This is a genomic window from Gordonia alkanivorans (assembly GCF_004011905.1).
Lineage (GTDB): Bacteria > Actinomycetota > Actinomycetes > Mycobacteriales > Mycobacteriaceae > Gordonia > Gordonia alkanivorans.
The window spans coordinates 2,010,963-2,068,633 of record NZ_CP027114.1; the positions used below are offsets into that span (position 1 = coordinate 2,010,963).

Here is a 57,671-nt window from a genome sequence, read left to right on the forward strand (position 1 = left end):
ACTCTCTTCCACAGCTACGCCTTCGACTTCTCCGTCTGGGAGCTCTGGGGCCCCCTGATCACCGGCGGCCAGGTCATCGTGGTCGACCAGGACACGACCCGCGATCCCGACGCCTTCCTGGAACTGCTCGTCGACCGTCGGGTCACCGTGCTCAGCCAGACGCCATCGGCCTTCTACCAGCTCGTCGCCGCGCAGCGTCGCCGGCGCGCCGAGCTCGGGCTCCGGTATGTCGTATTCGGTGGTGAGGCACTGAGTTTCGAGCAGGTACGGCGCTGGTTCGACGACAATCCGGACGACGGCGCCCAGCTGGTCAACATGTACGGCATCACCGAGACCACGGTGCACGTGAGTTACCGACCGCTCGATCGTGCGTCCGTCTCGGCGGGGGACGCGTCGTTCATCGGCCGTCCGCTGTCCGACCTCGAGATCCACATCCTCGACTCCCGGTTGCGGCCGGTACCCGAGGGCGTCATCGGTGAGATCTACGTGACCGGTGACCAGCTCGCACAGGGCTACCGTGAGCGCTACGGACTCAGTGCGATCCGCTTCGTGGCCAACCCGTTCGCCGACGCCGGCGGCGCCGGCAGCCGCATGTACCGGACCGGCGACCTGGCCCGGCGCGTCGGCGACGACATCGAGTACCTCGGTCGCGGCGATGCGCAGGTGCAGCTGCGCGGTTTCCGCATCGAATACGGCGAGATCGAGGCAGCGCTCCTCGGCGTCGACGGCATCGCAGCCGCGGCGGCTCATGTGGTCGAGCTGCCCGAGCGCGGCGAGATCCTGGCAGGCTACGTCGTCGCCGAACCCGGCGTCGAGATCGACGAGCAGTCGGTTCGCCGGAGTGTCGCCGCTGCCGTCCCGGAGTACATGATCCCCGACGTGGTCGTGTCGCTCGAACGACTCCCGCTCACCCAGAACGGCAAGCTCGACCGCAAGTCGCTGCCTCGTCCCCGACTCGCTGCGACAACGGAGTTCGTCGCTCCGGCGAACGACACCGAGATCGCGCTCAAGGACATCTTCGTCGACGTCCTGGGACTCGAGGACATCAGTGTTGTCGAGTCGGTGTTCGACGTCGGCGGCAACTCGCTGCTCGCCGCTCGCATCGTCGGTCGTGCGACCGAGACGCTCGGCGTCGACCTGACCGTCCGTGATCTGTTCGACGCGCCGACCGTCCGTGACCTCGCCGAGGCGACCGCCTCCAAGAAGCCGGCCCTGCCGCCGATCGAGCCGGTGTCCGATCGTCCCGTTCGAATTCCGCTTTCCCTTGCTCAGCAACGGATGTGGTTCATCAATCGGTTCGACCCGGCCTCGCCGGCCTACAACATCCCGATGGTGCTCCGGCTGTCCGGCGACGTCGACACCGACGCGCTGCGCCGTGCACTCCTGGACGTCATGGCACGTCACGAGGTGCTGCGGACGACCTATCCGGAGATCGACGGCGACGCCCGGCAGCTGGTACACGACACGGCGGCGGCAGAAGGGATGCTCGACTGGCGGACGGTCTCGGAGGACGAACTGCCGGAGCTGATGCTCACCGGCTTCGACCTCGTCGAGGAACTGCCGGTCCGGGTGGGCCTGGCACGGCTGTCGGAATCCGAGACGGTGTTGGGCCTGGTGGCCCACCACATCGCCTGTGACGGCGAATCGCTCGCCCCGCTCGTCACCGATCTCGTCACCGCGTACACCGCGCGGCTCGACGGTGCCGAGCCACGGTTCGAACCCCTCCCGGTCCAGATGGCCGACGTCGCGATCTGGCAGCGCGAGGTGCTCGGCTCGGCGTCCGACGAGACGTCCATGATCGGCGCCCAGTTGCAGTACTGGGCTAGTCAGCTCGACGGTGCCCCGGATGTCCTCGATCTCCCTGCCGACCGCCCGCGTCCGGCGGTCGCCTCCCAGCGTGGTGCGCGGATCGAGTTCGTTGTGCCGCAAGACGTCTCCGAGCGTGTCGCGCGACTGGCCCGCGAGCGCGGTGCCAGCCCGTTCATGGTCGCGCACGCCGCACTGACCGTTCTGCTGAGCAAACTGTCGGCCACCGAGGACATCAATGTCGGGACCCCGATCGCCGGTCGTGGTCAGTCGATTCTCGACCCGATGGTCGGCATGTTCGTCAACACGCTGATCCTGCGCACCGAAGTCGATGCGCGGCAGACCTTCGGCCAGCTACTCGATCAGGTGCGCCGAGTCGACCTCGACGCATTCGACAACGCCGATATCCCATTCGAGGCCGTCGTTGACGAGGTCAACCCGGTCCGCAGCGAGGCGTACGCGCCGCTCGCGCAGGTCTGGCTGTCCTTCGACCAGTCCGCGATCGCCGAACTCGCCTCCCGGACACTGACGGTGGGGGAGACCGGCGGACTCCAGGTCACGCCGGTGGAGCCCGAGGACATCGCGGCGAAGGTCGATCTCACCGTCGGCATCGCCGATACCGGCGAGAACTGGACGGGTTCGGTGGTCTACGCCACCGACATCTACGACGCGGAGTCCGTCCGCGCCTTCGCCGACCGGTTCGTCCGCGTCCTCGACGAGCTGACCGCCGATCCGGACGCGGTCATCGGTGACACTCATCTGCTCACCCACGCGGAGTCCGAGCAGATCGCATCCTGGACCGGCGGTGCGGAACTCCCCGCCCCGGCGCGTACCGTCGCCGATGCTCTCTCGGAGTCGTTCGCCGCCAACGCATCCCGGATCGCAGTGCGTGCCGATGGTCGCGAGCTCACATTTGCCGGATACGGCGCCCTGGCCAACGCCTTCGCAACAGAGCTGATCGGCTACGGCGTCGAACCCGAGGTCGCGGTTGCGGTGTGCATCCCGCGTTCGCTGGAGATGCTCATCGCCGTCCACGGCGCCGTGCTCGCCGGTGGACATCACGTGCCGATCGATCCCGAGGCACCCGCCGACATAGTCCGGCACCAGCTGGCGATGTCGGGTGCGAAGTTCGTCGTCGTGGCCGGCGAGACACCTGGCGTCATCGCCGGACTCGGCACCGAGGTGGCCGTCGTCCCCATCGACGTAGAAGCCCTCGCGGCGGCGGATCTACCGCCCGTCGACGACTCGCGGCGTCTCGCTCCACTGCACCCGGACAATCCCGTATACACCCTGTTCACCTCCGGCTCGACGGGGCGCCCCAAGGGCGTCACGGTCACTCACCGCGGCCTGGCCGCGATGCTGTCCTGGTTCACCGGACACCTCGGTGACCCCGCCGGCGAACGCGTACTCGTGAAGACCCCCTCCACCTTTGACGCATCGGTGTGGGAGTTGTTCTGGCCGTTCGCCTCCGGCGCGCGTGCCGTGCTCGCCGCCCCAGACGGTCACCGTGATCCCGTGCACCTGGCCCGGATCATCGCCGACGAGGAGGTGACCAGCGTCCAGTTCGTCCCGTCGCTCCTCGCGGTCTTCCTCGACGAGAACTTCGACGCCGCGGCATCTCTGCAGTCGGTTCGCCAGATCTTCACCGGTGGTGAGGCACTCACCCCCGCGCTCACCCAGCAGACCCTCGCCGCGGCACCGCAGGCGACGATTGTCAACCAGTACGGTCCCACCGAGACGACCGTCGACGCGACGGTCCGTACCTACGTCGAGCCGGTCGAGGTCGTCACCATCGGACGTCCCGCTCCCGGTGTCACGGTGCGGATCCTCGATTCGAGGTTGCGGCCGGTTCCTCCCCGTGTCGCAGGTGAGCTGTACCTGTCCGGTCCGCAGACCGCCCGCGGGTACGCCGCGGCGCCCGGTCTGACCGCCGCGTCTTTCGTCGCGGATCCCCAGGGCACCAGCGGTGCACGTCTGTACCGCACCGGTGACCTCGCCCGCTGGAACGCCGGTGGCGAGATCGAGTACCTCGGCCGCAGCGACTTCCAGGTGAAGATCCACGGCCAGCGCATCGAGCTCGGCGAGGTCGAGGCCGTCCTCGGCGCTGCGCCCGGCGTGGTCCAGGCCGTCGCCGCGGTCAGCGCGACGCCCGTCGGTGACGCGCTCGTCGCCTATCTCGTGGGTCATCCCGGCACGACCCCGGACGTCGATGCGGTCAAGGCCTACGCGACCGAACGTCTTCTGGCGCATCTGCGCCCGAGTCTGTGGGTGGTCCTCGACGATCTGCCGCGCAACGCGTCGGGCAAGATCGACCGTCTCGCCCTTCCCGCGCCGACTCTCACCGAGGCCGAGATCGTCGAACCGGCGACCCCGGCCGAACGGACCATCGCCGCGGTGGTGGCCGAGGTTCTCGGAGTCGACGAGGTCTCCGTGGTGGAGTCCTTCTTCGACCTTGGCGGCAACTCCCTGGCCGCCATGCGCGTCGCCGCCCGAGTGGGAGCGGCCCTCGGCGTCGAGGTCGGTGTGCGCGACCTGTTCGACGCCCCGAGTGTCCGTGAACTCGCCGGACGCGTCGCCGGACGGGTCCCCGGCCTGCCGCCGGTCACCGCCGTTCGCCCGCGCCCCGACGAGATCCCGCTGTCCTATGCGCAGCAGCGGATCTGGTTCATCAACCAGTTCGACCCACTTTCCCCGGCCTACAACATCCCGATCGCGCTGCGCCTGCGCGGCAAGCTCGACCTGGCCGCCCTGCGTGCCGCGATGGTCGATCTCGTTGAGCGACAGGAGATCCTGCGCACCGTATTTCCGTCGTTCGACGGGGGACCGCGTCAGATCATCGGCGAAGCCGCGAGTGCCGGCGCGGAACTGGACTGGGCGGTCGTAGACGACGAGTCCGAGCTGTTTGCCGCCGCCGCACAGGGTTTCGACGTCGCAGTGACGCGACCCCTTCGGGTGCGTGTGCACCGGGTCGACGATCTCGAACACGTCGTCCTGATCGTTCTGCACCACATCGCCGGCGACGGCGAGTCCATGCGTCCGCTGGTGACCGACGTCGTCACCGCCTACGTCGCGCGGTCGCAGGGCCGCGCACCACAGTTCGCCGATCTCGACGTGCAGTTCGCCGACGTCGCGCTCTGGCAGCGCCGCGAGCTCGGGCTGGCCTCGGACGCCGAATCGCGGGTGTCGGCGCAGCTCGACTACTGGCGCAACCAGCTCGCCGGGCTTCCGGACGTACTCAACCTTCCCGCCGATCGTCCCCGGCCCGGTGTCGCGTCGATGCGCGGCGCCGAGGTCGACTTCGAGATCCCCGCGGCGACAGTCGACCTCGTCCGACAGGTGGCGTCCGAACGAGGGGTCACCGAGTTCATGGTGGTCCACGCGGCCCTCGCGGTGCTGTTCGCGCGGCTGTCGGCCTCCGACGACATCGCGATCGGCACCCCGATCGCGGGCCGCGGAGACGCGGCACTCGACCCGCTCGTCGGCATGTTCGTCAACACCCTGGTCCTGCGTACCGCGGTCGATCCCGCGACGCGGTTCGCGGACCTGCTCGACGCCGTACGCGCGGTGGACCTGAACGCCTTCGCCCACGCCGACGCGCCGTTCGAGGCCGTCGTCGACGCGGTCGCGCCGGTGCGCTCGGAGGCCTTCGCCCCGCTCGCCCAGGTGTTGCTGACCTTCGACCCCGAGGTGACCGAGCCGTCCCAGCTCCTCGCCGACATCGACGATCTCGCAGTCGAGCTGGTCGAGACCCCGGAGACCTCCGCCAAGGTCGACCTCACCGTCGGTCTGCGCGGTGGGCGCGGCGGCGCCTGGACCGGGCGCGTCAACTACGCCCTCGACCTGTTCGACGCGTCGACCGTCGAACGCATGATGTCGCGGTATGCGCAGCTGCTGCACGAACTCGTCTCCGACGTGGATCTGCCCGTCGGTGACGTCGATCTGCTCGAGCAGACCGAGCGGGCCGCTCTCGCGCCGGTCGGACGTGTACCCGCGACCCCGGCTGTTCCGCTCGCCGATCTCTTCGGCGCGGCGGCCGTTCGCTTCGCCGACAACCTGGCGGTCGCCGACCCCGGCCGCTCGCTGACCTACCGCGAGATCGACGCCGATTCCAACCGTCTCGCACGGCAGCTCGTGGCGCAGGGGATCGGATGCGGCACGCTCGTCGCGCTGGTGATCCCACGTTCGGTGGATCTGATGGTCGCGATCTGGGCCGTGGTCAAGACCGGGGCCGGCTATGTGCCGATCGACCCGGACTACCCGGCCGACCGCGTCAACCACATGATGAGCGACTCCGGTGCCCGCATCGGCCTCACGCTCTCCGGTGACGCCGACGTCTCCGCCTTCGGTGGGGAGTGGGTTTACCTCGACGCCGCCGAGACGGCCGAAGCCGTTGCGCAGCAGCCGGATTCGAAACTGTCCGACGCCGAACTCGGTGCGCGCGCCGAGGTCTCCGACACCGCTTACGTCATCTACACCTCCGGCTCCACCGGACTCCCGAAGGGTGTCTCGGTCACCCACGGCGGTCTGGCCAATTTCGGGGTCGAAGCAGTCAAGCGGTCCGGTGCCCACGAGGCTTCTCGGGTCCTAGGTTTCGCCTCGCCGAGCTTCGACGCGTTCGTGCTCGAGTACCTGCTCGCCTTCACCGCGGGTGCGGCGGTCGTCTACCGCCCTCGCGACGCGGTCGCCGGTCCGCCGCTGCAGGAGTTCATGCGTGAGCAGCGCATCACGCACACCTTCCTCACGCCGACGGTCCTGGCCTCACTCGAACCGGCCGAGCTGCCCGACCTGTACACCGTCTACGCAGGCGGCGAGGCGGTCCCGGACGCGCTCCGCGACCGCTGGGCTCCGCTGCTCCGTTTCCAGAACCTCTACGGTCCCACCGAGACCACGATCGGTGTCACCATCGCCGAGCCGATGCGTCCCGAGGAGCCGGTCCTCATCGGCGGCCCCATCGACGGTGTCGACCTCGTCGTCCTCGACGCGCGGCTGCACACGGTCCCGGTCGGAGTAGCCGGCGAGCTGTACATCAGTGGGCCCGCACTCGCGCAGGGCTACCTCCATCGTCCGGGCCTCACCGCCGAACGTTTCGTCGCCAATCCGTTCGGTGCGCCGGGCGCGCGGATGTACCGCACCGGTGACGTCGTGCGCTGGGTCGTCGACCCGGGCGGCGAGCTGTCGGTGGACTACGTCGGCCGCAGCGACGATCAGATCAAGCTCCGCGGTCTCCGCATCGAGCTCGGCGAGATCGAATCCGCACTGACCGACCACCCTGCGGTCTCCTCCGCGGTCGTGATCGGCGTGGGCCCCGACGGTGAGCTCGCGTCGAGCGGCCAGTCGGTCGTCGCGGCCCTCGCGGCGTATGTCGTGCTATCCGCCGACGTCGAGATCGACGCCCTGCGTGAACATCTGGGCGCACGCCTGCCGTTGTTCATGGTGCCGGCGAGCATCGTCGTGCTCGATGGGCTTCCGTTGACCCCCGTCGGCAAGCTCGACCGGGGTGCACTTCCCGCACCCACCATCGAGGTCGAATCCGACCACGTGGCCCCTGAGACTCCGGGCGAGCAGCAACTCGCGGCGATCATCGCGGGACTCCTCGGACTCGAACGTGTCAGCGTCACCGACTCGTTCTTCGCCCTCGGCGGCGACTCGATCATGTCGATCCAGGTGGCGTCGGCCGCCCGTGCGGCAGGCATCGAGGTCTCACCGCGAGACATCTTCGAGCACAAGACAGTTCGGGGCATCGCCCGCGCCGTCAGCACCCGGGCCGACCGCGTCCCTCCGCTCGAGGAACTGCCCGGTGGCGTCGCCGGGCCGATGGTCGTCCCGCCCGTCGTGTCCTGGGCGCTCGAACTCACCGACCGGATCGAGGACTTCGCCGACTTCTCCCAGTCGATGGTGCTCACCGCACCGGATGAGCTCACCGTCGACGCCGCGGCCGAGATCCTCGGCGTCCTCGTCGACGCTCATCCGATGCTCGGCGCGGCCGTCGAGGCCGGCGCCGAACCGGGTGACTGGTCGATGCGCACTGCTGCCGCCCCGCTCGACCCTGGTGCGGTGAGCGCACTCGCCAGCGTGGTCCGGATCGGCGAGCAGGGCTTCGACGACTTCGTCGTCGAGGCGTTCGAGGAGGCGTCGTCGCGCCTCGATCCTACTCGCGGACAACTGGTTTCGGCTGTTCTGGTCACCGATCCGGACGGTCGTCAGCGGCTCGTCGTGGTGATCCACCATCTCGGTGTCGACGCGGTCTCGTGGCGCGTCGTCATCGAGGACCTCATCACGGCGTGGGCGCAACGCGCCAGTGGCACGCCCTATGAGTTGCGCCCCGAGGCCACCTCGGCACGTGCCTTTGCCGCGGCGCTGGAGTCCCGGCGCGGCGAACGCGCGGACGAACTCGGCTACTGGCTGGCACGCTCGCCGCGCGAGGTCACCGTTCTCGGGGGAGAGGTGGATCGAGCGCGCGATCGTATGTCGACCACCGAGACCGTCGTCCACACCGTTGACGCCACCATCACCGAGGCCCTGCTGACCAGCGTGCCGACCGCATTCCGTGGCAACGTCAACGACGCACTCGTCGCCGCGCTCGCCCGCGCCGTGCGTTCCTGGCAGAACGCTCGCGGCATCGCGGACGAACAGCCGGTCACCATCATGCTCGAGGGGCACGGCCGCTACGAGGAAGCGCTGCTGCACGGTCCGGACGCCCGCTCGGTCGACCTCTCGCGCACGATCGGCTGGTTCACCACCATCGCCCCGGTCGCGATCGAGGTGCACGACACCGCCATCGCGACGGTGAAGGCTGCCAAGGAAGAACGTCTCGGACAGCCGGACAGCGGCATCGGATACGGGCTGCTGCGCTACGCAGGCACCGAGTTGTCCCGCCGACCGCTGCCGAGCATCGGCTTCAACTACCTCGGCAACGTCGCCGGTGGCGCCGACGGACTCGGCGACGAGGGACTCTCGTTCCTGCCCGACCCGGCGGCACCGCGACTGCCCGGCACCGTCTCCGGAGCGATGGTGGTGCCCAACGTCCTGAGCATCAATGCCGGCACCACCGTGTCGGAGCAGGGACGTGAGTTCGTTGCGGGCTTCACCTTCCCACGGGGCGTCCTCGACACCGACGCGGTCGCCGACCTCGCCCGACGCTGGCATGACGAGCTCGGCGCAGTGGTCGCCGAGGTCGAGCACGTCGGCGATCCAGGACTGTCGCCGTCCGACGTGGTCGGTGCGCGCGTCACCCAAGACGACCTCGACGAGCTCGCGCGCCGGTATCCCGGCGCGGATGTCTGGCCGCTGTCGCCGCTACAGCGCGGCCTCCAGTTCCAGGCCGAACTCGCCACCGCCGGTCGCGACGCCGGTGCAGTGGACGTCTACACCGCCCAGGCCATCCTCACCCTGCGGGGCGACGTGGACGCCGAACGGCTGGCCGACGCCGTGCGCGGGGTGTTCGCACACCATCGGGTGCTGCGATCCAGCTTCGTCCGGGTCCTGAGCGGCGAGGTCGTCGCCGTGGTTCCGGAGCGCGTCGAGATCCCTTGGCAGATGGTTGATCTCGATACCTCGGCAGCCGACGGCGTCGATTCCGTCGCCGCCGCCGAGCGGGGAAAGCCGTTCGATCTCGAAGCCGGCCCGCTCATGCGGTTCGTGCTCGTGCGCCGAGGTGGGACGTCGACGCTGGTGGTCACCAGTCATCACATCCTGATCGACGGCTGGTCGAGTCCGCTCATCCTCGCCGATCTGTTCGCGCTGTACGCGACCGGACAGACCTACACGGGAACCGTGGCGGCATCTTCGGGTGCCGATGGCGACTACTTCGACTATCTCCGTCACATCGCGGCCTCGGACACCGAAGCAGGTCTTGCTGCCTGGCGTTCGGTCCTCGACATCGTGACCGAGCCGACGCTCGTCGGCGGCGGACGCGAGGCGACCACCGATCAGCTGCCGCGAGACGCAAGTACGATGCTGTCGCCCGAATTGACCGCGGCCATCGACGATCTGACGCGATCGACCGGCGTCACCGTGTCGACCGTGATGCAGTTCGCGTGGGCGGTCTTGTTGTCGCGCATCACCGGCCAGCGCGTGGTGACGTTCGGCGAGACCGTGTCAGGACGTCCGGCCGATCTCGACGGTGTCGAGACGATGGTCGGCCTGTTCATCAACACCCTCCCCGCGGTCGCCGATGTCGACCCGAATGCCTCTGCCGCTCAGGTGTTGTCGGCGCTTCAGCAATCGAAGGTCAAGGTCCTCGACCACCAGCACCTGGGACTGCCGGAGCTCACCGGCCTCGTCGGACGCGGTCAGCTGTTCGACACCCTGGCCGTCCACGAGTCGTATCCGGTGGACGCACAGTCGCTCAAGCAGGGAGCCGACGCCGGCGGGATCGGCATCGCCGACCTGCAGGCCAGCGACTCGACCCATTACCCGCTGAACCTGGTCACCGGCGTCGTCGGCGACCAGCTCGAGCTCAAGCTCAAGTACCTGCCGGCCGCCTTCGGCGATCGCCAGGTCAGGATCTACGCCGAATCCCTGGTGCGGATCCTCTCGGCGCTGGTCGCCGATCCGTCGGTCCAGGTCGGATCGATCACTCTGCTCGACGACGAGGACTACCGCCGGAACCTGGTCCCGCCGGTCGCCCGGACCGTGAACAGCGAGTCGTCGCTGGCAGAGTTGTTCGCGCGCAGCGTCGCCGCGTTCGCCGACCGTCCGGCGGTCACCGACACCGCGACGACGGTGGATTACGCGGAACTGGATGCGCGGTCGGCGGCGATCGCCGCGGCGCTGCAGTCGCGCGGCGTGCGCCCGGGCGACCTGGTCGCCGTTGCACCGTCGAGGTCGGTCGACCTGGTGAGCTCGATCCTCGGTGTGCTGCGTTGCGGTGCGGGTTATCTCCCGCTGGACACGACGAATCCGGTGGAACGACTGCAGTTCATCGTCGAGGACGCCGCGCCGTCGGCGGTCGTCATCGACCAGACCACCGCCGACTTCGAACTGTGGACCAGGTTGGGCTCCACCCCGGTGGTGACGGTCGACGACCTCGCACGTGAGGGCGCAGGCGCGTCGCCGGCGACGGCGGCGATCCATCCGGATTCGCGCGCCTATGTGATCTACACGTCGGGGTCGACCGGCCGCCCGAAGGGCGTCGAGGTCACCCATCGCGATGTGGTGACCCTGATGGACACCGCCGCAGGCGATTTCGATCTCCGTGAGACCGACGTGTGGACGCTGTTCCACAGCTATGCCTTCGACTTCTCGGTGTGGGAGCTGTGGGGTCCGCTGCTGACCGGTGCCCGGCTGATCCTGGTCGACCGGGATCTGGCGCGCGCGCCGGAGGAGTTCCTGGATCTCCTCGCCCGCGAGCAGGTGACGGTGCTGAGTCAGACCCCGTCGGCGTTCTATCAGCTGGCCGAGGCACGCCGACGTCGACAGGTGCCGCTTGCGTTGCGCTACATCGTCTTCGGCGGTGAGGCGCTCAGTTTCGAGCAGGTCCGCCGCTGGTTCGACGATCATCCGGTCGAGACCACGCAGCTGGTCAACATGTATGGCATCACCGAGACGACGGTGCACGTCAGCTTCCGGCCGCTCGACCCGTCGTCGGTGGCCGCCGACGACGCTAGCTTCATCGGCCGTCCGTTGTCGTCCCTGGCGATCCATGTGCTCGACGAGCGACTGCGCCCGGTGCCCGAGGGTGTGGTCGGCGAGATGTACGTGACCGGCGGACAGCTGGCACAGAGCTACCTGAAGCGCGCAGGCCTGTCGGCGACCCGCTTCGTGGCATCGCCCTACGGCGAACCCGGCACCCGGATGTACCGCACCGGCGACCTCGCCCGCCGCGTCGACGGGGACATCGAGTACCTCGGCCGCAGCGACGCCCAGGTCCAGTTGCGCGGCTACCGCATCGAATTCGGTGAGATCGAGGCGGCGCTGCTGGCGGCGCCCGGCGTGAGCGCCGCGGCCACGCGGGTCATCGAGATCCCCGGTCGCGGTGAACAACTCATCGGCTACCTGGTCATGGATGCGGGCGTCGCGGAGGATTCCGTCGACGCCGGCGAGGTACGTCGGATCGCCGGGCGTTCGGTCCCCGCGTACATGGTTCCTGACCAGATCATCGTCATCGATGCGCTGCCGTTGACGGCCAACGGCAAACTCGACCGGGACGCCTTGCCGATCCCGGACGCGGGGGCGGTCGTCGACGAGATCATCGCCCCGGAAACCCCCGAAGAGGCGACCGTCGCACAGGTCTTCGCCGAGGTCCTCGGCCTCGACGAGATCGGTGTGACCACGAGCTTCTTCGATCTGGGCGGCAACTCGCTGTCGGCGACACGGCTGGCATCGCGGGTCGCCGATGCGTTGGACGCCGAGGTCTCGGTCCGCGACGTGTTCGAGGCACCCTCCGTGCGCGACCTGGTGTTCGCGGTGTCCGGCCGCGGGACGAATCTCCCGCCGGTGGTGGCGGTGTCGCCGCGCCCCGAGCGGATTCCGCTGTCCTTCGCACAGCAACGTCTGTGGTTCATCAACCGCTTCGAACCCGGTGAGGCCGGCCACAACCTGCCCACCGTGCTCCGTCTGTCGGGCCGGGTGGATGTCGAGGCGCTGAGACAGGCAGTGGTCGATGTCGTGGTCCGCCATGAGGTCCTGCGCACCACGTTCCCTGCCGCCGAGGGAATTCCGTACCAGCTCGTCCACTCCGCGTCGTCCGTGGAGGACGAACTCGACTGGCAGATCGTCGATTCCCAGGACGCCCTGATCGCAGCGGCCTCCGACGGATTCGACGTCCAGGTGCAGTGGCCCATCCGCGTCCGGTTGTGGCCGGTCGCTGAGAACGAGTACGTCCTCGCGATCGTGCTGCACCACATCGGCGCCGACGGCGAGTCGATGGCGCCGCTCGTGACCGATCTGGTGTCCGCCTACTCTGCGCGGTCGGCGGGAACCGAACCCGAATACGTCCCGCTCGCTGTGCAGTTCGCCGACTTCGCGATCTGGCAGCACGCCAACCTCGGCTCCGCCGACGATCCCGATTCGATCGTCGGTCGGCAGCTGGGCTACTGGATGGACCAGCTCGCCGGTCTGCCCGACGTTCTCGAACTCCCCGCGGACCGGCCTCGTCCGGCGGTCGCATCCGGCCGTGGGGCAACCATCAGCGCACGGATCCCGGGGAAGACCGCCGCCCGGATCGCCGAGGTTGCGCGTGCCGCCGACGTCACCCCGTTCATGGTGGTCCACGCGGCGCTGGCGGTGCTGTTGTCCCGGCTCTCGGCCACCGACGACATCGCTGTCGGGACCCCGATCGCCGGTCGCGGCGCAGCGGTGCTCGATCCGCTCGTCGGCATGTTCGTCAACACGCTGGTCCTGCGGTCGCAGGTGGACGGCGCACAGCCGTTCGAGGAGCTGCTCGCCGACGTCCGCATCACCGACCTGGACGCGTTCGCGCACGCCGACATCCCGTTCGAGACACTGGTGGACCGGCTGAATCCGGTGCGCTCCGAAGCGTTTTCGCCGTTGGCCCAGGTGATGTTGTCCTTCGATCCGGCCGCCTCGGCCGACACGGTCGCCGTCGACTCCGGTGAGCTCGCGGTCCAACCGTACGGCGAGATCCCGGTGTCGGCACAGACCGACCTCTGGGTCACGGTCGGCTCACGTGCCGAGGGCGAGGACTGGGATCTGTCGATCATCTACGCCACCGACCTGTTCGACGAGGCGACGATCGCCGAGTTCGCGCAGCGGTTCAGCCGTCTGATCGACGACCTGACCTCGTTCCCGGGCCGGGCGGTCGGCGATGCGCCGGTCGTGACCGCCGCGGAGGTGGCCGAGGAGTCCCGGTGCGAGTGGGGACCAGCGCGCGAGCTTCCGGGATTCGACTCGGTCGCCGACGCTGTGGCCGCGCAGGCGGACCGGACGCCCGAGGCGCCCGCACTGCTGTTCGGTGACCGCATCCTCGACTACGCCGAGTTCTCGGCACGCGTGAACACGTTGGCCCGCACGCTGATCGGGCTGGGCGTCGGTCCCGATGTCGCGGTTGGACTCTGCATTCCGCGCTCGGTGGAGATGGTGGTGGCCATCCATGCCGTGGTCGTGGCGGGCGGTCAGTACGTTCCGTTCGACACCGCGGCGCCGCTGGACCGTGTGGAGTACATGGTCGACACCGCCGGGGTGGCCGTGGTTCTGGTCGGACCGGGTGAGACGCCCGCAGCCGTCGCCGGACTCGGCGACCGCGTGGGGGTCATCTCCGTCGAGCTCGGCGACGATGCCGACCTGTCGACGCCACCGGTCTCGGACGCGGAACGCGTCCGCGCCATCCGGCCCGACGACGCCATCTACACCTTGTTCACGTCGGGCTCGACCGGTCGCCCGAAGGGCGTCACCCTCTCCCATGCGGCGGTACTGAACCGGCTGTGGTGGGGGCTGGACGAACTCCCGATCGACGCCTCGGACCGCGTGGTCCTCAAGACCCCGTACACCTTCGACGTCTCGGTCCCGGAGCTGTTCGCGCCGTTGATGGTCGGCGCCACGATGGTGGTGCTGAAGGCCGACGGCCACCTCGACCCGGTGTACGTCGCCGAGGAGACCATCCGTACGCGATCGACGATGATCCACTTCGTGCCCTCGATGCTCGCGGTGTTCCTCGAGGTCGCCGGTGAGGACCGCGTGCGCGCCATGGACACCGTCCGCATCGTGTCGACGACCGGTGAGGCGTTGCCGCCGTCGGTCGCCGCACAGGTGCGCGAGTGGATGCCGGACGTGCTGTTCTACAACCTCTATGGACCGACCGAGGCCGCGGTCGAGATCACCTATGAGGCGATCCACACGGTCGAGGCCGGGGCGTCCTCGGTGGCCATCGGTGTGCCGGTGTGGAATTCGTCGGCCGTGGTACTCGACGGACGTCTGTCCCGGGTGCCCGCCGGGGTGCCGGGTGAACTGTATCTGGGTGGTGTGCAGCTGGCGCGCGGCTACGCTGCACGTCCCGATCTCACCTCCGAGCGTTTCGTCGCCGATCCGTACGGTGAGCCCGGGGCACGGTTGTACCGCACCGGTGACCTCGTCCGCCGACGCCGCGACGGTGTCCTGGAATACCTGGGCCGCACGGACTTCCAGGTCAAGCTGCGCGGTCAGCGCATCGAGCTCGGCGAGATCGAGGCCGTCATCGCCTCGGCACCCGGTGTGGTGCACGCGGCCGCCACGGTCGCCGAGTCGCCGCACGGCGGTCAACACCTCGTCGGCTATGTCGCAGGTGCGTCGGGTCGGACGGTCGATCTCGACGGTGTCCGGGCCACGGTGGCACAAGCGCTGCCGGAGTACATGCGTCCGACGGTGTGGGTGGTGCTGTCGGAGGTAACGCTCAACAGCGCGGGCAAGCTGGATCGCAAGGCGCTGCCCGCGCCGGAGTTCTCCTCGGGTGAGTACGTCGGCCCATCGACTCCGGCCGAGGAGATGATCGCCGAGGCGTTCGCCGAGGTACTCGGTGTCGACCAGGTGAGCATCACCGACAACTTCTTCGATCTCGGCGGCAACTCGTTGTCGGCGATGCGCCTGGCCGCGCGGGTCGGTGACGTCCTCGATCTCGACATCTCGGTGCGAGATCTCTTCGACGCGCCCAGCGTGCGCGATCTGGCGTCGGCGGTGGCCGACAGCGGTGCGGGTCTGGCGCCCATCGTGGCGGTCTCGCCACGGCCGGAACGGATCCCGCTGTCGTTCGCGCAGCAGCGAATGTGGTTCATCAACCAGTTCGACCCCTCGTCGCCGGTGTACAACATCCCGGCGATCCTGAAGGTGTCCGGTGCCCTGGACACCACCGCCCTGGCAGCGGCGATCACCGATGTGGTCATCCGGCACGAGGTCCTGCGAACCACGTTCCCGTCGAATTCGGGTGTTCCGGTCCAGCGCATCCACGATGTCGCCGAGATCGCGACCCGACTGGACTGGGCCGTCTCGGAGACCTTCGACGAACTCGAGGTCGACGTGGCCCGCGGATTCGACGTGGCCGCACAGTGGCCCCTGCGGGCCCGCCTGTGGCAATCCGGGCCCGATGAACACGTCTTCGCCCTCGTCGTCCATCACATCGCCTCCGACGGCGAGTCGATGGCGCCGCTGGTGACCGACGTGATCACCGCCTACGCGGCGCGCATCGCAGGCGAGTCCCCGCGGTTCACCCCGCTCGAAGTGCAGTTCGCCGACTTCGCCCTATGGCAGCACTCGGTCCTGGGGTCGCCCGACGACCCGGAATCGGTTGTCGGCCGGCAGCTGGCCTACTGGCTCGAGCGCCTCTCCGGGCTGCCGGACGTGCTCGACCTCCCGACCGACCGTCCGCGCCCGGCGGTCGCGTCGCAACGCGGCGATCGCATCGGCTTCGAGGTCCCGGCCGCGGTGGCCGACCAGATCGTCGCGGTGGCCGCCCGTCACGGGGTCACCCCGTTCATGGTTGTCCACGCGGGACTGGCGGTGCTCCTGGCACGCCTGTCGGCGACCGACGACATCGCGATCGCGACACCGATCGCCGGCCGGGGCCAGCGGGTTCTCGATCCGCTGGTCGGCATGTTCGTCAACACGCTGGTGTTGCGCACCGGCTATCGGGCGGACCAGACCTTCGAGTCGCTGCTCGACCAGGTCCGACAGATCGATCTCGACGCGTTCGCCCACGCGGACGTCCCGTTCGAGACACTCGTCGAGCGGATCAACCCGGTTCGTTCGGAGGCATTCGCGCCGCTCGCCCAGGTCCAGTTGACCCTCGACCAGTCGGCGCTGCCCGGGCTCACCGGGTCCGCTGCGGCGGGACTCCCGGGTGCGGAGTACGCCGGTGTGACGATCGAACCGCTGGCGCCCCCGGTGGTGCCGGCACAGGTCGATGTCACGCTCGGGTTGTCGGCCGCCGAGGCCGGCCTGCCCTGGACCGGCACCCTGATCTACGCGACCGACCTGTTCGACGCATCAACTGCCGAGACGCTGGCGCACCGATTCGTCGAGTTGCTCCGGGGGCTCACCGCCGACGCCGGCGTGCTGGTCGGCGACGTGTCCATGACCTCCGACGCCGATCGACGGCAGATGGCTCAGTGGTCGGCGGGGGCGACGGTCGACGTCGTGGAGCAACCGATCGGGGATGCCGTTGCCGCACAGGTGACGATCTCGCCGACGACGACCGCGCTCACGTTCGAGGGACGGACCGTCACGTATGCCGAGTTCGGCGCCCGCGTGAACACCCTCGCCCGCCGGTTGATCGCGCATGGCGTGGGACCGGACGTGGCCGTCGGTGTGTGCATCGATCGTTCGGTGGAGATGATCGTCGCCGTCCACGCCGTCGTCGTGGCCGGCGGGCAGTACGTGCCCATCGACACCGGGGCGCCGTCCGAACGTGTGTCGTACATGGTCGAAACCGCCGGCGTGGGCGTGGTCCTGGTCGCCCCCGGAACCGTGCCGCCCCCGGTTGTCGGTCTCGGTGATGCGGTGCGAGTGGTGGTCGTCGACAGCGAGGACGAGGTCGACGCCGCGGTCGAGCCGGTAACCGACGCCGACCGGATCGCGCCGTTGCAGGTTGATCACGCGCTCTACACCTTGTTCACGTCGGGTTCGACGGGCCGACCCAAGGGTGTGACCGTCTCCCACGCCTCCGTGCTGAACCGGATCCGATGGGGTCTGTCGGAGTATCCCTGGGGCGCCGGCGATCGCATCGTGCAGAAGACGCCGTACACCTTCGACGTATCGGTGCCGGAACTGTTCGGGCCGCTGATGGCGGGGGCGACCATGGTCGTCGCACGACCCGGTAGCCATGCCGACCCGGACTACATCGCGGACCTGATCATCGACTCCGGTGTGACCTCCGTGCACTTCGTGCCGTCGATGTTCTCGGTGTTCCTAGATGTGGTTGCGCCCGAACGCCTTCGGCAGATGACCACGCTCCGGTGGTTGTTCGCTTCGGGGGAGGCGTTGCCCCCCTCGGTGGTCGCGCGCGCCCACCGGATCATGCCGTGGGTGGGTGTCCACAACCTGTTCGGCCCGACCGAGGCCGCGGTTGAGGTGGCTTACGCCGACGTCTCCTCCGCACCGTCGGTGGTGCCCATCGGCGTACCGGTCTGGAACACGACCACCTGGGTGCTCGACTCCCGGCTGCGGCCGGTGCCCGAGGGCGTGCCGGGCGAGCTGTATCTCGGTGGTGTGCAGGTCGGCCGCGGTTACGCCGCGCAGCCCGGTCTCTCCGCGGAGCGGTTCGTGGCCAACCCCTTCGGCAGTCCGGGATCGCGTTTGTACCGCACGGGAGATCTGGTCCGGTGGAATCACGCCGGGGAGATCGAGTACCTGGGACGGACCGACTTCCAGGTGAAGTTGCGTGGCCAGCGGATCGAGCTGGGCGAGATCGAGTCCGTGATCGCGTCCGTCCCGGGCGTGGTACACGCTGCCGCGACGGTGGCGACCGCTCCATCGGGTGCGCAGCACCTGGTGGGTTATGTCGCGCCGGTGACCGTCGATCTCGATGACGTCCGTGACGTCGTCGCGCAGGCCCTGCCCGAGTACATGCGACCCGGTCTCTGGGTTCCGCTGGACCACGTCACGCTGAACCCTGCGGGCAAACTCGACCGACGGGCCCTTCCCGCGCCCGACTTCGGCTCGGCGGCAGTCGATCACGTCGCTGCTGAAGGCCCGCTGGAAGAGCAGCTCACCTCGATCGTGTCGACGTTGCTCGGCGTGGAGCGGGTCTCGGTGACGGAGTCGTTCTTCTCCCTCGGCGGAGACTCGATCATGTCGATTCAGCTCGCCTCGGCGGCCAAGGCCGGTGGCCTGGCACTGAGTCCGCGGGACATCTTCGAGCACAAGACCATTCGCGCCATGGCACGAGCCCTGGCGCAGGGTGGCCGGGAGCTGCCCGCACTTCCCGAGCCGCCCGGCGGTGGTACCGGGCCGTCCACCGTGCCGCCCATCGTTTTGTGGATGATCGAGCATGCCGACACCCCGGCCGATTTCGCGGACTTCTCGCAGTCCATGGTGCTCGTCGCACCGAGCGGCCTCGACCTCGACGTCCTGGCCGAGATCCTCGGTGTCGTCACGGCGTCGCACCCGATGATGACCGCCTCCCTGACGAATGCCGACGGAGGCTGGGAACTGCGTGCCGGCACCGGTTTCGATGCCCGCGAAGCGGTCTCGGCGATGACCGCCGACGCGCCCATCGGGTCCGCGGCGTTCGACGCGAAGGTGATCGAGGCACACGCGAGTGCCGTCGGTCGACTCGACCCGTCCGCGGGCCGGCTCGTCCACGCGGTGCTCGTCTCAGATCCGACCGACAGCGGATGGATCGTCCTCGCGATCCATCACCTCGGCGTGGACGCCGTGTCCTGGTCGGTGCTCGTCGAAGACCTCGTCACCGCCTGGGCGCAGCGTTCCGCGGGACACCCCTATGCGCTGCGTTCCGAGCAGACTTCGGCACGGGCGTGGACCCATGCGGTCGCCGCGCAGGCCGAGACCCGGGAGCAGGAACTCCCGTACTGGCTCGAGCGACTGCCGGAGACTCCCACCGACCTGGGTGCGGCGTTCGACCGTGACCGGGACAAGAACTCCACGAGTCGTTCCGTGGTCGCGCGGATCGAGCCCGAGGTTGCCGAACCGACCTTGACCTCGGTGCCGCGGGCCTTCGGCGCCGGCGTCGAGGACGTCCTGCTGGCCGCGCTCGGTCGTGCTGTCCGTTCCTGGCAGCGCGACCGGGGCATCGTCGACGCGGCACCGGTCTCGGTGCTCGTCGAGGGGCACGGACGGTACGAGGAGATCATGGCGCGCGGTGACGATCCGCGTAGCGCCGACCTCTCGCGGACCGTCGGATGGTTCACGACCGTCACCCCGGTGAACCTGGATCCCACCGATGACGTCGTTCACGCGGTGAAGGCCGCCAAGGAAGAGCGACTCAACCGACCGGACTCGGGAGTCGGGTTCGGCGTCCTGCGGTACCAGCAGCCGACCGAGCTCTCCGCCCGGCCACTACCGTCGATCGGTTTCAACTATCTGGGCAACGTGGCCGGGGGCGAGGCGGTCACCGGCGAATTCCTGCCGGCACAGCACTCGTTGCGTCTGCCGGGCTCGGTGTCCGGTGCGATGGTCGCTCTCAATTCGCTGACGATCAACGCGAACACCATCCCGACCGAGCAAGGTCGCGAGATCAGCGCGGACATCGCGTTCCCCGGTGCACTGTTCACCCAGGCCGAGATCGCCGATCTCGCCGAACGTTGGCGCGACGAGCTCGCGGCGATCGTGACAGCGGTGGAGACGTCGACCGACATCGGACTCTCGCCCACCGACGTGCCCGGAACCGGGATCACCCAGAGCGATCTCGACAGCCTGGCCGCGACCCACCCCGGCGCGGCGATCTGGCCGTTGTCACCGCTGCAGCGTGGACTCTACTTCCAGTCCGAACTGGTCTCCGCCGGCCGGGTCGGCAACGCGGTCGACGTGTATGTCGCACAGACCGTCCTGTCGCTCGGTGGAGACGTCGACCTCGACCGCCTGCGGTCGGCGGCCGCCGACCTGATCGGCCGTCATCGGGTACTGCGGTCCGCGTTCGTCCGTACCGCGTCCGGTGCCGTCGTGGCAGTGGTTCCCGGCACCGTCGAGATCCCTTGGAAGGTCGTGGATCTCGACGTGTCCTCCGTGGATCAGGGCGTCCAGCGGCTCGTGGACGAGGAGCGGGTGCTGCCGTTCGATCTGTCCTCGCCGCCACTCGTCCGCTTCGTGGTGGCCCGCTCGGATGACACGACGCACCTGATCGTCACGAATCACCACATCGTGCTCGACGGCTGGTCGGGGCCGCTGGTGCTGGCCGACCTGTTGGCGCTCTATGCCACCGGTATGCCGTACACGTCCCAGGTCAGTTCGGCGGCCGGAGATTTCGCCGACTATCTGTTCCGCGTCGCCCGTCAGGACGACGCCGCGGGCCTGGCCGCGTGGTCGCAGGTTCTCGCACCGGTGGAAGGGCCGACCCTGGTCGCCGCCGGAGTGGAGGCGACCGTCGACCAGCTGCCGCGAGATCATGCGGTGCTGCTCGACGCGGACCTCACGTCGCGGATCGATGATCTGACCCGCGAGCACGGTGCGACCGCAGCGACGATCCTGCAGGTCGCGTGGGCGTTGTTGTTGTCGCGTCTGACCGGTAACCGGGTGGTGACCTTCGGTGAGACGGTGTCGGGTCGTCCGGCCGATCTCGACGGTGTTGAGTCGATGGTCGGTCTGTTCATCAACACGTTGCCGGCCGTGGTCGACGTCGACCCCCGGGCGTCGGTTGCCGAGGTGTTGTCGAGGGTTCAGTCCGACAAGGTGTCGGTGCTCGATCATCAGCATCTGGGGTTGCCGGAGATCGTTGCGGCGAGCGGTGTTCCGGTCGGTTTCGACACGCTGACCGTGCACGAGTCGTACCCGATCGATTCCGACTCGGTCGCCGGCGCCGGCGATGCCCAGGGACTCGACATCCGGGGCATCGACGTGCGGGACTCCACGCACTACCCGCTCAACTTCATCACCTCGCGCGCGGCCGACCAGATGCTGCTGAAGCTGAAGTACCTGCCGAGTGCTTTCGACGAGGCGCAGGTGGCCGTGTTCGCGGATGCACTCGTCGAGATCCTGCGAAGCATGGCCACGGCGCCGGATCTGCTGCTTGCAGACGTGCGTGTCGCCCCGGACGCGGTGACCGGTGCGGTGTCGGAATGGTCGATGGGCCCCGTTGTGCCGGTAGGGGATTCGTCGGTCGCTGATGCAGTGGCGTCCCAGGTCGCGGCGTCGTCGTCGGCGACTGCACTGATTTTCCAGGGGCGTGAGGTCTCCTATACGGAGTTCGGTGCGCGTGTTGCCGTGTTGGCGCGCGAACTCTTGGCTCTGGGTGTGGGCCCGGATGTCGCCGTGGGTGTGTGCATCGATCGTTCGGTCGAGATGGTCGTGGCGGTCCATGCGGTGGTCGCTGCTGGTGGTCAGTACGTGCCGATCGACACGGCGGCGCCGGCCGATCGTGTGGCGTACATGGTGGAGACAGCGGCTGTGGGTGTTGTGCTCGTGACTGCGGGTTCGCTTCCCGAAGCTGTTGTGTCCCTCGGTGATGCGGTCCGCACCGTCGTCGTCGACGCTTCTGGCGAGGTCGATCTGTCGGCAGAGTCGGTGACCGATGCGGATCGGGTGCGTCCGATTCTCGGTGATGATGCGCTCTACACCTTGTTCACGTCGGGGTCGACGGGTCGGCCGAAGGGCGTGACGGTGTCGCACCGGTCGGTGTTGAACCGGTTGCGGTGGGGACTGTCGGAATACCCGTGGGGTTCATCGGATCGGGTGGTGCAGAAGACTCCGTACACCTTCGATGTCTCGGTGCCGGAGTTGTTCGGTCCGTTGCTGGCCGGGGCGACGATGGTGGTGGCGGCCCCCGGTGGGCATGCCGATCCGGGGTATATCGCCGAACTGATCGCGCAACAGCAGGTGACGTCGGTGCATTTCGTGCCGTCCATGTTGTCGGTGTTCTTGGATGTTGTCCCGGCGCAACGGCTTCGGTCGTTGACCAGTGTGCGGTGGGTGTTCGCCTCGGGTGAGGCCCTGCCGCCGGCGGTGGTGGCTGCGGTGCGTGGGGTGTGGCCGTGGGCCGAGGTGCACAATCTGTTCGGTCCGACGGAGGCAGCGGTCGAGGTGGCGTATGCGGATGTGTCGTCGGCGCCGTCGGTGGTGCCGATCGGTGTGCCGGTGTGGAACACCTCGACGTGGGTGTTGGACGGCCGGCTGCGTCCGGTGCCCGCGGGGGTGCCTGGTGAGCTGTATCTCGGCGGTGTACAAGTGGCACGTGGGTATGCCGGGCAGTCGGGGTTGTCGGCGGAGCGGTTCGTGGCCGATCCGTTCGGGGCTCCGGGTGAGAGGTTGTATCGCACAGGTGATCTGGTGCGGTGGAGGACTTCTGGCGAGATCGAGTATCTGGGTCGTACCGATTTCCAGGTGAAGCTGCGCGGCCAACGCATCGAGCTGGGTGAGATCGAGTCGGTGATCGCAGCGGTGCCGGGTGTGGTCCATGCGGCCGCGACCGTGGTCACGGTTGCCGGTGGTGGGCAGCAGCTGGTGGGGTATGTGTCTCCGTCGAGCGTGGATCTGGCGTCGGTGGAAGCCGGTGTGGCGCTGGCGTTGCCGGAGTACATGCGGCCATCGGTGTGGATGTTGCTCGATCACGTGGTGCTCAGTTCGGCGGGCAAGTTGGATCGTCGGGCGTTGCCCGAGCCTGATTTCGGGGGTTCGGACGATGAGTTCGTGGCACCGGCCTCCGAGGACGAGCGGCTGGTCGCGGGTGTGGTCGCCGAGGTTCTCGGTCTGGAGACGGTCGGTGTGACGGCGTCGTTCTTCGACGTCGGTGGTAACTCGTTGTCGGCGATGCGTCTGGCGGCGCGGGTGTCGGAGGTGCTCGGGGCCGATGTCTCGGTGCGGCAGGTGTTCGACACCCCGACCGTGCGCGGCCTGGTCGCGGAGGCGACGGATCGCGGTGCTGCGTTGGCGTCGGTGACCGCGGTGTCGCCGCGGCCGGAGCGTATCCCGTTGTCCTTCGCGCAGCAGCGCGTGTGGTTCATCAACCGATTCGATCCCGGGTCACCGGCCTACAACATCCCTGTGGTCCTGCGTCTCACCGGTGCGCTGGACGTAGAAGCACTCCGCGCCGCCGTGGGCGACGTCGTGGTCCGGCACGAGATCCTCCGTACCGTGTTCCCTGCCGCCGAAGGTGTTCCGTACCAGTCGATCCAGGCAGCGGAAGACGCACTGGCGCGTCTCGATTGGGCGCTCGTCGATTCCGTCGAGGACATCGAGTCGGCGGTCATGTCCGGATTCGACGTGTCCACCGATCTGCCTCTGCGGGTTCGTCTCTGGCCGGTGGCCGACGACGAGTACGTGCTCGCGGTCGTCGTGCATCACATCGCGGCGGACGGTGAGTCGATGGTCCCGCTGGTCACCGACATCGTCACGGCCTATGCCTCCCGCGCGGCGGGACTCGCCCCGCTGTACATCCCGCTCGAGGTGCAGTTCGCCGACTACGCGATCTGGCAGCACACGGTTTTGGGGTCGCCCGACGACCCGGACTCGGTGGTCGGCGGACAGCTGGCGTACTGGACCGACAAGCTCTCCGGTCTGCCCGAGGTGATCGAACTGCCGACCGATCGTCCGCGTCCGCCGGTCGCGACGCAGCGCGGCGCCCAGGCATCTACCCGGTTGCCCGCGGTGACGGCGGCACGGGTGGCCGAGGTCGCCCGCCGCGAGGGTGTTACCCCGTTCATGGTCGTCCATGCGGCTCTCGCGGTTCTGTTGGCTCGTCTGTCGGCGACCGACGACATCGCGGTCGCAACACCCATCGCCGGTCGCGGTCAGCGGGTACTGGACCCGGTCGTCGGCATGTTCGTCAACACGCTCGTCCTGCGCGCCCGGGTAGAAGGCGACGAGACCTTCACGGACCTGTTGCAACAGGTCGGCACGACGGATCTGGATGCGTTCGCGCACGCCGACGTGCCGTTCGAGACCCTTGTCGAGGCGCTGAACCCAGCTCGCTCGGAAGCCTTCTCGCCGCTCGCGCAGGTGATGCTCACGTTCAACGACCCGAGTAGGGGAGCCTCGGTCGCCGAGGTTCTCGGCGGTCATGCACTCGATGACCTGACCCTCGCTCCGGTCGAACAGTCCGAGGTGCCTGCGCAGCTCGATCTCAATGTCGTGGTGTCCGCGGCCGAGGCCGGTGAGGACTGGCACATCGCCACCACCTACGCCACAGATCTCTTCGACGCTTCGACGGTCGAGGCGATGAACAGGCGTTTCATCGACGTGCTCGACGCGCTCACCGCCGCGCCGGACACCTCGGTCGGTGACGTAGCGATCGTCGACGCGGACGACGATCGGTGGATTGCGGAAACCGAGTCGGGGCCGCAGGTGTCCCTTCCGTCGGTCGACACCGTCGCCGATGCCGTGGCCGCGAGTGTGGCACGGACGCCCGACGCGGTGGCGCTGGTCTTCGGTGATCGGGAGGTCACCTTCGCCGAATTCGGTGCGCGAGTGAATGTGCTTGCCAGGCAGCTCGTCTCGGTCGGCGTCGGCCCCGACGTCGCAGTGGCGCTGTGCATTCCCCGGTCGGTGGAGATGATGGTCGCGATCCATGCGGTCGTGGCCGCCGGCGGCCAGTACGTCCCGATCGATCTGTCGGCACCGGCAGACCGGGTGCGTTACATGGTGGAGACGGCCGGCGCGACGGTGTTGCTGGTCGTCGACGAGGCCGCTGTTCCCGAGGCCGCCGAGGCGGCACGGGACTCCGGTGCAGACGTTCTCGTCGTCGATGCATCTGTCGACGTCGACCCGACCACGCCCCCGGTGACCGACGCGGACCGTGTCCGGCCGCTGCGTGCGGACAACGCGGCGTACACGTTGTTCACGTCGGGGTCGACAGGTCGGCCCAAGGGCGTCACCCTGACCCATGCCGCGGTCCTCAACCGGCTGTGGTGGGGTCTCGACACCTTGCCGATCGACGAGACCGACGTCGTGGTCCAGAAGACGCCGTACACGTTCGACTGTTCGGTGCCGGAACTGTTCGCGCCGTTGATCATCGGTGCCCGCACCGTGGTGCTTCGCGACGGAGGCCATCTCGACCCGTCGTACGTGGCCGACGAGATCGCCCGGACCGGTGCGACGATGGTCCACTTCGTGCCGTCGATCCTCTCGGTGTTCCTCGAGGTCGTCGGCCCCGAGCGGATCGCCGAGCTCACCTCGGTGCGGATCGTCTCGACGACGGGTGAGGCGTTGCCGCCTGCGGTGGCCGCGACGGTCCGCGAACTCTGGCCGGACGCCTTGTTCTTCAACCTCTACGGTCCGACCGAGGCCGCGGTGGAGATCACCTTCGAACGGATCGAGGACATCTCTGCGGATGATCCCACAGTGCCCATCGGCATCCCGGTGTGGAACTCCTCGGCCGTCGTGCTCGACTCCCGTCTGCACCGTGTGCCGGTGGGCGTGCCGGGCGAGCTGTACCTCGGCGGCGTCCAGCTGGCCCGCGGATATGCCGCGCGTCCTGATCTGACCGCCGAACGATTCGTCGCCGACCCGTTCGGACCGGCCGGTGCCCGTCTGTATCGCACCGGTGACCTCGTGCGCCGCACCGCGGACGGAGGTATCGAGTATCTGGGTCGCACCGACTTCCAGGTGAAGCTGCGCGGCCAGCGCATCGAACTCGGTGAGATCGAGTCGGTGATGGCCTCCGCCGTCGGCGTGGTGCACGCTGCCGCCACGGTCGCCAGCGCACCCGGAGGCGGCGAGCATCTGGTCGGCTACATCGCCGGCGCACCCGGCGAGGCCGTGGATCTCGAGGCGGTCAAGGCGGTCGTCACCGAGGCGTTGCCGGAGTACATGCGGCCCTCTGTATGGATGGTCCTCGACGACATCGAGCTGAACACCGCTGGAAAGATCGACCGGCGCGCCCTCCCGGAACCCGTGTTCTCCGCCGGTGAGTACGTCGCACCGGAGACGGACACCGAGCGGGCGATCGCCGACGCCTTCGCCGAGGTACTCGGTGTCGACGAGATCAGCGTCACCGACAGTTTCTTCGATCTGGGTGGTAACTCCCTGTCGGCGATGCGACTCGCTGCCCGGGTCGGTTCGCTTCTCGGCGTCGAGGTTTCGGTTCGGGATCTGTTCGGCGCACCGTCCGTGCGCGGGTTGGCGGCACTCGCCGCCGATGCCGGGTCCGCCCTCGAGCCGGTGACCGCGGTCGATCCGCGTCCGGCCGCCATCCCGCTCGCCTTCGCCCAGCAGCGCATGTGGGTCATCAACCAGATCGATCCCTCGCAGCCCACCTACAACATCCCGGTGGTCGTGCGGATCACGGGTGATCTCGATGTCGACGCGCTCCATGCGGCGGTCATCGATCTCGTCACCCGCCACGAAGTCCTCCGCACCACCTACCCGGTGGTCGACGGAGTGCCGCAGCACAAGATCGGCCGTCCGTCGTCGGTCGCCGCGCGTCTGGACTGGGCTGTCGTCGACTCCGCGGAGGAGATCGAATCCGCTGTGACGACAGGATTCGACGTCACCGAGCAGTGGCCCATCCGGGTTCGCCTCGCGAAGGTCTCGGCAGGCGAGCACATCCTCGCCGTGGTGATGCATCACATCGCATCCGATGGCGAGTCGACGGCGCCGCTCGTCTCCGATCTCCTGACCGCGTTCGTCGCCGAACAGGCCGACGCCGATCCCGAGTTCCCGCCGCTGGACGTACAGTTCGCGGATTACGCGCTGTGGCAGCACCGGGTGCTGGGGAACCCCGAAGACCCCGATTCCGTGGTCGGTAAGCAGTTGGCCTACTGGGTCGACCAGCTCACGGGGCTGCCCGACGTCATCGAAGTACCGACGGATCGCCCGCGTCCGGCGTCCGCCAGTGGTCGCGGGGCCCGTGTCGCTTTCGAGATCCCGGAGTCGACCGGCAAGGACATCGAGGCGTTGGCGCAACGGTTCGGCGTGACGCCCTTCATGGTCGTCCACGGTGCGCTGGCGATGGTTCTCGCCCGACTCAGTGCGAGTGACGACATCGCGATCGGAACACCGATCGCGAATCGTGGCCAGTCGGTACTGGAGCCGTTGATCGGCATGTTCGTGAACACGCTGATCTTGCGTACACGGGTCGACGGAGAGGCATCGGTGGCCGATTTCCTGGCCGGCGTGCGGACCACCGACCTCGACGCATTCGCGAATGCGGACGTGCCCTTCGAAGCCGTCGTGGAGGCGTCGGATGCCGTGCGTTCCACGGCCTTTGCGCCGTTCTCCCAGGTCTGGCTGACCTTCGATCAGACCGCCCTGCCCGAGTTGGCCGGTGCCGACCTGGTGTCGGGCGCGGTCGGTGATCTGACGCTGAGCCAGATCACCTCGGATCTCGTGCCCGCCAGGGTCGATCTCTTGGTCTCGGTCGCCACCGGCCACGACACGCCGTGGTGGGGTTCCATCGTGTACGCCACGGAACTGTTCGACGAGCCGACTGTGGCGACCTTTGCCGATCACCTGGTGGGCGTGCTCGAAGCGATCGTCCGAGACCCGGGTGTGGCCGTTGCGGACGTCCCGTTGTCGGAGGGCGTCGCCGTAGCCGATCTCCTGGCGCGCGAACCGGCTCCCCAGCCGCAGCCGGTTGCTCAACCCACCGGCAACTCCGACGCGGTGGTCACCGGAGGTGCGGGGACCGCGCCGGTCCTCCTCGGCGAGATCTTCACCGAGGCGGCGAACAGGTGGGGGCCGCGGCAGGCCGTCATCGACGCCGAGAACTCGATGCTCACGTACGCGGAACTCGACGCCCGGTCGAACCGGCTGGCGCGCTGGCTGATCGCCCGCGGGATCGGTGCCGAATCGCTTGTGGCGCTTGCCATCGGACGTTCGGCCCAGCTGCTGACCGCGATCTGGGCGGTGGCCAAGACCGGCGCCGGCTACGTGCCGATCGACCCGGACTACCCCGCCGAGCGTGTCGCGACGATGGTCGAGGACTCGGGCGCAGTGCTCGGGCTCGCCGTCGCCGCCTCGGGCGATCTCCCACGCGAGACGTTCGACTGGCTCCGGCTCGACGACCAGGACGTGATCGCAGAGATCGAGTCCTCGGCTGCCACGCCGCTCGACGAGGATGACCTGCTGCTCCCGGTGCGCGCAGCCAACATCGCCTACGTCATCTACACCTCGGGGTCCACGGGACGCCCGAAGGGTGTGGCGGTCACGCACTCGGGTCTGATGAACTTCGCGGTCGAGGAGATCCGGCGGTCCGGCGCGGACGAGTACTCGCGCGTCCTGGGCTTCGCCTCGCCTAGCTTCGATGCCTCGGTACTGGAGTATCTGCTGGCTACGGTGTCCGGCGGCGTTCTGGTCTATCGCCCGTCGGAGGCCGTCGGCGGACAACCGTTGCAGGACTACATGATGCGGCAGGCGGTCACGCACACCTTCCTGACGCCATCGGTGCTCGGCACGTTGGAACCGCACGCGGTCCCGGCGCTTCGCGTCGTGTACGCGGGTGGCGAGGCGGTGCCGCAGTCACTCAAGGACCAGTGGGCGCCTTTCCGGCGCATCCAGAACCTGTACGGTCCGACCGAGACCACCATCGGCGTCACGATCAGTGCCGCCATGGGGGTCGGCGAACCCGTCACGCTCGGCGGGCCCCTCGCCGGCGTCGGTCTCATGGTGCTCGACAACCGGCTTCGACCGGTCCCAGTCGGCGTACCGGGCGAGCTGTACGTGAACGGCGGGGCCCTCTCGCGCGGCTACCTCGATCGCGCCGGCCTCACCGCCGAGCGTTTCGTCGCCAACCCGCACGGTCCGGCCGGCGATCGGATGTACCGCACCGGCGACGTCGTGCGCTGGAAGCAGGGACCAGGTGGAGAGCCGGTTCTGGAGTACTCCGGCCGCAGCGATGATCAGGTGAAGTTGCGCGGACTCCGGATCGAGCTCGGCGAGATCGAGTCCGTCCTCAACGAGTTCGCCGGAGTGCGATCGGCGGTGGTGCTCGGCGTCGGCGGGTCCGTCGCGACCGCGCTAGCCGCGTACGTGGTGGCCGACGAGTCCGCTGTCGACGTCGACGAGTTGCGTGCGTTCGTGGGGGAGCGACTCCCGTCCCACATGGTTCCCGCATCGATGATGCTGCTCGACTCGCTGCCCCTGACGCCGGTCGGAAAGCTGGACAAGGCAGCTCTGCCGGAGCCGGTCATCGAGATCGGCGAAGTGGTTCCGCCGGCGACCGAGGCCGAGGCCGCAGTCGCCGCGGTGTTCGCCGACGTGCTCGGCGTCGAAGCCGATTCGGTGTCGGTGACCGCCGGGTTCTTCGAGCTGGGCGGGAACTCGCTGTCCGCGACGAGACTGGCCGCCCGGGTGGCCGAGGTCCTCGACACCGAGCTGTCCGTACGTGATGTGTTCGAGACCCCGTCCGTGCGCGAGCTGGTGGACCATGCCGCGGGCATGGACCGTTCCACCAGTGCCCCGATCACCCCCGTGATCCCGCGACCGGAACGGATCCCGTTGTCGTTCGCGCAGTTGCGGATGTGGTTCATCAACCAGTTCGATCCGTCCGCGCCCACCTACAACGTCCCGCTGGGTGTGCGGGTGAACGGCGAGCTGAACCCGGACGCATTCCGATCCGCGGTGATCGATGTCGTCACCCGTCACGAGATCCTGCGGACGACCTTCCCGTCGGTCGACGGATCACCCGTGCAGGTGATCCACGACGCATCCGATATCGCAGCACGACTCGACTGGGCCGTCGTGGACTCGCAGGACGAACTCGTCGCAGCGGTCCTGATCGGATTCGACGTCGCGAGGGAATGGCCGGTCCGGGTTCGGCTTTGGCCAGTGGCCGCCGACGAGTACGTCGTGGTGTTGATCTCGCACCACATCGCCGCCGACGGCGAGTCGATGGCGCCGCTGATGACGGACCTCGTGGCGGCGTACGCCGCTCGGGCCGACGGCGCGGAACCGGCATTCGGTCCGTTGCCCGTTCAGTTCGCGGACTTCGCGATCTGGCAGCACCAGACACTCGGCCCCGCCGACGATCCGAATTCGGTGATCGGTCGGCAGGTCTCGTACTGGGCGGAGAAGCTCCGCGGTCTGCCCGATGTGCTGGAACTGCCCGCCGACCGGCCGAGGCCGCGCGTCGCGTCGCAGAACGGCGCGAGAGTCGACTACGAGCTGCCTGCCGCCGTCGGCGCGCGCATCGGTGAACTCGCCCGCGCGAAGAACATGACCCCGTACATGGTCATCCATGCCGCGCTCGCGGTGCTGCTCGCCCGGCTGACGGCCACCGACGACATCGCGGTGGGTACCCCCATCGCCGGTCGCGGACGACCTGAGCTCGATCCGCTCGTCGGCATGTTCGTCAACACACTGGTGCTGCGTGCCCGCGTCGACCCGTCCATGACCTTCGACGAGCTACTCGATCAGGTCCGACAGACCGACCTCGACGCCTTCGCGCACGCGGACGTGCCGTTCGAGACCTTGGTCGATCGGCTCCAACCCGTTCGATCCGAGGCGTTCGCACCACTGGCGCAGGTCTGGCTGACGCTCGACCAGTCGGTCCTGCCGGAGTTCGCCTCCGGTGGCCGGGTCGAGCTCGACGGGCTCGAGATCAGCCCGATCGACCCGATCTCGACGCCGGCCAAGGTCGACCTGCTCATCGGCCTGTCGGCGGGTGCCGAGGACGAGGACTGGGGCGGATCGATCGTCTATGCGACCGACCTGTTCGACGCACCGACCGTCGAGGTCTTCGCCCGACGCTTCACGGCGGCCCTCGATGCATTTACCGCCGCTCCGGAATCGCTGGTGTCCACGGTGCCACTGGTGACCGAGGACGAGAGTGCCCGGATCGCCCGCTGGTCCGACGGCGCCGAGGTGGACCTGTCCGACAGCCAGTTGAGCGGCGCCCCCGTCCGGGGCACCCTGGCCGACCTGATCACCTCTGCCGCCGAGCGGTTCGACGACTCCACGGCAGTGATCTTCGACGGCCGAGAGATGTCCTTCAGTGAACTGGCCGCACGGGTGAACACCGTTGCGCGCGAACTCATCTCGGCTGGAGTCGGGCCGGATGTCGCGGTGGGTGTGTGGACTCCGCGTTCGCTCGAGATGGTGATCGCGCTACAAGCGGTGATCGTCGCGGGTGGCCAGTATGTGCCCATCCACACGGGTGCGCCGGCGGATCGCGTCGCCTACATGCTCGAGGTGTCGGGTGCGGTCGCGGTGCTGGTGCCGGAGTCGGCCGGTGTGCCGGACGCGGTGGCCGCTGCGATCGGGTCGGGAGACGCCGGACGTGAGATCGCGGTGCTGACCGTGGACGCCTCGACCCCGGTGCCCGCCGAGGTCGCTCCGGTCGACGATGCCGAGCGGCTCGCGGCACTGCGCGAGGACGACGCGGCGTACACGATCTTCACGTCGGGATCGACCGGGCGCCCGAAGGGCGTCACGGTGTCCCATCGCGCGGTGATGTCGCAGTTGATCTTCGACCAGGACTATTACGCCTTCGACCGGTCCGACGTGTTCCTCCAGGTCCTGGACTACACCTTCGATCCGTCGGTACTGGAGTTCTTCCGTTGGATGTACGACGGCGGCCGCGTGGTGATGATGCGTCCCGACGAACACCGCGACCCCTGGGCGGTCGCGAACTACATCACCGAGCACCGGGTGACCTCGGTGATGATGGTCCCGTCGATGCTCTCCTCGATGCTCGAGGCGCTGGGTGACGGTGACGCCGAGTGGATCTCGTCGGTGCGGCACATCCATACCGGCGGCGAGGCGTTGAACCCGGCGGTGGCGGACAAGCTGTTGCGCGCATGGCCCGAGGCGCGTCTGCACAACCAGTACGGGCCGACCGAGGCCACCATCTTCGCGACCATCGCGGAGGTGGATGCCGGTCTGGCGACCGTGCCGATCGGCGTCCCGCTGTGGCATGTGACGGCGCATGTGCTCGACGCGCGGCTGCAGGTCGTTCCGGTCGGTGTGCCCGGCGAGCTGTATCTGGGCGGTCTGCAGGTCGCTCGCGGATACGCGGGGCGTCCGGCGTTGACCGCCGAGCGCTTCGTCGCCGACCCGTATGGCGGGCCGGGCGACCGGCTCTACCGCACCGGGGACATGGTCCGGTGGAACGCCGACGGTCAGCTGGAGTACCTGGGCCGCACCGACTTCCAGGTGAAGTTGCGTGGCCAGCGCATCGAGCTCGGTGAGATCGAGGCGGTGCTCGCGGCGGCTCCGGGTGTGGTCCATGCGGCGGTGACCGTGGATTCGGCGCCGTCGGGTGGCGAACTGCTGGTGGCCTACGTCGACGGGTCCGGGGAGCTGGATCGGGAAACGTTGCGGGAGTACGCGGCCGAGCACCTCGTCGAGTTCATGCAGCCGTCGGTCTGGATGATCCTCGAGGACCTGCCGTTGAGCACGGCGGGCAAGGTCGACCGGAAGTCCTTGCCGGCGCCGGACTTCGGTTCGTCGTCCGACGAGTACGTCGAACCGACCTCGGAGACCGAGCGGGTACTGGCCTCGATCGTCGCCGGGCTGCTCGGTGTCGAACAGGTCTCGGTGACCGAGTCGTTCTTCGCACTCGGAGGCGACTCGATCATGTCGATTCAGCTGACCTCTGCGGCACGCGCCGCCGGACTGTCGCTGTCGCCGCGTGAGATCTTCGAGCTGAAGACCATCCGCGCCATGGCGGCGGTGGCCGCGGACGACGCCGAGAAGCTGCCCATGCTTCCCGAGTCGCCCACTCGTGGTTCGGGAGTCGTCGAACTTCCGCCGATCGTCGGCTGGATGCTCGAATTGTCGGGTGACGACCACGATTTCGACGACTTCACGCAGTCGCGAGTACTGATCGCGCCCTCGGACTCCACGATCGAATCGGTCGGGGAGGTGTTGGCCGCCGTGGTGGCGGCGCACCCGATGCTCACCGCTCGACTCGTGCGGTCCGGGCGTGGATGGACACTGTCCGCCGGCGGCGACTTCGATGTCGCGGCAGCCGTACACGAGGTCGTCTCCGAGGCGGCGGTCACCGATCCCGCCTTCGGCGAGGTCGTCCGGATGGCGCACGCCGACGCATCGCGGCGCCTCGACCCGTCGACCGGAGCCCTCGTGCAGGCTGTGATCGTCCGCAGTGGCACGGGGGATGACCGGCTGGTCCTGGTCGTCCACCACCTCGGAGTGGACGCGGTCTCGTGGCCGATCCTCATCGAGGACCTCATCACCGCGTGGTCGCAGCAGCAGAACTCGGCACCGATGGTCGTCCGGAAGGAGGAGACCACAGCGCAGGGCTGGTTCGCGGCTCTCGCCGAACAGGTCGATGCCCGCGGGGCCGAACTCCGACACTGGCTGGCGCGGACGCCGGAACGCCCGACAGACCTGGGGGTCGTATTCGACCCGGCTCGGGACCGGGAGGCGACCGTCCGGTCCGCGGTCCATCGCGTGCCGGCCGACATCACCGAGGCTGTTCTCACCGCCGTTCCGGAGGCGTTCGGTGCGACCGCGAACGACGTCCTGCTCGCAGCGCTCGCACGCGCGGTGCGCGGATGGCAGCACGCACGCGGTATCGACGACGACACCCCGGTCTCGGTTCTTTCCGAGGGACACGGCCGCAACGAGGAGATCGTGTCGTCCGGAACTCGCCCGTACCGGTCCGACCTCTCGCGCACCGTCGGGTGGTTCACCACTGTCGCCCCGGTGATCCTCGATCCCTCGAGCGACATGATCCACGCCGTGAAGGCGGCCAAGGAGGAGCGGCTCGGCCAGCCGGACGCCGGCGCCGGGTTCGGCCTCCTGCGCTACCGGACCGATGGCGAACTGGCCTCCAGGCCGTTGCCGAGTATCGCGTTCAACTTCTTCGGTGCAGGTTCGGCGCGCGCTGCCGACGCGGACGCCACGCACGTGGTGCCGTTCACGCCGGCTCCCGATGCGCCCGGGCTGCCGCCGACGGTCGCGGGACGGATGTCGGCGGCTGCGGCCGTGAGCATCAACGTCTCGACCGTGCTCACCGGCAACGGACGTTCGCTGGCCGCGAACCTCACGTATCCGGCCGCGCTGTTCGATGCCGACGACGTGCGCGAACTCGCGAACAGGTGGGAAAGCGAACTCGCCGCGGTCATCGCCGATCTGCAACGGATCGGTGACCCCGGGCTGTCCCCGTCGGACGTTCCGGGCATCGAGCTCACCCAGGGCGATCTCGACGTGCTCGCCGTGCGTTACCCGGGTGCGGCGGTCTGGCCGTTGTCGCCGCTCCAGCGGGGCCTGTACTTCCAGGCCGATCTCCACGCTGCCGGTGTGGGACGTGATGCGACCGTCGACGTCTACGTGACGCAAGCCGTTCTCGAACTCGGCGGCGCCGTCGATCCCGAACGGCTCCGTCGGGCCGCTGCCGATCTCCTGGCTCACCATCGCGTACTACGTACCGGATACGTCCGGACCGACAGCGGGGCCGTGGTCGCCGTGGTGCCGCCGCAGGTGGAACTGCCCTGGAGCGTCGTCGACCTCGGCGACCTGGATCGTGCGGCCGTCGAGGCGAGGGTCGCCGAGATCGCCTCCACCGAACTCGTCGTCCCGTTCGACATGGCGGAGCCGCCGCTGATCAGATTCGTGCTCGCGACGCACGGGGACACGGCGACACTCGTGGTCACCAACCACCACATCCTGTTGGACGGATGGTCGGGACCCCTGGTGCTGGCCGACATGTTGGCGCTCTACGCGCGGAACACGACGTTCACCGGCCATCACGCGCCTCAAGCCGGCGACTTCGGGGACTACCTCCGGTATGTCGCGAACGCCGACCACGAGCAGGGCCTGGAGGTGTGGCGCGGAGTCGTCGCACCGGTCGAGGAACCGACGATCGTCTCGTCGGATCTCGAGGTCACCGCGGACTCACTGCCGCGAGATCACCAGGAGATCCTCGACCCCGATCTGACCGCAGCGATCGAGGAGACCGCCAGAACCCAGGGCGTCACCCTGACCACGATCCTGCAGTTCGCGTGGTCGGTCCTGCTGTCGCGTCTGACCGGTAACCGGGTCGTGGCATTCGGCGAGACGGTCTCCGGCCGCCCGGCCGACCTCGACGGTGTGGAGACGATGGTCGGTCTGTTCATCAACACGCTGCCCGTCGTCGTCGACGTCGAGCCGACCGCCAGGATCTCCGGCGTCCTCGACCGACTGCAGGCGCAGAAGGTCTCTGTGCTCGATCATCAGCACATCGGGCTGCCGGAGATCGTCGCCCAGACGGGTCTGCCGGCACTCTTCGACACGCTGACCGTGCACGAGTCCTATCCGGTCGACAACTCGTCGCTCTCGACTGCCGACGCCGAACTGACCGGTGGTCTCGAGATCCTCGACGTGGACGCCTCGGATGCAACCCACTACCCGCTGAACATGGCGACCGCCCCGGCGGGCAGCGGGTTGTCCCTGACCCTCAAGTACCTGCCGGCCGCGTTCGACGACGAGCAGGTCCGGGTGTTCGCCACCGCACTTCGGCACATCCTCCAGACCGTCGTGCGCGACACCGGCGCGGCGGTCGCCGACCTCGTCCTGATGCCAGAGGCGGAGGCGTCGGCCCTGGCGCCGGTGTCGGGCGGGGCGCCGACCGAGCCGAGGCACCTGTCGCAGGTGTTCGTCGAGGTGTCGGCGCGGTATCCCGACGATGTCGCGGTGACGGACGCGGACGGCGGTGCGCTCACGTACGCGCAGCTGGACGAACGGTCCAACCGCTTCGCCCGGTGGCTCCTCACCCGCGGCGTCGGAGTCGAATCCATCGTTGCACTGGCCCTGCCGCGCTCGGTGGAGCTGCTGACCGCACAGTGGGCGATCGCCAAGGTGGGCGCGGCGTACCTCCCGATCGACCCGGACTACCCGGTCGAGCGGATCGAGCACATGATCACCGACTCCGGTGTGACCCTGGGATTGACCGCCGACGCCCTCCTGCCCGCCATGGCCGGGAACGTGGGCTGGACGACGGTGGAACAACTCCGCACCGAGATCGCCGAGTTCGAGAACCGTGCCCTCGGTGAGGACGAACTCCTCCGCCGGACGCACCTCGACGCCATCGCCTACGTCATCTACACCTCGGGTTCCACCGGGGTCCCGAAGGGTGTGTCGGTCACCTACCGCGGCATGCACAACTTCGCTGTCGCGGAGGTCGAGCGTTTCGGCGCGGGTGCGGGGGCACGCGTGCTGGGCTTCGCCTCGGCGAGCTTCGACGCCTCGGTCCTCGAGTGGGTCATGGCTTCGGTCTCGGGGGCCACGCTCGTGTACAGGCCGGCCGGCGTGCTCGGCGGCGACGACCTGACCGGCTTCATCAGGTCCTCGTCGATCACCCACGCGTTCCTGACACCAACGGTCCTCGCCAGCCTCGGCGACACCGAGCTCCCGGATCTCCGCATGCTCGCGGCCGGTGGCGAAGCGGTGCCGCAGACGCTCGTCGACCGGTGGGCGCCGAAGGTGGCGTTCTACAACGCGTACGGGCCCACCGAGGCCTCGGTCGCGGTCACCCTGAGTTCGCGGCTCGCTTCCGGGCGACCGGTGGACATCGGCCGACCGATCCCGGGCGTCGGGCTGATGGTCCTCGACCGCGCTCTCCGGCCGGTCCCGGTGGGTGTTCCCGGCGACCTGTATGTCGCCGGTGCCGCTCTGGCGCGTGGGTACCACCGGCGCCCGGGGCTGACCGCGGAACGCTTCGTGGCCGACCCGTACGGTGAGCCGGGCGCACGGATGTATCGCACCGGTGACCTGGTGCGCTGGATGCGGGACGCGGACGGCGTGCTGTTCGTCGACTACGTCGGGCGCGGCGACGACCAGGTGAAGTTGCGCGGCCTGCGCATCGAGCTCGGCGAGATCGAGGACGCGCTGACCTCCCATCCCGCGGTGGACTCGGCAGTGGTCATCGGTGTGGGTGGCTCGGTGGCCACCGCGCTCGCCGCATACGTGGTGCTCGAACAGACGGCGGAAACGGCCGAGCTCCGGAATCACCTTGCTCATCGCCTGCCGACCCATATGGTGCCGGCGACCATCACCGTCCTCGAGGCGCTGCCGTTGACACCGGCGGGCAAGCTCGACAAGCGCGCGCTGCCCGCACCGACGTCGGCGCCGGGCGAGGTCGTGGCGCCCGCCTCGGCGGCCGAAGAAGCCGTGGCGGCGGTGTTCGTCGAGGTGCTGGGCGTCGAAGAGGTCTCGGTGATCGCGAGCTTCTTCGACCTGGGTGGCAACTCGCTGTCCGCCACCCGTCTCGCCGCCCGTGTCGGGGAGGTGCTGAACGCCGACATCTCGGTCCGCGACGTCTTCGACGCGCCGTCGGTGCGAGAGCTCGTGGAGCTCGGCGGTCAGCGTGGAGCGGCTCTGCCACCGGTGACGGCCGTGACGCCGCGGCCGGAGCGGGTGCCGTTGTCGTTCGCCCAGCAGCGGATGTGGTTCCTCAACCGGTTCGACTCGTCGTCCGCGGCGTACAACATCCCGATCGGGCTGAAGCTCGTCGGCGACCTCGACATCTCGGCACTCCGGTCCGCGGTGGACGACCTCGTGGTCCGCCACGAGATCCTCCGCACCACGTTCCCCGCGGTCGACGGCGAGCCAATACAGCTCGTCCATGCAGCCGGATCGGCGCGGGCGACCGTGGACTGGGCGGAGGTCGAGTCCTTCGACGGACTGGTCGACGCCGCCACCGCCGGTTTCGATGTGACCGCCGCCGTGCCCTTCCGGGTCCGGCTGTGGCAGTCCGGTGAGCGGGAGTGGAACCTGCTCGCGGTCATCCATCACATCGTGGGTGATGGCGAATCGATGGTCCCGCTGGTGACCGACATGGTGACGGCCTACTCGGCGAGGGTGCGGGACGAGGAGCCCGGCTTCGTGCCGCTGACCGTGCAGTTCGCCGACTACGCGCTGTGGCAACACCGGGAACTCGGTTCCGCCGACGACCCGGCATCGGTCATCGGCACGCAGATCGCCTACTGGACCCGGCAGCTACGCGGCATCCCCGATGTTCTCGAACTCCCGACTGATCGTCAGCGGCCGGCGGTCGCGTCGAACCGCGGCGACCTCGTCGGGTTCGAGATCCCGGTGCAGGTCGCCGAACAGGTCGAACGTCTGGCCCACGAGCGCGGGGTGACGCCGTTCATGGTCGTCCACGCCGCACTGGCGGTCCTGCTGTCCCGACTGTCGGCGACCGACGACATCGCCATCAGCACGCCGATCGCCGGCCGCGGCCAGCGTGAACTCGACCCGCTCATCGGCATGTTCGTGAACACGCTGGTGCTCCGGACCGAACTTGCGCCGGCGATGCCATTCGATGAACTGCTCGACTCGGTGCGGGGTACCGACCTCGAGGCCTACGCGCACGCGGATGTACCGTTCGAGACGCTCGTCGAGGTGCTCAAGCCCACCCGGTCACAGGCCTTCGCCCCGCTGGCACAGGTCATGCTGTCCCTGGTGGCGCCGTCCCCGTCCGGTCCGGTGTTCGACGACTCCGGCATCGCGATGACTCCGCTCGAACCGCCGGCCGTCGCCGCGCAGTACGACCTGGCCTTCACCGTCGCCACCGGTGACGCCGGCCGCTGGTCCGGCACCATCGTCTACGCGACGGATTTGTTCGACGCCGCATCGGTCGAGACACTGGCCGAACGGTTCGTGACGATGCTCGACGCGCTGACGGAGAACCCGGAGGCATCGATCGGAGCAGCGCCTCTGATCGCTCCGAACGAGCTCGAACGGATCGTCCGCTGGTCGTCGGGAACGCCGGGTCCGGTCTCGGACACCACACTGCCGTCCCTGATCGGCCGTGATCGAGGCCCTGCGGCGAGCGATGACTGACCCGTCAGCCGCACGCACCGGTGCCCGCCACCGTCCGAACCGGACGTCGGCGGGCGCGCCGTACCTGTCGAAGGAGACACGACGATGACCGATCTGGTTCAGCTGTCCGGGACCGCCGGCGCACCCGCGCTGGTGTTCGGGGCCCGTCGGGTCTCGTACGCGGAGTTCGGGGCGCGTGTCTCCGTGCTCGCCCGGGAGCTGATGGCGGCCGGCGTCGGACCCGACGTCGCCGTCGGGGTCTGCATCGAGCGATCAGTGGAGATGCTGGTCGGCATCCACGCCGTGGTGGCCGCCGGCGGCCACTACGTGCCGCTGGACACATCTGCACCGGTGGAGCGCGCGAGCTACATGCTGGAGACCTCCGGGGCGCGGATCGTGCTCGTTGGGGCCGAGGGTTCACCGGCGGTGGTCGAGGCGCTCGGCGAGTCCGTGCGCACCTTCGCTGTCGACGCCTCCGAGGACGTCGACCTCGCGACCCCGCCGATCTCGGACGAGGAACGCCGGGTCCCGCTGCAGCCGGATCACGCCGCCTACACGCTGTTCACCTCGGGTTCGACGGGACGGCCGAAGGGCGTGACGGTGTCTCACCGGGCGATCGTCAACCGTCTCGGCTGGATGCGCGAGTGGTATTCGATCAAGGAGTCGGACGTCTTCCTCCAGAAGACCCCCGTCACCTTCGACGTGTCGGTGTGGGAGCTGTTCCTGCCGCTGGCCGTCGGTGCCACGCTGGTCATCGCCGAGCCCGATCGGCACGGCGACCCCTTCTACCTCGCCGACGTCGTCGCGTCCGAGCGAATCTCGGTCGTCCACTTCGTACCGTCGATGCTGGCGACCTTCCTCGACGTCCTCGGTCCGGTCCGCGCCGGCGGTCTCGTGTCGCTGCGGCTGATGTTCACGTCGGGCGAGGCGCTGAATCCGGCCACCGCACAGGCGGTGCTGTCCGCCCTCCCCGCGGTCGAGCTGCACAACCTCTACGGTCCCACCGAGGCCGCGGTCGACGTGACGGCCCACGAGGTGGTGCCCGGCGAGTCGGTCGTCCCGATCGGTGTGCCGGTCCCGAGCACGTCGACCTACGTTCTGGACGCACGCCTCCAACTCGTCCCCGCCGGGGTTCCCGGGGAGCTGTACCTCGGCGGCGTGCAGCTGGCGCGCGGGTATGCGGGACAGGCCGGTCTCACCTCGGAACGGTTCGTCGCGGATCGGTACGGCACCGACGGCGGGCGGCTCTACCGCACCGGCGATCTCGTCCGGTGGAACGCCTCGGGGGAGATCGAGTACCTGGGCCGCACCGACTTCCAGGTCAAGCTCCGCGGTCAGCGGCTGGAACTCGGTGAGGTGGAATCGGTCATCTCGGCTGTCCCGGGCGTCGTGCACGCGGCGGCGACGGTGGCGCGTGCCGGCGCGGACGACCAACTCGTCGCCTACGTGGCGCCGGCGACGGTCGACCTCGACCTGGTACGCGCGGCGGTGACGCGTGCGTTGCCGGAGTACATGCGTCCGACGGTGTGGATGCCTCTCGAGCGCATGCCGCTCAACAGTGCGGGTAAGGTGGCCCGTCGCGAGCTGCCGCTGCCCGAGGTCGGTGTGGCGGAGTACGTCGCCCCGGAATCCGACATGGAGGCGATGGTCGCGGCCGTCTACGCCGACGTGCTCGGACTCGAGCAGATCAGCGTCGTCGAGTCGTTCTTCGAACTCGGCGGGAACTCGCTGTCGGCGACCCGCGTCGCGGCGCGGTTGGCGGACACCCTCGATCTCGACGTCTCGGTGCGCGACCTCTTCGACACGCCGTCTGTACGCGAACTCGTACTCGCCGTCGCCGGGAGGGGGCGCACCCTCGCCCGGCTGACGGCAGGTGAGCGACCCGAGCGGTTGCCGCTCTCCACCGCACAGGCGCGGATGTGGTTCATCAACCAGTTCGACCCCGAGTCACCGGCCTACAACATTCCGATGGGTCTACGGCTGACGGGCGACCTCGACCGGGCGGCGCTCCGCGACGCGGTCGGTGACGTGATCGAACGTCACGAGGTGCTCCGGACCGTGTACCCGTCCGACCCCGGGGGGCCGTACCAGCAGATCGTCCCCGCAGACCGCGCCCGCGAGATGCTCGACTGGCTGGAAGACGGTGACGACGAGGAACTGATCGGGTCGGCGACCCGAGGCTTCGACGTGACGCGAGATCTCCCGATCCGTGGACGTCTGAAGTCGAACGCGGACGGAACCGTCGACATCGTGGTCACCGCCCATCACATCGCCTTCGATGGTGAATCGAACCCGGTGTTTGTCCGGGAACTGCTCGCCGCATACATGCGCCGAGTGAGCGGCGGGACCCAGGAGCTGCCGGCGCTTCCCGTCCAGTACGCCGACTACGCACTGTGGCAGCGGTCGGTCCTCGGTGACGCCCAGGACCCGGACTCGCCGATGGGCGCCGAACTCGCCTACTGGCGAGCCGCTCTGGCGGATCTGCCGGCGGTCACCGACCTTCCCATGGATCGTCCGCGTCCGGGTGTCCTGGACACCGCGGCCGCGCTCGTCTCGACCACAGTCGACGACGCGGTCGCCGAAGCGCTCGAGGCCTTCGCGCGCGAGCACGAGGTGACGCCGTTCATGGTGTCCCACGCGGCGCTCGCGGTCGCGGTGTCGCGGCTGGCCGCGACGACGGATGTGGTGATCGGTGCACCGATCGCGGGTCGCAACGATGCCGCCCTGCAGGATCTCATCGGCATGTTCGTGAACACCCTGGTGTTGCGGACGCCCGTCGATCCGGCTCGGTCGCTGGCCGACTTCGTGCGCACCGTGCGGTCGGTGGACGTGGACGCATTCGCCAACTCTGATGTGCAGTTCGACGATCTGGTCGAGGAACTGGCACCGGAGCGTTCGACGGCATATCAGCCACTGGTGCAGATCGCGTTCACCCACGAATCCGGCGATACTCGTCATGCGTCGGGTGCGCTGGCAACTGCAGGCCTCGACGCCCAGGCCCTGGCCACGGCCGAACCCGTCGCCAAGTTCGAGCTCACCGTTGGTGTGACCGACCGTTCGGCGGACGCCCCGATGGCGGTGAACTTCTTGTACGCGACATCGCTATTCGACGATGCGACCGTACAGCGATTCGCGAGCGTCTGGCTGCAGGTCATCACCGCGATGGTCACCGACCCGCAGGAGGCGATCGGAGACGTGGACATCCTCGACGAGCTCGCCCTGGACTGGATGCGTCCGAGTAGGAAGTCGGTGGGCGGATTCGGTACGGCCGACGACGGCGGCGTGACCGAGCCCCGGACTCTCGTGGAGGTGCTGGCCTCACGGCCGGCGAATCCAGTGCGGGCGGCGCTGGTGTGTGACGGCGCCGAGGTCTCCTACGCAGAGTTCGACGAACGCACCAACCGTGTTGCGCGGCAGCTCATCGCGCACGGGGTCGGCCCCGATGACATCGTTGCGGTAGGTCTGGAGCGCTCGATCGCATCGGTGATCGCGGTGTTCGGAGTGGTCCGGACCGGGGCGGCCTACGTGCCGATCGACCCGTCCTACCCGCAGGACCGTATCGATTACATGATTGCCGATTCCGGCGTGCGGTGGGGGATCACGGATATCGCGACCCGGCCGAGGCTGGGCGAGTCGTCGTGCGAGTGGCTCGACATCGACGAGATGTCGGCGAATGTCACGGTGTCCGGTGCGCCGGTCACGGAGGACGACCGACGCGCTCCCGTGCGTCTGGACAACCTGGCATATCTCGTCTACACCTCCGGATCGACCGGTCGCCCCAAGGCAGTCGGGGTGACGAATCGCGGCATCGCCAATTTCATCGATGCGCTCGGCGAGGTGTCGGGAACCCCGGCGGACAACCCGGACGTGCGGGTACTGCACGTCGCCTCACCGAGTTTCGATGCATCCGTGCTGGAGATGATGTGGTCGATCGGTCTGGGCCACACTCTGGTGATCGCGCCGGCCTCGGAGTACGCGGGAGACGCGCTGGGCCGCATCCTCGAACGCGACCGGGTCACCGACACGCTCATCACGCCGACCGTGCTGGCCACGGTGGACCCGGCTCGCGGGCGCAGCCTTCGCAACCTGGTGACCGGCGGTGAGGCGTGTCCCCCGGAGCTGGTGGAACGGTGGGCCGGGGTACCGGGCCGCCGGATGTTCAACTTCTACGGACCGTCAGAGGCGACCGTGTGGTCGAGTACCGGCCGCACGGAGCCGGGCCGACGCGTGACGATCGGCCGTCCGGTGCGTGGGTTCTCGGCGTACGTGCTGGACGGACGCTTGCACCAGGTGCCCAGGGGTGTGGTCGGTGAGCTCTATCTGAGTGCACCGGACTCGTTGGCTCGCGGTTATCTCGGACGGGCGGGACAGACGGCGGCATCGTTTGTCGCAGATCCGTTCTCGTCGGAACCGGGACGGCGGATGTACGCCACCGGCGACATGGTGCGACTCACGGGTGACGGCGAGATCGAATTCGCCGGACGTGCTGACGACCAAGTCAAGATCAACGGGCAACGCGTGGAACTCGGGGAGATCGAGACGGTACTCGCCGACCAGCCGGGCGTGGACTCGGCGGTCGTACTCGGCCACCGCGACGACTCGGGGCGCACTCGCCTCGTGGCCTACCTCGTCGCCGCCCGGGTCGACGACGCGCCGGTCGAGGTCGACGTCGACGCGGTGCTGGCGGCTGCCGCCACACGCCTGGCGGGGCACATGGTGCCCCCGGTCGCGATGGTGCTCGAAGAACTCCCGGTGACCCCGGGTGGCAAGCTCGATCGTCGGGCCCTTCCGGCCCCCGAGACGTCGACCGATTTCGACGACCACGTCGCGCCGTCGAATTCGACCGAAGAGGTCCTGGCGTCGATCGTGGCGGGTCTGCTGGGTCTGGATCGGGTCAGTGTCACCGAGTCGTTCTTCGCACTCGGCGGTGATTCGATCATGTCGATCCAGCTGGCCTCGGCAGCCAAGGCCTCGGGGTTGGTGTTGTCGCCACGAGAGATCTTCGAACACAAGACGATCCGTGCGATGGCGCAGGCGGTGTCGGCCGGCGGCACGCAACTGCCCGTCCTCGACGAGCCGACCGGCGGTCCCGTCGGTGATCTACCGCTACCGGCGATCGTGTCCTGGATGGTCGAGTCATCTTCCAGCGCCGGTGATTTCGCTGATTTCAATCAGTCGATGGTGCTCATCGCCCCGGCTGGAGCGACCGACGAGGCCGTGGGCGAGGTGCTCACCGCGGTGGTCACCGCGCATCCTATGCTGACCGCGCGGCTGCACCTCGACGACGACCGCTGGAAGCTGACCACGGGGACGCCGTTCGATCCGGTGTCGGCGGTGCATGCCCGTCGTGTCGACGCGCTGGTGGGCACACAGGCCTTCGCCGACGAGGTGCGTGCGGCCCATGTCGAGGCCGCCGGGCGTCTCGACCCCTCGACGGGCAACCTCGTGCAGGCGGTGCTGGTCACCGATGCCTCCGGTGCCGGGCGAATCGTGCTCGTCATCCATCATCTCGGCGTCGACGCGGTGTCGTGGCCGATCCTCATCGAAGACCTCGTGACCGTCTGGGCCCAGCGGTCCAATGGTCACCCGATCTCGGTTCGCGCCGAACAGACCTCCGCCCGCGCCTGGTCACATGCGCTGGACGCGCAGACCTCTCTGCGCAGCGGCGAGGTCGATCACTGGCTGACGCAACTCCCGGAGCGGCCCACCGACTTCGGAACCGCCTTCGACCCCGAACAGGATCGCTACGCCACCACGGCGTCGGTCGTCCATCAGATCCCGGCAGAGGTCACCGAAGCGGTCGTGACGAGCGTTCCCGAGGCCTTCGGCGGCAACGTCGACGACGTCCTCCTCGCCACGCTGGGGCGTGCCGTGCGGTCCTGGCAGGCCGACCGCGGTCTGGGGGACCGCGCGCCCGTGTCGATCCTGTCGGAAGGACACGGCCGCTACGAGGACGTCGTCGAGAAGGGAGCGGACCCACGCCGGGCCGACCTGTCCCGGACCGTCGGCTGGTTCACCACGATCGCACCGGTCGCGATCGACCCCACCGCCGACGTCGTGCACGCCGTGAAGTCGGCGAAGGAAGCACGCCTTGCCGCACCCGACCACGGTGTGGGTTTCGGACAGCTGCGTTACGGCGCGGACACCCCACTGGCACGCCGGCCGCTCCCGTCGATCGCATTCAACTACCTCGGAAACCGAGGCGGTACAGGCGTCGAGGACCAGACGGCCGGCACCGGCGCGCCGACCGTCCAGCTCGATTCGTGGCTGCCGGCAGGTGACGCTCCCTTCCTGCCGTCGACCGTCGACGGCAGGATGGCCGCGATGGCCACCCTCACGGTCAACGCCGGTACGACCGTCGGCCTCCAGGGTCGCACTCTGTCCGCCGATTTTCGCTTCCCGCAACGCATCCTGTCGGGCGACGACGTCCGCGACATCGCGTCGCGCTGGTCGGAGGAACTGTCCCTGCTCGTCGACCATCTCGCCGCGCACGGCGATCCCGGACTGTCGCCCTCGGACGTACGCGGCGGCGATGTCACACAGGACGACCTGGACGAGATCGAAGCCGCGTACCCGGGGTCGGCGGTCTGGCCGTTGTCACCGCTGCAGCGCGGCCTGTACTTCCAGGCGGCGCTCGCGGGAGACGACACGGTCGACGTGTACGTCACCCAGGCGGTGATTCATCTCGGCGGGGAGATCGATCTGGATCGTCTGCGTCGGGCCACCGATGACCTGCTGGCCCATCACCGATCCCTGCGTTCCGGTTTCGTGCGGACGTCGAGCGGATCCACGGTGGCTGTCATCCCGGCGTCCGCGCCCGTGCCCTGGGAGACGGTGGACATCGACGCCGTCGGACCCGACGAGGTGACTGCGGCCGTGGCCACGATCGAGGACGCGCAACGTCTCATCCCGTTCAATCTGGCCGCACCGCCACTCCTTCGCGTGGTCGCGGCGCGCCACACGGACGGCGTGAGCGTGGTGATCACCAACCACCACATTCTGTTCGACGGCTGGTCGGGTCCTCTGGTCCTGGCGGATCTGCTGGCTCTCTACGCAACCGGAGCCACCTACACGGGGCAGATATCCGACTCCCGTCAGGACTTCTCCGATTACCTGGCCCACATCGGGGCGGTCGACGACCGGGACGGCCTGGCCGCATGGTCCCGGGTCCTCGCACCCGTGGAGGGACCGACCCTCGTCGCCTCGGGGACCGAGGCGACCGCCGACCTCCTGCCGCGGGATTCCTCGGTTTTGCTCGACGAAGACCTGAGCTCGGCGATCGAGGCAGTCGCGCGTACCCACGGTGCAACGGTTGCGACCGTCCTGCAGGTGGCGTGGGCAGTGCTGCTGTCCCGCCTGACCGGCAACCGGGTGGTGACCTTCGGCGAGACGGTGTCGGGTCGTCCGGCCGATCTCGACGGTGTGGAGTCGATGGTCGGTCTGTTCATCAACACGTTGCCGGCCGTGGTGGACGTGGATCCGCGGGCAACGGTGATCGAGGTGCTGGAAAAGGTCCAGGCCGACAAGGTGTCGGTGCTCGATCATCAGTATCTGGGCCTCCCGGAGATCATCGCGGCGAGCGGTGCTCCGGTCGGATTCGACACCCTCACCGTGCACGAGTCCTATCCCGTCGACACCGACTCGGTGGCGACCGCCGACACCGGCGAAGGCCTGAACATCCGCGACGTGTCGACGCGCGACGCGACCCACTACCCGCTGAACCTGATCACCTCGCAGTCCGGCGGCCGACTGACCCTCAAACTCAAATACTTGCCCGGTGCATTCGACGATGCGCAGGTGCATGTCTTCCGGGACACACTCGTCGAGATCCTGCGCAGCATGGCGACTCAGCCTGATCTGCCGAGCGCGGACGTGCGACTGGCGTCCGCTGCCTCGCTCGAACCGATCGCCGAGCGGTCCACCGGACGCGATGTGGCAGTGGCGGATTCGACTGTCGCTGACGCGGTCGCCGCCGTCGTGGCGGCCGGACCCGCGGTGCCGGCCGTCGTTTTCGAGGGTCGCAGTGTCTCCTACGCCGAGTTCGGTGCGCGGGTGAACGTCCTTGCTCGTGAACTCATCGGTCTGGGCGTCGGCCCGGACGTCGCCGTCGGAGTCTGCATCGGTCGTTCGGTGGAGATGGTCGTCGCCATTCATGCGGTCGTCGCTGCGGGGGGCCAGTATGTGCCGATCGACACCGGCGCACCGGCCGATCGAGTGGGCTACATGATCGAGACCGCGGACGTGCACGTGGTGCTGACAGCCTCGGACGCGAGGCCCGAATCCCTCGCCGAACTGTCGGACACCGTCCGGATCGTCGCCGTGGACACCACCGGGGACGTCGACCCGGCGGTCGTGCCGGTGAGCGACGCCGACCGGATCTCCCCGCTGCGTCCCGATCACGCGCTCTACACGTTGTTCACTTCGGGGTCGACGGGTCGACCGAAGGGCGTGACGGTGTCGCACCGATCGGTGTCGAACCGTCTGCGCTGGGGACTGTCGGAATATCCCTGGGGTTCGTCGGACCGGGTGGTGCAGAAGACGCCGTACACCTTCGACGTGTCGGTGCCGGAGTTGTTCGGACCACTGCTGGCCGGCGCGACGATGGTGCTGGCGGCGCCGGGCGGACATGCCGATCCCGCCTACATCGCCGATCTGATCGGTGAGCAGCATGTGACCTCCGTGCACTTCGTGCCGTCGATGCTGTCGGTGTTCCTGGATGTCGTCCCGGCGCAACGTCTTCGCCAGTTGACCACGGTCAAGTGGGTGTTCGCCTCGGGGGAGGCGTTGCCGCCCGCCGTCGTCGCAGCGGTGCGACAGATCTGGCCGTGGGCCCAGGTGCACAATCTCTTCGGGCCGACGGAGGCCGCCGTCGAGGTCGCATACGCAGATGTCTCCTCGGCCCCGCGGGTGATCCCGATCGGAGTGCCGGTATGGAACACCGCCACCTGGGTGCTCGACGCGCGCCTGCGGCCGGTTCCGGCCGGGGTGCCCGGTGAGCTATACCTCGGGGGAGTGCAGGTCGCCCGGGCATACGCGGGACAGCCGGGACTGACCGCGGAGCGGTTCGTCGCCGACCCGTTCGGCAAACCGGGTTCGCGGCTGTACCGCACGGGCGATCTGGTTCGGTGGAACACCTCGGGTGCGATCGAGTACCTGGGCCGCACCGATTTCCAGGTGAAGCTGCGCGGACAGCGCATTGAGCTCGGCGAGATCGAGTCGGTGATCGCGGCTGTTCCGGGCGTGGTCCACACGGCTGCCACCGTGGCCACCACCCCGGCCGGCGGACAGCAGCTGGTGGGGTATGTCGCCCCGTCTTCGGTAGACCTTCGGATAGTGCAATCCGCTGTCGCGGAATCGCTCCCTGAGTACATGCGGCCGACGGTGTGGATGCTGATCGACGACGTCGTGCTCAGCTCGGCGGGCAAGCTGGACCGCAAGGCGTTGCCCGACCCCGACTTCGGCGGTTCGGCCGACGAATTCGTGGCACCGACATCCGGGGCCGAGCGTGCGGTCGCGTCGGTGGCCGCCGACGTACTCGGCCTCGAGGCAATCAGTGTCACGGCGTCGTTCTTCGACATCGGCGGCAACTCACTCTCGGCGATGCGACTGGCCGCGCGGGTGTCGGATGTGCTCGGGGTTGATGTATCGGTCCGACAGGTGTTCGAGACGCCGACGGTTCGTGGTCTCGTCGCCGCTTCGACGAGAAGCGGAGCCGCACTTGCGTCGGTGGTGGCGGTATCACCTCGTCCGGAGCGTATTCCGCTGTCTTTCGCGCAGCAACGGATGTGGTTCATCAATCAGCTGGAACCGCAGGCGATCACCTACAACATCCCGGCGATGTTGCGCTTCACCGGACCGCTGGATGTGGACGCTTTGCGACGGGCACTGGTGGACGTGGTTCAGCGGCACGAGATTCTGCGGACCACGTTCCCCGCACACGAGGGTTTCCCGTTCCAGTCGGTCTCGGATCCCGGCGAGGTCGAGGCGCGCCTGGACTGGCGCGTAGTCGACACGCAGGTTGAGTTCGAAACCGCGATCACAACCGGCTTCGACGTGTCCGATCAGTGGCCGCTCCGAGCCCGGCTGTGGAAGACCGATGTCGACGCGCACGTTTTCGCGCTCGTCTTGCACCACATTGCGGCGGACGGGCAGTCGATGGGTCCGCTTGTCGGGGACATCGCAACCGCGTACGCGGCCAGAAGTTCAGGTCTCACTCCCGAATTCGCGCCACTCGAGGTGCAGTTCGCCGACTACGCCATCTGGCAACACGCAGTCTTGGGAGCCCCCGACGACGAGCATTCCGTGGTGGGCGCCCAACTGGCCTACTGGACGGAGCAGCTCGCCGACCTGCCGGACGTACTCGGACTACCGACCGACAGACCTCGTCCGCCGGTTGCATCCCACCGCGGTCGACAAGTGGGGTTCGAGATCCCCGCTGAGGTGACCGCCCGCGTCGCGACGATCGCGGCCGATCATGGGGTGACGCCGTTCATGGTGGTCCACGCCGCGCTGTCGGTAGTCCTGGCGCGTCTCTCATCGAGCGACGACATCGCGATCGGTACTCCGATTGCGGGTCGCGGTCAGCGAGCACTCGACCCGCTGGTCGGCATGTTCGTCAACACCTTGGTCCTCCGTACCGGTTATGATCCGGGCCAGAGCTTCACGGCGTTGCTCGACGCGGTGCGTACAACCGATCTGGATGCCTTCGCGCATTCAGACGTGCCATTCGAGACCCTGGTCGATGCGCTCAATCCCGCCCGGTCACAGGGGTTCTCGCCGCTTACCCAGGTGATGCTTACCTTCGACCAGTCCGCTGTCGCGGCGACCGTGGCGCCGGAACTCGTTGGTGCCGAACTCGCCGGACTCACGGTTTCGTCCGTCGCACCACCGGAGGTGCCCGCCCAGGTTGACCTGACCGTCACAGTCGGTGCCGGTGAGCCGGGGAACAACTGGAGCGGCACGCTGACTTACGCCGCCGACCTGTTCAACGAGTCGACGGTCGTCGGGCTCGCGGACCGATTCATCCGTGTCCTGGCCGACCTGACGTCGACACCGGATGAGGCGGTTGCGAATGTCGCCTTCGCCTCAGAGGACGAAGACCGCCTCACATCTGAGTGGTCACGAGGACCGTCGGCGGCGCACGATCCGGTTCTGATCCCCGACAGGATCGGGAGTGCGGTGAGGTCGGGCTCACGCCGCACGGCACTCATCGTCGGCGAGCGCCGGGTGTCGTACCGGGAGTTCGGAGCGCGGGTGGCAATGCTCGCACGCGAACTCATCGATGCCGGCCTGTCGCCGGATACCCCGGTGGCGGTTTGCATCCCACGGTCGGTGGAGATGATTGTTTCGATCCATGCCATCTCGGCTGCAGGTGGGCAGTACGTACCGGTGGACGTCTACACGCCTGTCGACAGGACGCGAGACATGCTCACAACGGCTGGTGTCAAGACGATGTTGATGCGAGATCCGTCCGACGCGCCACAGGTCGCGGAGGTCGCCGATTCACTCGGGATCGACGTTCGAGAGGTGAGGTGTGATGACGCGGTCGGATCGAAGCAGTCGCCGTTGACGGCGGCGGAACGGCGACAGCCGCTCCGCGGTGAACATGCTGCTTACACGCTGTTCACTTCGGGGTCGACCGGCGTCCCCAAGGGCGTGACCGTCTCACATGCAGCCATCGCCAATCGGCTTGCGTGGATGCAGAACGCCTACCCCATCGACTCAGAAGACGTCGTCATCCAGAAGACGCCGTACACCTTCGACGTTTCGGTCTGGGAGCTGTTCTGGCCGCTCATGGTCGGAGCGACGCTGGTGGTCGCCGAACCCGACCGCCACGGCGAGCCCGACTATCTGGCCGAGGTGGCCCAGGAGTATGGCGTCTCGGTGATGCACTTCGTGCCGTCGATGCTGTCGACTTTCGTCGAGGTCCTCGGCGCGAACGGGCTTGCACGGCTTGACTCGGTGCGATTGGTGTTCACGTCGGGTGAAGCGCTTACCGCTCCGACCGCGCGAGAGGTCCTCGCGTCTCTGCCGTCGGGCGAACTCCACAACCTCTACGGACCGACCGAAGCGGCCGTTGACGTCACCGCGTACCAGGTGCTGGCCGATGAATCGACGGTACCCATCGGTCGACCCGTGCGGAACACGACGACGTACGTGCTTGACGAGCGGCTGCGCCCGGTGCCCCCGGGTGTCTCGGGTGAGATGTATCTGGGCGGGGTCCAGATCGCGCGAGGATACGTCGGTCAGCCGAAGCTGACTGCGGAGCGGTTCATCGCAGATCCGTTCGGCGAACCCGGTTCGCGCCTGTATCGAACCGGGGACAGAGTGCGCTGGAACAACGCGGGCGCGCTCGAGTACTTGGGGCGAGTCGACTTCCAGGTCAAGCTGAGGGGGCAGCGGCTGGAACTCGGCGAAATAGAGATGGTCATCGCTCAGGTGCCTGACGTCGTCCACGTCGCCGTTACGGTCGCGACTTCCCGTGCCGGCGACCAGCTCGTTGCCTACGTTTCGCCGGCAACGGTGGACGTGGATGCCGCGAAGGAACAGGTGTCGCGGTACTTGCCCGAGTACATGCGCCCCAGTATGTGGATGCTTCTCGACGCCATGCCGTTGAGTTCTGCAGGCAAGGTCAGTCGACGAGACCTGCCCCGGCCTCAGGTTTCGGCGGCCGAGTACGTCGCGCCCGAAACAGAAGTCGAGCGCGCGGTGGCAGCCGTGTTTGCCGAAATTCTCGGGGTCGAACGCGTCGGGATCACCGAGTCGTTCTTCGATCTCGGAGGTAACTCGCTGGCGGCGGCGCGCGTGGTGGCGCAAATCCGCGAGCATCACGGGCTCCGAGTCGAACTGGCCTGGCTCTTCAGCGACGCGACCGTGAAGGGGATCGCGGCGAGGATTGCGGCAAACAACGACGTCAGCGGCGACATCGTGATCACACTGCGTGCACAGGGTGCACGAGCCCCGCTGTTCTGCGTCCATCCCGCAGGCGGTCTCGCATGGTTCTACGGAGGTCTTGCCCCGTACCTGGCAGACCGGCCGATCTACGGATTGCAGGATCCGCACGTGGTGACCGGCGAGCCGAGCATCACTGACGCCCGCGAACTCGCGACGCGGTATGTGGAGGAGATTCGGCAGATCCAACCGCGCGGGCCTTATCATCTGCTCGGATGGTCAGTCGGCGGCGTCATCGCTCACGCGATGGCCACGCAGCTGCGTGAGCTCGGAGAAGATGTCGCTTACCTGGGCGTGATGGATTCCAGGCCCGAGGGCGAACCAGTCATCGTCGGGCACGAGAGTCCTCAAGAGGATGTCGTCGTCGCGGAGGGCACCGCACGGGTCGATCCTGATGGTTCTGCGGTGGTCGATGTTCTCGGCGGCTGGCGAGAACTTTTTGACCTCGGCGACGACGTGCAAGCGAGCACTCCGGAGGAGGTATCCGCAATCATCCGAACTCAGATCGCAGGCATGGGACTGCTCGCCGAGGAGCAGGTGGAGCGGATCATGGACAGCTTTGCCTCCTCCGACCAGGTCGTTATGGGATACCGGCCGGGTTTCCTTGACGCCCACATGTATGTCTTCACTGCGACCGCGGACAAAGAGAACCCAGCCACGGTGGCCGCAGCTTGGCGACCGTTCGTAGGGGGAGCCATCAAGAATGTCGACGTGGCGACTCATCACCTGGGTATGGCCAATGCGGAGGCCTTGGCCGTGATCGGTCCGGAGCTTGAACGTCAATTGGTTGCGATAGACGCCTTGTTGCAGGACGGTCAAGGCACTGCCGAGTGAGGAGCTCACCGTGACATCATCGTCATAATCCTGGTCCTGGGAGGGTTACTGCGGGAATAACCCTGCCGCAATTCACACAACAAGTCTGGTGACGAGGTCACCAGGAATAACTGGCCGGTAGTCCGGCCGATGGAGAAAGGAAGTACATGACGAATCCATTTGATGACGAGGACGGCCGCTTCTACGTGCTCGTCAACGACGAGAACCAGCATTCGCTGTGGCCGACGTTCGCCGACATCCCGGCTGGTTGGACCAAGGTGTTCGGCGAGGACAGTCGTGCGGCGTGCCTCGAGTACGTCGAACAGAACTGGACCGACCTCCGCCCCAAGAGCCTCATCGAGGCGATGGAAGCCGACAAGGGAGCAGGTTCCTGAGCCGCTTTGTCCGGCTTTGGATCTACCTGAATGTCGGGACGGTTCCGCGTGAATAACAAGTCAATCAAGGCATCCCAATGAACTGTCGCAACTGGAGCATCAGCAGTAACATAAAGTCACATTTCCCTTGCAGATCCGCTTGTGGAATGTGCCACAGATGCTGAAGCAACATTCCCCATATTTCGTGGGGTAGGGCACACTGTGTGGAAGGGCCGCAACGTACCAACGTCTGGGGAGGCGGGGACGCCGCGGTCACGCCGAAATGGCGGGGGGAAAGGTAGTTTGACCATGGACGATCTGCTGCACGACATCCAGAATCGTGGTGCGATCACACCGCACCTGACGGCGGTGCGGTTGGGGGACAAGGCACTCACCTACGGTGAGTTCGCCGACCGCATAGAGGACTATGACATCGTGCTCGCCGAGCAGGGTCTGTCCCACATCGCAGCCTTCTACGCGGCCCTGATGCATTGCATACCATCGCTGGCCGAGATCGAGCCGGTGGCCGCGAAGGTGCAGGTCATCGGTGAGATCGAGGCATGGCTGGGCCGCGAGCGCGGAGAGGTCGCGCCCGCGCGTCCCCGCCTCCGCGCCGTCAGCTAGAACCGGCTCACTTCAGACGACAAGGCCCTCCCGGTGTGATCCGGGAGGGCCTTGTCGTCCGCATGACGTGCAGGCGACGGCGGCCGACGTCGCAAAGTGTTCTGAGTCAGAGACCGAAGACCAACGCCAGGAGCAGCAGAATCGGCCCGCCGACGACTACGCTGCCGACACCGCACACGATCCCGGTGACGGCGCGGCCGGTTCCCTTGCGGTTCATCGGCGCCCGGTTGATCTGCTTGATACCGATGATTCCCGAGACGATGGCGACCATGCCGAGAATCGCGCCGAGTCCGAGGACCAGGGTCATCGGGATCGCGATCACACCGGTTGTCAGTGCCAGCGATGCAGCGGGCGCAACCGTGCGATGCACCACCGGAGGTGAATACGGCAGTGGTCGGACAACGGGGCCCGACCGAGGGTTCGTGAACGCGACCGGCGGGGGAGCGGAGTTCTCCAGATCCCAGAAGTCGCCCACGGGCGGGAGGGCGGCATGCTCCTCCGGCGCCGGGCGGACTCGCGTCTCTACGCGCGTGACGGGCCGTGCCGGGGACACGGGAGCCGAATGCTCCGATCGTGGCGCGGACGTGGCGGGAGTGTCTGCCGGATCGGTGGGAAGCGAGTAGTCGTCGAGATCGTTGACCGCGGGCCATCGCTCGTGACGTTCGGTGATCGCCGGTGAGAACGGCTGGGTGGGAATGTCGACGCGCACGGCACCTCCTCGCTCGCCGGCTCGCGGGACGGGCCGTACCCGGGCGAGTCTACCGGCGACGAGGAGGTGCCGGCCGGTGTCAGTGGTCGGTCGCCATTCCGGCGAGCTGGGTGACAGCATCGCCGCTGAGCTTCCATCCGCCGTCGGCGTCGACATAGGTGAGCTTGATGTCGACCGGGGCCGGGGCATGCGGGCTGGCGACGGCCACCGTGGCGACGGCCTTGTTGTCACCGTCCTTCGACACGTCCTTAACGGTGTAGACCTCGGGGGTGTAGCCGGCGGCCGACGAACCCTTTGCGAAGGCGATGAGCGCGGCCTTGGTGGCGGGGTCCGAGGTGTCGACGACCGAGTCCAGCTCGTCGGCAGGGGTCGCGGGGTCGACGGCCTTGCGCAGGATGTCCTGGGCCTTCGAGTCGCTGAGGCCGGTGACCTCGTCGATCGCGTCGCCAGCGGCGGTGGAGACCTCGGATGCGGCGGACTCGACTGCGGTCGACACCTTGCTGGTGGCCTCGTCCACGTCCTCGGACGAGCAGGCGGTGGCGACGAACAGCGCGGACCCGGCCAGGGCGATGGCGGCGACGGACTTCCGGATCTTCATTGATTCCCCTTCATGCGACGCCTCCGCGGATCGGCACCGCGGAGTAGTGAGCCAACACTAACCCAGCGGTCTGACGGAATTAATCGGACCGCGGTCCGGTTATGGTGGTCGAGGCTGCCTCGGCAGCGATCGTCAGTCAACGGAAGGCGCGACATGCAGTTCGGAATCTTCAGCGTCAGCGACATCACGACGGACCCCACCACGGGCAGGACGCCCACCGAGAACGAACGGATCAAGGCGATCGTCGAGATCGCCAAGAAGTCCGAGGACATCGGCCTCGACGTGTTCGCCCTCGGCGAGCACCACAACGAGCCGTTCTTCTCCTCGTCCCCGACGACGACCCTCGCCTACATCGCGGCGCAGACGCAACGTCTGCAGCTCAGTACCGCGACCACGCTCATCACCACGAACGACCCGGTGAAGATCGCCGAGGACTTCGCGATGCTGCAGCATCTCGCCGACGGACGCGTCGACCTGATGCTCGGGCGCGGCAACACCGGACCGGTCTATCCGTGGTTCGGCCAGGACATCCGCCAGGGCATCCCCCTCGCGATCGAGAACTACCACTTGCTGCACCGGCTGTGGACTGAGGACGTGGTCGACTGGGAGGGGCAGTTCCGTACGCCGCTGACGTCGTTCACCTCGACCCCGCGCCCGCTCGACGGCGTGGCGCCGTTCGTGTGGCACGGGTCGATACGCAGTCCGGAGATCGCCGAGCAGGCCGCCTATTACGGTGACGGCTTCTTCGCCAACAACATCTTCTGGCCGAAGGAACACTTCCAGCGGCTCATCGCCTTCTATCGCGAGCGGTTCGAGCACTACGGACACGGCCAGGCCCACCAGGCCATCGTCGGCCTCGGTGGACAGTTCTTCATCCGGCCGCGCTCGCAGGACGCGGTGCGCGAGTTCCGGCCGTACTTCGACAACGCACCCGTCTACGGCCACGGACCGTCGCTGGAGGACTTCACCTCGCAGACCCCGTTGACGGTGGGCAGCCCGGCCGAATTCGTCGACAAGACGCTGTCGTTCCGCGAGAGCTTCGGGGACTACCAGCGCCAGCTGTTCCTCGTCGACCATGCGGGACTGCCGTTGAAGGTCGTCCTCGAACAGCTCGACCTGCTCGGCGAGGTCCTGCCCGAGCTACGCGAGGGGTTCGCTCAGGACAGGCCCGCCGACGTCCCGGACGCGCCGACCCACGCCTCGCTGGTGGCCGCCCGCCGCGAGGGCGAGAAGATCGAGGTGCGGTCATGAACGGGGGTGCGGTGCGCCTCGTGGCGGTGAACGGCGGGCTCTCCGAACCGTCGTCGACGCGGATGTTGATCGACCGGATGACGGCGGCGGTGACCGACGCCGTCGGCGAGCGGGAGGCCGCCGTCGAGGTCGAGGTGATCGACCTGCGCGATCTGGCCGTCGACCTCGGCCGCGCCATGACCGTCGGGTTCGCCTCCGGACAGGCCCGCGCCGCTCTCGACGCCGTGGAAACCGCGGACGCGTTGATCGTGGCGTCCCCGGTGTTCAACGCCTCCTACAGCGGACTGTTCAAGATGTTCTTCGACCTGGTCGACGTGGACGCGATGTCCGGCAAGCCCGTGCTCATCGCCGCCACCGGCGGCAGCCCGCGGCACTCCATGGTGCTCGATCACGCGCTGCGCCCGCTGTTCTCCTACCTGCGAACCGTGACCGTGCCGACCGGGGTGTACGCGGCGTCAGAGGACTGGGCGGGCGCCGAGTCGGCGGGCGGTTCCGGTCTGAGTGGTCGAATCGACCGTGCGGCAAACGAACTCGCAGGGCTCATCGGGCCGCGGGCCGCGGGTGGTGCCGCGTCAGACACCCGGAGCCGCGTCGGCGACACACAGCACGACGCGCGTGGTATGGGACCCGACGTGCGCCAACAGACGATCGAGGCGGCGGGCATCGCCAACTTCGCCCGGTTGCTCGGCCCTTCGTGATGGCCCTCCCCGGGAGCGGGGCTCGGCGTCAGGCGCGGCCCGGAGTGTTCTTCCGGGGACGTAGCCGAGAGTGCGGCAAAGCGGGTGCGGGCAGGTGCTGGATGTCGCCGTCGTAGCCCCGGACCTGACCGAACCGTTCACTGTGGGCCATCCACTCCTCGCGGAATCCGACGATCTCGTCGTGCGTGCGGCCGATGAAGTTCCACCACATCACGATGTCCTCGCCGAATGGGGTGCCGCCGAGCAGGATCACGCGGGCGGTGTCGTCGGAGACGTTGGTCAGCGTCAGTCGCTGTGCGCCCACTCCGACGTAACCCAGTTCGGTGCGCTGGAGAGGTGCAGTGTCGGTGTCGGCCACCTCGATCGTCCCGGCGTCGACGAGGATGCCGTGCTCGAAGGTGGGATCGACGTCGAGGTCGACGGTCGCGCCGGGCGCGAAGTCGAGCTGGGCGCCCAGCAGCGGCGTGAACGTGTGCACCGGCGACCGGGTGCCGAGTAGCTCGCCGAGGAACACCTTGGCCGTGACCCCGTCGAGTACGACGTCGTCCGGGCGGTGGTGGGCGAAGTCTCGTGGGGTGTCGACGGCATCGGCAGGAAGCGCGGTCCACAGC

The 57,671-nt window shown here is 68.2% G+C and carries 9 protein-coding genes (2 of these 9 cut by a window edge); 6 read left to right on the top strand and 3 right to left on the bottom strand.

Annotated features, from left to right (window positions below; genetic code table 11):
- The 4 genes from C5O27_RS09160 to C5O27_RS09175 form a co-directional block, all read left to right on the top strand.
- Positions 1 to 39,063, top strand: the 3' portion of a protein-coding gene (locus C5O27_RS09160) for a non-ribosomal peptide synthase/polyketide synthase (protein WP_127962551.1). The gene continues 915 nt to the left of window position 1, outside the view; the window shows 39,063 of its 39,978 coding nt (coding positions 916-39,978); its start codon lies off the left edge, out of view; it ends in the stop codon at positions 39,061 to 39,063.
- Between the two features lie 84 nt (positions 39,064 to 39,147).
- Positions 39,148 to 52,827, top strand: coding sequence for a non-ribosomal peptide synthetase (locus C5O27_RS09165; protein ID WP_127962552.1), 13,680 nt, complete (start codon positions 39,148 to 39,150; stop codon positions 52,825 to 52,827).
- A gap of 146 nt (positions 52,828 to 52,973) precedes the next feature.
- Positions 52,974 to 53,201 carry an MbtH family protein gene (locus tag C5O27_RS09170; protein ID WP_024497698.1) on the top strand — a complete coding sequence of 76 codons (228 nt, stop codon included), beginning with the start codon at positions 52,974 to 52,976 and terminating at the stop codon, positions 53,199 to 53,201.
- Between the two features lie 288 nt (positions 53,202 to 53,489).
- Positions 53,490 to 53,804: a hypothetical protein gene (locus C5O27_RS09175; RefSeq protein WP_127962553.1), complete on the top strand. Its 315-nt coding sequence runs from the start codon at positions 53,490 to 53,492 to the stop codon at positions 53,802 to 53,804.
- Positions 53,805 to 53,910: 106 nt separating this feature from the next.
- Here the strand turns inward: C5O27_RS09175 and C5O27_RS09180 are convergent, their stop codons facing one another.
- Together C5O27_RS09180 and C5O27_RS09185 are read right to left on the bottom strand one after the other, a co-directional pair.
- Entirely contained in the window at positions 53,911 to 54,513 is a 603-nt protein-coding gene (locus C5O27_RS09180; protein ID WP_127962554.1) for a DUF4190 domain-containing protein, read from the bottom strand.
- 79 nt (positions 54,514 to 54,592) lie between these two features.
- The gene (locus C5O27_RS09185; protein WP_006867031.1) at positions 54,593 to 55,111 is read right to left on the bottom strand and encodes an MTB12 C-terminal domain-containing protein; all 519 of its coding nucleotides are present in this window, start codon (positions 55,109 to 55,111) and stop codon (positions 54,593 to 54,595) included.
- 153 nt (positions 55,112 to 55,264) lie between these two features.
- Here C5O27_RS09185 and C5O27_RS09190 point away from each other — a divergent pair, with 153 nt between their 5' ends.
- Positions 55,265 to 56,362 (top strand): LLM class flavin-dependent oxidoreductase, encoded by a 1,098-nt coding sequence (locus C5O27_RS09190; RefSeq protein WP_127962555.1) that lies wholly within the window; start codon positions 55,265 to 55,267, stop codon positions 56,360 to 56,362.
- Entirely contained in the window at positions 56,359 to 57,060 is a 702-nt protein-coding gene (locus tag C5O27_RS09195; protein WP_127962556.1) for an FMN reductase, read from the top strand. The genes C5O27_RS09190 and C5O27_RS09195 overlap by 4 nt, the downstream gene beginning before the upstream one ends.
- 28 nt (positions 57,061 to 57,088) lie before the next feature.
- On the opposite strand, the gene C5O27_RS09200 is transcribed toward C5O27_RS09195, so the two are convergent.
- On the bottom strand, positions 57,089 to 57,671 hold the 3' portion of the coding sequence (locus C5O27_RS09200) for a pirin family protein (RefSeq protein ID WP_127962557.1). Its footprint extends 425 nt past the window's final position; only the last 583 of its 1,008 coding nucleotides appear in the window; the start codon falls outside the window, past its right edge; the stop codon is at positions 57,089 to 57,091.

What these genes read in the sequence shown, in the direction of transcription:
- C5O27_RS09175 (WP_127962553.1), top strand. Translation starts at nt 53,490, where the DNA reads ATGGACGATCTGCTGCACGACATCCAGAATCGTGGTGCGATCACACCG.
- C5O27_RS09165 (WP_127962552.1), top strand. Translation starts at nt 39,148, where the DNA reads ATGACCGATCTGGTTCAGCTGTCCGGGACCGCCGGCGCACCCGCGCTG.
- C5O27_RS09185 (WP_006867031.1), bottom strand. Translation starts at nt 55,111, where the DNA reads ATGAAGATCCGGAAGTCCGTCGCCGCCATCGCCCTGGCCGGGTCCGCG.
- C5O27_RS09195 (WP_127962556.1), top strand. Translation starts at nt 56,359, where the DNA reads ATGAACGGGGGTGCGGTGCGCCTCGTGGCGGTGAACGGCGGGCTCTCC.
- C5O27_RS09190 (WP_127962555.1), top strand. Translation starts at nt 55,265, where the DNA reads ATGCAGTTCGGAATCTTCAGCGTCAGCGACATCACGACGGACCCCACC.
- C5O27_RS09170 (WP_024497698.1), top strand. Translation starts at nt 52,974, where the DNA reads ATGACGAATCCATTTGATGACGAGGACGGCCGCTTCTACGTGCTCGTC.